General features: G+C 69.3%; 49 protein-coding genes, 1 tRNA gene and 1 riboswitch. Of the genes, 28 read left to right on the top strand and 22 right to left on the bottom strand.

Annotation, left to right across the window (positions count from 1 at the left end):
- The first annotated feature begins 125 nt into the window (after window positions 1–125).
- The 9 genes from FV242_RS02490 (at window position 126) to FV242_RS02450 (ending at window position 11,213) form a co-directional block, all read left to right on the top strand.
- Window positions 126–587, top strand: coding sequence for a GatB/YqeY domain-containing protein (locus FV242_RS02490; RefSeq protein WP_147937831.1), 462 nt, complete (start codon window positions 126–128; stop codon window positions 585–587).
- 120 nt (window positions 588–707) lie between these two features.
- Complete coding sequence (gene dnaG / locus FV242_RS02485) at window positions 708–2,606, top strand: DNA primase (protein WP_147937830.1); 1,899 nt, start codon at window positions 708–710, stop codon at window positions 2,604–2,606.
- A 200-nt stretch (window positions 2,607–2,806) separates the two neighbouring features.
- Window positions 2,807–4,807, top strand: coding sequence for an RNA polymerase sigma factor RpoD (gene rpoD / locus FV242_RS02480; RefSeq protein WP_147906656.1), 2,001 nt, complete (start codon window positions 2,807–2,809; stop codon window positions 4,805–4,807).
- A 78-nt stretch (window positions 4,808–4,885) separates the two neighbouring features.
- Window positions 4,886–6,145, top strand: coding sequence for an adenylate/guanylate cyclase domain-containing protein (locus tag FV242_RS02475; RefSeq protein ID WP_147937829.1), 1,260 nt, complete (start codon window positions 4,886–4,888; stop codon window positions 6,143–6,145).
- Window positions 6,146–6,268: 123 nt separating this feature from the next.
- Window positions 6,269–6,396: riboswitch (TPP riboswitch) on the top strand.
- 64 nt (window positions 6,397–6,460) lie between these two features.
- A complete protein-coding gene (gene thiO, locus FV242_RS02470) occupies window positions 6,461–7,684 on the top strand; it encodes a glycine oxidase ThiO (protein WP_147937828.1) in 1,224 nt (407 codons plus the stop codon).
- Window positions 7,681–7,893, top strand: a complete 213-nt coding sequence (thiS, locus tag FV242_RS02465; protein ID WP_147896857.1) for a sulfur carrier protein ThiS — start codon at window positions 7,681–7,683, stop codon at window positions 7,891–7,893. The genes thiO and thiS overlap by 4 nt, the downstream gene beginning before the upstream one ends.
- 2 nt (window positions 7,894–7,895) lie before the next feature.
- Complete coding sequence (locus FV242_RS02460; RefSeq protein WP_147937827.1) at window positions 7,896–8,699, top strand: thiazole synthase; 804 nt, start codon at window positions 7,896–7,898, stop codon at window positions 8,697–8,699.
- Window positions 8,696–9,331, top strand: coding sequence for a thiamine phosphate synthase (locus tag FV242_RS02455; RefSeq protein ID WP_147937826.1), 636 nt, complete (start codon window positions 8,696–8,698; stop codon window positions 9,329–9,331). The genes FV242_RS02460 and FV242_RS02455 overlap by 4 nt, the downstream gene beginning before the upstream one ends.
- Before the next feature lie 112 nt (window positions 9,332–9,443).
- Entirely contained in the window at window positions 9,444–11,213 is a 1,770-nt protein-coding gene (locus tag FV242_RS02450; RefSeq protein ID WP_187278312.1) for a peptidase domain-containing ABC transporter, read from the top strand.
- Between the two features lie 16 nt (window positions 11,214–11,229).
- Here FV242_RS02450 and FV242_RS02445 read toward each other — a convergent pair whose 3' ends face one another.
- From FV242_RS02445 to map, 6 genes are all read right to left on the bottom strand, one after another.
- The gene (locus FV242_RS02445; RefSeq protein ID WP_147855650.1) at window positions 11,230–11,979 is read right to left on the bottom strand and encodes a peptidase; all 750 of its coding nucleotides are present in this window, start codon (window positions 11,977–11,979) and stop codon (window positions 11,230–11,232) included.
- A gap of 102 nt (window positions 11,980–12,081) precedes the next feature.
- Complete coding sequence (locus FV242_RS02440) at window positions 12,082–12,909, bottom strand: transglutaminase family protein (RefSeq protein ID WP_147908943.1); 828 nt, start codon at window positions 12,907–12,909, stop codon at window positions 12,082–12,084.
- A gap of 124 nt (window positions 12,910–13,033) precedes the next feature.
- On the bottom strand, window positions 13,034–13,981 hold the full coding sequence (locus FV242_RS02435; protein ID WP_147908942.1) for an alpha-E domain-containing protein: 948 nt from the start codon (window positions 13,979–13,981) through the stop codon (window positions 13,034–13,036).
- 66 nt (window positions 13,982–14,047) lie between these two features.
- Complete coding sequence (locus FV242_RS02430; protein WP_147937824.1) at window positions 14,048–15,487, bottom strand: circularly permuted type 2 ATP-grasp protein; 1,440 nt, start codon at window positions 15,485–15,487, stop codon at window positions 14,048–14,050.
- 95 nt (window positions 15,488–15,582) lie between these two features.
- On the bottom strand, window positions 15,583–16,317 hold the full coding sequence (gene radC, locus FV242_RS02425) for a DNA repair protein RadC (RefSeq protein WP_147937823.1): 735 nt from the start codon (window positions 16,315–16,317) through the stop codon (window positions 15,583–15,585).
- 6 nt (window positions 16,318–16,323) lie between these two features.
- Window positions 16,324–17,151 (bottom strand): type I methionyl aminopeptidase, encoded by an 828-nt coding sequence (gene map / locus FV242_RS02420; protein WP_147908939.1) that lies wholly within the window; start codon window positions 17,149–17,151, stop codon window positions 16,324–16,326.
- 214 nt (window positions 17,152–17,365) lie between these two features.
- On the opposite strand from map, the gene FV242_RS02415 reads away from it, so the two are divergent.
- The 4 genes from FV242_RS02415 (at window position 17,366) to FV242_RS02400 (ending at window position 19,811) form a co-directional block, all read left to right on the top strand.
- Window positions 17,366–17,623 carry a zinc-finger domain-containing protein gene (locus FV242_RS02415; RefSeq protein WP_147908938.1) on the top strand — a complete coding sequence of 86 codons (258 nt, stop codon included), beginning with the start codon at window positions 17,366–17,368 and terminating at the stop codon, window positions 17,621–17,623.
- A gap of 11 nt (window positions 17,624–17,634) precedes the next feature.
- Window positions 17,635–18,834 carry an FAD-dependent monooxygenase gene (locus FV242_RS02410; RefSeq protein ID WP_147937822.1) on the top strand — a complete coding sequence of 400 codons (1,200 nt, stop codon included), beginning with the start codon at window positions 17,635–17,637 and terminating at the stop codon, window positions 18,832–18,834.
- A gap of 34 nt (window positions 18,835–18,868) precedes the next feature.
- Window positions 18,869–18,955, top strand: a tRNA-Leu gene (locus FV242_RS02405).
- A gap of 583 nt (window positions 18,956–19,538) precedes the next feature.
- On the top strand, window positions 19,539–19,811 hold the full coding sequence (locus tag FV242_RS02400; protein ID WP_147937821.1) for a hypothetical protein: 273 nt from the start codon (window positions 19,539–19,541) through the stop codon (window positions 19,809–19,811).
- 80 nt (window positions 19,812–19,891) lie between these two features.
- Here FV242_RS02400 and FV242_RS02395 read toward each other — a convergent pair whose 3' ends face one another.
- Window positions 19,892–20,266, bottom strand: a complete 375-nt coding sequence (locus FV242_RS02395) for a hypothetical protein (protein WP_246692574.1) — start codon at window positions 20,264–20,266, stop codon at window positions 19,892–19,894.
- A gap of 367 nt (window positions 20,267–20,633) precedes the next feature.
- On the opposite strand from FV242_RS02395, the gene FV242_RS02390 reads away from it, so the two are divergent.
- Together FV242_RS02390 and FV242_RS02385 are read left to right on the top strand one after the other, a co-directional pair.
- Window positions 20,634–21,197 (top strand): hypothetical protein, encoded by a 564-nt coding sequence (locus FV242_RS02390; RefSeq protein ID WP_147937820.1) that lies wholly within the window; start codon window positions 20,634–20,636, stop codon window positions 21,195–21,197.
- Between the two features lie 169 nt (window positions 21,198–21,366).
- Entirely contained in the window at window positions 21,367–21,723 is a 357-nt protein-coding gene (locus FV242_RS02385; RefSeq protein ID WP_147937819.1) for a hypothetical protein, read from the top strand.
- Between the two features lie 191 nt (window positions 21,724–21,914).
- Here FV242_RS02385 and FV242_RS34300 read toward each other — a convergent pair whose 3' ends face one another.
- Window positions 21,915–22,088, bottom strand: coding sequence for a hypothetical protein (locus FV242_RS34300; RefSeq protein ID WP_187278311.1), 174 nt, complete (start codon window positions 22,086–22,088; stop codon window positions 21,915–21,917).
- A gap of 1,411 nt (window positions 22,089–23,499) precedes the next feature.
- On the opposite strand from FV242_RS34300, the gene rpoN reads away from it, so the two are divergent.
- From rpoN to FV242_RS02355, 5 genes are all read left to right on the top strand, one after another.
- Complete coding sequence (gene rpoN, locus FV242_RS02375) at window positions 23,500–25,071, top strand: RNA polymerase factor sigma-54 (protein ID WP_147937818.1); 1,572 nt, start codon at window positions 23,500–23,502, stop codon at window positions 25,069–25,071.
- A 78-nt stretch (window positions 25,072–25,149) separates the two neighbouring features.
- On the top strand, window positions 25,150–26,526 hold the full coding sequence (glmU, locus tag FV242_RS02370) for a bifunctional UDP-N-acetylglucosamine diphosphorylase/glucosamine-1-phosphate N-acetyltransferase GlmU (RefSeq protein WP_147937817.1): 1,377 nt from the start codon (window positions 25,150–25,152) through the stop codon (window positions 26,524–26,526).
- Between the two features lie 557 nt (window positions 26,527–27,083).
- Window positions 27,084–28,016: a bile acid:sodium symporter family protein gene (locus FV242_RS02365; protein WP_147937816.1), complete on the top strand. Its 933-nt coding sequence runs from the start codon at window positions 27,084–27,086 to the stop codon at window positions 28,014–28,016.
- Window positions 28,017–28,184: 168 nt separating this feature from the next.
- Window positions 28,185–30,011 (top strand): glutamine--fructose-6-phosphate transaminase (isomerizing), encoded by a 1,827-nt coding sequence (glmS, locus tag FV242_RS02360; RefSeq protein WP_147937815.1) that lies wholly within the window; start codon window positions 28,185–28,187, stop codon window positions 30,009–30,011.
- 24 nt (window positions 30,012–30,035) lie between these two features.
- A complete protein-coding gene (locus tag FV242_RS02355) occupies window positions 30,036–31,193 on the top strand; it encodes a M20 family metallopeptidase (RefSeq protein WP_147937814.1) in 1,158 nt (385 codons plus the stop codon).
- 22 nt (window positions 31,194–31,215) lie between these two features.
- Here the strand turns inward: FV242_RS02355 and FV242_RS02350 are convergent, their stop codons facing one another.
- Window positions 31,216–32,211, bottom strand: a complete 996-nt coding sequence (locus FV242_RS02350; RefSeq protein WP_147937813.1) for an aldo/keto reductase — start codon at window positions 32,209–32,211, stop codon at window positions 31,216–31,218.
- A gap of 120 nt (window positions 32,212–32,331) precedes the next feature.
- Here FV242_RS02350 and FV242_RS02345 point away from each other — a divergent pair, with 120 nt between their 5' ends.
- Both FV242_RS02345 and FV242_RS02340 read left to right on the top strand, forming a co-directional pair.
- The gene (locus tag FV242_RS02345; protein ID WP_147937812.1) at window positions 32,332–33,255 is read left to right on the top strand and encodes a LysR family transcriptional regulator; all 924 of its coding nucleotides are present in this window, start codon (window positions 32,332–32,334) and stop codon (window positions 33,253–33,255) included.
- Between the two features lie 23 nt (window positions 33,256–33,278).
- Window positions 33,279–33,722 (top strand): lasso peptide biosynthesis protein, encoded by a 444-nt coding sequence (locus FV242_RS02340; RefSeq protein WP_187278310.1) that lies wholly within the window; start codon window positions 33,279–33,281, stop codon window positions 33,720–33,722.
- Window positions 33,723–33,740: 18 nt separating this feature from the next.
- Here the strand turns inward: FV242_RS02340 and FV242_RS02335 are convergent, their stop codons facing one another.
- The 3 genes from FV242_RS02335 to FV242_RS34295 all read right to left on the bottom strand — a co-directional run bounded on the left by FV242_RS02335 (window position 33,741) and on the right by FV242_RS34295 (window position 36,206).
- Complete coding sequence (locus tag FV242_RS02335) at window positions 33,741–34,871, bottom strand: serine hydrolase (RefSeq protein WP_147937810.1); 1,131 nt, start codon at window positions 34,869–34,871, stop codon at window positions 33,741–33,743.
- 104 nt (window positions 34,872–34,975) lie between these two features.
- Window positions 34,976–35,764, bottom strand: a complete 789-nt coding sequence (locus FV242_RS02330) for an SDR family oxidoreductase (RefSeq protein ID WP_147937809.1) — start codon at window positions 35,762–35,764, stop codon at window positions 34,976–34,978.
- A gap of 268 nt (window positions 35,765–36,032) precedes the next feature.
- Window positions 36,033–36,206: a hypothetical protein gene (locus tag FV242_RS34295; protein ID WP_187193661.1), complete on the bottom strand. Its 174-nt coding sequence runs from the start codon at window positions 36,204–36,206 to the stop codon at window positions 36,033–36,035.
- Here FV242_RS34295 and FV242_RS02325 point away from each other — a divergent pair.
- Window positions 36,180–36,839, top strand: coding sequence for a response regulator transcription factor (locus FV242_RS02325; protein WP_147908925.1), 660 nt, complete (start codon window positions 36,180–36,182; stop codon window positions 36,837–36,839). The two genes, FV242_RS34295 and FV242_RS02325, sit on opposite strands and share 27 nt — an antisense overlap.
- Before the next feature lie 122 nt (window positions 36,840–36,961).
- Here FV242_RS02325 and FV242_RS02320 read toward each other — a convergent pair whose 3' ends face one another.
- Window positions 36,962–37,507, bottom strand: a complete 546-nt coding sequence (locus tag FV242_RS02320; protein ID WP_147937808.1) for a TetR/AcrR family transcriptional regulator — start codon at window positions 37,505–37,507, stop codon at window positions 36,962–36,964.
- Between the two features lie 198 nt (window positions 37,508–37,705).
- Here FV242_RS02320 and FV242_RS02315 point away from each other — a divergent pair, with 198 nt between their 5' ends.
- On the top strand, window positions 37,706–38,293 hold the full coding sequence (locus FV242_RS02315) for a sugar O-acetyltransferase (protein ID WP_147937807.1): 588 nt from the start codon (window positions 37,706–37,708) through the stop codon (window positions 38,291–38,293).
- A gap of 67 nt (window positions 38,294–38,360) precedes the next feature.
- On the opposite strand, the gene FV242_RS02310 is transcribed toward FV242_RS02315, so the two are convergent.
- From FV242_RS02310 to FV242_RS02280, 6 genes are all read right to left on the bottom strand, one after another.
- Complete coding sequence (locus FV242_RS02310; protein WP_147937806.1) at window positions 38,361–39,833, bottom strand: NAD-dependent succinate-semialdehyde dehydrogenase; 1,473 nt, start codon at window positions 39,831–39,833, stop codon at window positions 38,361–38,363.
- Window positions 39,826–41,838, bottom strand: coding sequence for an acyl CoA:acetate/3-ketoacid CoA transferase (locus FV242_RS02305; RefSeq protein WP_147937805.1), 2,013 nt, complete (start codon window positions 41,836–41,838; stop codon window positions 39,826–39,828). Before FV242_RS02305 ends, FV242_RS02310 begins: the two co-directional genes overlap by 8 nt.
- Window positions 41,839–42,329: 491 nt before the next feature.
- Window positions 42,330–43,400 (bottom strand): class III poly(R)-hydroxyalkanoic acid synthase subunit PhaC, encoded by a 1,071-nt coding sequence (gene phaC / locus FV242_RS02295; protein ID WP_147937909.1) that lies wholly within the window; start codon window positions 43,398–43,400, stop codon window positions 42,330–42,332.
- Window positions 43,401–43,527: 127 nt separating this feature from the next.
- Window positions 43,528–44,355, bottom strand: coding sequence for a poly(R)-hydroxyalkanoic acid synthase subunit PhaE (locus FV242_RS02290; RefSeq protein ID WP_147937803.1), 828 nt, complete (start codon window positions 44,353–44,355; stop codon window positions 43,528–43,530).
- A 58-nt stretch (window positions 44,356–44,413) separates the two neighbouring features.
- The gene (locus tag FV242_RS02285) at window positions 44,414–45,589 is read right to left on the bottom strand and encodes an iron-containing alcohol dehydrogenase (protein ID WP_147937802.1); all 1,176 of its coding nucleotides are present in this window, start codon (window positions 45,587–45,589) and stop codon (window positions 44,414–44,416) included.
- A 43-nt stretch (window positions 45,590–45,632) separates the two neighbouring features.
- Window positions 45,633–47,285, bottom strand: a complete 1,653-nt coding sequence (locus tag FV242_RS02280; RefSeq protein WP_147937801.1) for an acetolactate synthase large subunit — start codon at window positions 47,283–47,285, stop codon at window positions 45,633–45,635.
- Between the two features lie 279 nt (window positions 47,286–47,564).
- On the opposite strand from FV242_RS02280, the gene FV242_RS02275 reads away from it, so the two are divergent.
- Window positions 47,565–49,055: a DUF2252 domain-containing protein gene (locus tag FV242_RS02275; protein ID WP_147937800.1), complete on the top strand. Its 1,491-nt coding sequence runs from the start codon at window positions 47,565–47,567 to the stop codon at window positions 49,053–49,055.
- A gap of 96 nt (window positions 49,056–49,151) precedes the next feature.
- Here FV242_RS02275 and FV242_RS02270 read toward each other — a convergent pair whose 3' ends face one another.
- Both FV242_RS02270 and FV242_RS02265 read right to left on the bottom strand, forming a co-directional pair.
- Window positions 49,152–50,090, bottom strand: a complete 939-nt coding sequence (locus FV242_RS02270; protein WP_147937799.1) for a LysR family transcriptional regulator — start codon at window positions 50,088–50,090, stop codon at window positions 49,152–49,154.
- A gap of 52 nt (window positions 50,091–50,142) precedes the next feature.
- Window positions 50,143–51,786, bottom strand: coding sequence for a GMC oxidoreductase (locus FV242_RS02265; protein WP_147937798.1), 1,644 nt, complete (start codon window positions 51,784–51,786; stop codon window positions 50,143–50,145).
- Between the two features lie 191 nt (window positions 51,787–51,977).
- Here FV242_RS02265 and FV242_RS02260 point away from each other — a divergent pair, with 191 nt between their 5' ends.
- The 3 genes from FV242_RS02260 to gluQRS are packed head-to-tail and all read left to right on the top strand — an operon-like array spanning window position 51,978 to window position 55,209.
- Entirely contained in the window at window positions 51,978–54,014 is a 2,037-nt protein-coding gene (locus tag FV242_RS02260; protein WP_147937797.1) for an ATP-binding protein, read from the top strand.
- 53 nt (window positions 54,015–54,067) lie between these two features.
- On the top strand, window positions 54,068–54,349 hold the full coding sequence (locus FV242_RS02255) for a hypothetical protein (RefSeq protein ID WP_147937796.1): 282 nt from the start codon (window positions 54,068–54,070) through the stop codon (window positions 54,347–54,349).
- A complete protein-coding gene (gluQRS, locus tag FV242_RS02250; protein ID WP_246692573.1) occupies window positions 54,346–55,209 on the top strand; it encodes a tRNA glutamyl-Q(34) synthetase GluQRS in 864 nt (287 codons plus the stop codon). Before FV242_RS02255 ends, gluQRS begins: the two co-directional genes overlap by 4 nt.
- Window positions 55,210–55,225: 16 nt before the next feature.
- Here gluQRS and FV242_RS02245 read toward each other — a convergent pair whose 3' ends face one another.
- Entirely contained in the window at window positions 55,226–57,256 is a 2,031-nt protein-coding gene (locus tag FV242_RS02245) for a M23 family metallopeptidase (protein ID WP_147937794.1), read from the bottom strand.
- Window positions 57,257–57,481: the final 225 nt, after the last annotated feature.

Below are 57,481 nucleotides of genomic sequence, written 5' to 3'. Positions count from 1 at the left end.
GATCGTGTGCGGCGCTCTTAGCGAGCGGCCCGCGATCGGGTCAATGTGGCCGTGCGGCCGATGAGGCTCAACACCCGCAAAGTGCAGGCCAGCCCCCCGTTTCTCCCGTCAAAAGGTTCATCGAGATGCTGCGCGCCCGCCTCACCACCGAGATGAAGGAGGCCATGAAGGCCGGCGACAAGGACAAGCTCGCCACCGTGCGGATGATCCAGGCCGCCCTCAAGGACAAGGACATCGAGGCTCGCGGCCTCGGCAAGGAGCCGGCCTCCGACGAGGAGATCCTGTCGCTGCTCCAGAAGATGATCAAGCAGCGCACCGAATCGGCTACGGTCTACGAGCAGGGCGGACGCCCGGAACTCGCCGCCAACGAGCGCTCCGAGATCGCGATCATCGAGGCGTTCCTGCCCAAGCAGATGGACGAGGCCGAGATGAAGGCGGCGGTCGACGCCGCGATCCTCGAGACCGGCGCCGCCGGCCAGAAGGACATGGGCCGCGTCATCGCCGCCCTGAAGGGCACCTTCGCGGGCCGGATGGATTTCGGCAAGGCGAGCGCGCTGGTGAAGGCCGCGCTGGCGGCGAAGGGCTGAGACCGAGGCGCCGGCTCTCCCCACAATCCCCCGCCTGATCGAACGATCGACCGACCGGGCGGGACTCGGACCGCCCGGGCGCGCTATATCCAACGGTCAGGCAGTCGATCCGCAGGCCCCGTGCGCTATCCGCCCCACATCCTGGAAGAGATCCGCGCCCGGCTGCCGGCCTCGGCCGTGGTCGGCCGACGGGTGCAGCTGAAGAAGGCCGGCCGCGAATGGCGCGGCCTGTCGCCGTTCAACGCCGAGAAGACGCCGTCCTTCTACGTGAACGACCAGAAGCAGTTCTATCACTGCTTCTCATCGTCCAAGCACGGCGACATCTTCACGTTCCTGATGGAGACGGAGGGCCTGAGCTTTCCCGAGGCCGTGGAGCGGCTGGCGAGCGAGGCCGGCGTCAGCCTGCCGGCGCCCACGGAAGATACCCGCGTCGCCGAGAAGCAGCGCGCCGGGGCGATCGAGGTCATGGAGATGGCCGCGCGGTGGTTCGAGGATCGCCTGCGGGCCGGGCCGGGCAGCGAGGCGCGGGCCTATCTCGAACGCCGGGGGCTCAAGGACGACACGCAGCGGGCCTTCCGGCTCGGCTACGCGCCGAACGAGCGCTACGCCCTGCGTGACCACCTGGCCGGGCAGGGGGTCGACAAGGCGCTGATGGTCGAGCTGGGCCTGCTCGCAGGCGGCGAGGATGTCTCGGTCCCGTACGATTATTTCCGCGACCGGGTGATGTTCCCGATCACCGACACCCGCGGCCGGGTCGTCGCCTTCGGGGGGCGGGCGCTCTCCAAGGAGGTGCGCGCCAAGTATCTGAATTCGCCCGAGACGCCGCTCTTCCACAAGGGCCGGACGCTCTACAACCTCCACGGCGCGCGCAAGGCCTCCCACGAGCGCAGCTCGATCATCGCGGTCGAGGGCTACGTCGACGTCATCGCCATGACGCTGGCCGGCCATCCCGAGACGGTGGCGCCGCTCGGCACCGCGCTGACGGAGGACCAGCTGGCCTTGCTCTGGCGCCACGCCGACGAGCCGATCCTCTGCTTCGACGGCGACAAAGCCGGGCAGCGGGCGGCCTTCCGGGCGCTCGACATCGCCCTGCCGGCCCTGGAGCCCGGCCGCTCGCTTCGGATCGCCCTGCTGCCGGGCGGTCAGGATCCCGACGACCTGCTGCGCTCGGGCGGTCCCGGGGCGATCGACCAGGTGCTGCAGGCCGCGCTGCCGCTGTCCGAGCTGCTCTGGCGCCGCGCGCTCGAATCGGGGCCGGCAGATACGCCCGAGCGCCGGGCCGGCCTGACCCAGACGCTGCGCGCCACCGTCGCCACGATCCGCGACGAGACCGTCAAGCGCTACTACCGCGACGACATCGAGGAGCGGCTGCGCAGCCTGTCGCCCCGGAACGCGCGGTCCAGCGGGCCCGGGTCCGGGCCGAAGGGGCAGAACCGCCGCTTCGTCCGCCCGGGCGAACCGGTCTCGCCGCGGATCACCGGCAGCCCCAGCGCCTCGATGACCGCCTCGGCGGGCTTCTCCGGGGCGGCGCCGGTGCGCGAGGCGGTGATCGCCGGCACATTGCTGGTCCACCCGGAGATGCTCAGCGAGTTCGGCGACGAGGTCTCGGAACTCGACTTCGAGCACCCCGACGCGCGGGCGCTCCTGTCGGTCCTGGTCGCTTGTGCCGCAGAGGATGGACAAACGAACGCGGACCTGTTGCAAACCCGCATCACACGGGCCGGTCTCGGAGAGGCGGCGGAGCGGATTCTGGCGCTCGCCCGGTCCCGAGACCGGATTACGCTGTCCCCGCACGCCGATCCGCAGCAGCGCGCGGACGCTCTCAGACAGGCGATGATCTTGCACCGGCAGGCTGGCGCGCTACATAGCGAACTTCGCGAAGCACGGCAGGCGTTCGAAGACGATCCGACCGATGCCGGGTGGGCATGGCTCTGCGAAGTCAAGGCGAGGCTGGAGACCGTCATCGCTGCCGAGGCTGAAGCCGACAAGCCGGTGTCGAACGACTCGACCGCCGCATGACGGCCGTGCGATGGCGGTGGCGACGGGCCGAACCCCGCGTTAGTTAACAATTGGTCAAGCCTCGGGCTTGCATACGGAACCCGACGACTCAAGGCGTCCGGAGCAATCCGGGGCCACTCGCAAGTATCGCGGCGCCGACGGCGTGGAGCGGCCTTACTCAGGCCCCCGCAGCGCGCCGCACCCGAAACAATAGGCTGATCATGGCGACGAAGGCAACGGAACGGGACGAGACGGACGCTGCCCCCGAGCAGCAGACCGACGGGCCGCTCCTCGACCTGACGGATGCTTCGGTCAAGCGGATGGTCAAGCTCGCGAAGAAGCGCGGCTACGTGACCTACGAAGAGGTCAACGAGGTCCTGCCGGAGGGCCAGTCCGACCCTGACCAGCTCGAGGACGTGCTCTCGCAGCTGTCCGAGATGGGCATCAACGTGGTCGAGGCCGAGGAGACCGACGAGGCTGCAACCACCGAGAAGGCGGCGAACGGCGCCGACGGCGAGGAAGAGGAATCCGAGGGCGGCGAGGTGGCCGAGGTCGCGCCGACGCGCGCCGTCACGGTCGCCACGACCACCAAGGAGCCGACCGACCGCACCGACGATCCGGTGCGGATGTACCTGCGCGAGATGGGCTCGGTGGAGCTCCTGTCCCGCGAGGGCGAGATCGCGATCGCCAAGCGCATCGAGGCCGGCCGCGAGGCGATGATCGCGGGCCTCTGCGAGAGCCCGCTAACCTTCCAGGCGATCATCATCTGGCGGGACGAGCTTGTGGAGGGCAAGGTCCTCCTGCGCGACATCATCGATCTCGAGGCGACCTACGCCGGCCCGGACGGCAAGAACGCGCCGCAGATCGCCGAGGGCGAGAGCGAGGAGAGCGCCGAGGAGGCCGAGCCGCCGGCGCCGCCAGAGGGCGGCGACGACGAGGACGACCTCGAGAACAACGTCTCGCTCGCCGCCATGGAAGCGGAGATCAAGCCGCGGGTCCTCGAGACCTTCGACGCGATCGCCGCGAATTACCGCAAGCTGCGCAAGTTCCAGACCGAGGGCGCAGACCGCAAGGCTGCCGGCGAGAAGAACAGCCCGGCCCAGAACCAGAAGCAGATCGAGCTGAAGGACAGCGTCGTCGCCGACGTGAAGTCGCTGTCGCTCAACAACAACCGCATCGAGGCGCTGGTCGGCCAGCTCTACTCGATCAACAAGCAACTCATCGGCCACGAGGGCCGGCTGATGCGCTATGCCGAGAGCCACGGCGTGGCCCGGGACGAGTTCCTGCGCCACTACCAGGGCTACGAGCTCGATCCGAACTGGATGGAGCGCGTCGGCACGCTAGGCGGCAAGGGCTGGAAGAACCTGGTCGAGCGCGGCTCGAAGCAGGTGACGGAGCTGCGCGCCCAGATCCTCGACCTCGCCTCCGAGACCGGGCTGGAGATCGGCGAGTACCGCCGCATCGTCAACATGGTCCAGAAGGGCGAGCGCGAGGCCCGGCAGGCGAAGAAGGAGATGATCGAGGCGAACCTGCGCCTCGTGATCTCCATCGCCAAGAAGTACACGAACCGCGGCCTGCAGTTCCTGGACCTGATCCAGGAGGGCAACATCGGCCTGATGAAGGCGGTCGACAAGTTCGAGTACCGGCGCGGCTACAAGTTCTCGACCTACGCCACGTGGTGGATCCGGCAGGCGATCACCCGCTCGATCGCCGACCAGGCCCGCACGATCCGCATCCCGGTGCACATGATCGAGACGATCAACAAGATCGTCCGGACCTCGCGCCAGATGCTGCACGAGATCGGCCGCGAGCCGACCCCGGAGGAGCTGGCCGAGAAGCTGGCGATGCCGCTGGAGAAGGTCCGCAAGGTCCTCAAGATCGCCAAGGAGCCGATCTCCCTCGAAACGCCCATCGGCGACGAGGAGGACAGCCACCTCGGCGACTTCATCGAGGACAAGAACGTCGTCCTGCCGATCGACGCGGCGATCCAGTCGAACCTGCGCGAGACCACGACAAGGGTGCTGGCGTCGCTGACCCCGCGCGAGGAACGCGTGCTGCGCATGCGCTTCGGCATCGGCATGAACACCGACCACACCCTCGAGGAAGTCGGCCAGCAGTTCTCGGTGACCCGCGAGCGCATCCGGCAGATCGAGGCCAAGGCGCTCCGCAAGCTGAAGCACCCGTCGCGTAGCCGGAAGCTCCGGAGCTTCCTGGACAACTGAGCCCCCGTCGCGGCCCCCCCGCGGCGCCTCCCCTCCGACTGCGTTGCCAGGCGGCTGCGCGGCCCCCACCTTGGCGCCATGCTCGAACGCCGCCCGCCAACGCCCGGATTGCCGACGGCCTTCGCGGACGGCTCCGAAGCCGACGACGTGCCCTTCGGCGCGCTCCAGCCCTCGGTGGGCATCCGCGACTGGCTGCTTGGCGAGGGCGCCCGGCTGCAGAAAGCCGAGGACATGCTCTCCGGCCTCGCCGAGCGGCTGATCGCCATCGGCGTGCCGGTGGATCGGGCCTCCTCTGCGATCGACACCCTGCACTCGGAATATGCCGGCGTGGGCCGGGTCTGGACCCGGGACGGCGGCACCAGCGTGCGGCTGTTCCCGCACGGGGGCCGCTCGCAGGAGGCTTATCTCAACAGCCCGTTCCACACCGTCCACGAGACCGGCGAGTGGCTGATCCTCGACGTCGCCGAGACGCCGGACGATGCCTACGCGATCATCCCGGACCTGAAGGCCGGCGGCTACACCCACTACGTCGTGGCGCCGCTGTTCTTCACCAACGGCACCAAGAACGGGATCACCTTCGCGACGAAGGCGCCCGACGGGTTCGGCGAGGACGACATCGCGATCCTCCGCTTCGTCATGCCGGCGCTTGCGGCCGTGGCCGAGATGCGCGTGCTCAACAAGCAGCTCGACCACGTGCTGCGCCTCTATGTCGGCGACGAGCCGCACCGGGCGATCCTGGCCGGCGACATCCGCCGCGGACAGGTGACGCGGATCCGCTCGGCGATCCTATTCGCCGACATGCGGGACTACACCCGGACCTCCGCCGACATGACTCCCGAGGAGGCGGTCGGGCTGCTCAACGTGTTCTTCGACTGCCTGGTGCCGCCGATCGAGCGTGAGGGCGGCGAGGTCCTGAAGTATCTGGGCGATGGCTTGCTGGCGATCTTCCGGGAATCGGGCGACGATCTCGGGGGGGCCGCCAAGGGGGCGCTCACTGCGGCCCAGAACGCGCTGGCGGCCCTCGACGAGGCCAACGCCCTGCATCAGTTCTCGGTGCCGGTGGCGGCGGGAATCGCGCTCCACCACGGCGAGGCCGCCTACGGCAATGTCGGCTCGGGCTCCCGGCTCGACTTCACGGTCATCGGCCGCGACGTGAACCTCGCCAGCCGGATCGCCCGGCTGAACCGCCAGCTCGGCGAGCCGCTGCTGATGTCGAAGCCGTTCGTGGACTTCCTCTGGGGCGATCCGATCCCCCTGGGCGAGCACGTCCTCGACGGCTTCCGCGAGCCCATGGCGGTGTTCCGCCCGAAATTCCTGCGGCCGCGTGCGCCGAGCTGACCGGCGCAGCAGTGCCTCCGCCCGATGCTCCAGGCTGTGACGGCCACAGGCCGTTTGTCCGCCCCCGATAGCCCGCCCGCAGACCGCGGGCTTGACCCGCGGGGCCCGCGCGACCAGATCTATCGCTGTTCCAGGGAGATCCCCGGCAAGGGGCTGAGAAACCGCTGGCACGTCCCCCGGACCTGCGGCGCGGAAATCCTTCGAACCTGATCCGGCTCACACCGGCGTAGGGATTGGACCGCGGCCGCCTGAATGGCAGGTCACCGCTTCTCACCGAAGCAGACGGCCCGATCTTCGCGACGGAATTCCGCGGAGATGACTTTGGCTTTTGACCGCCCCGTTTCGCCGATCGGACGCCGCCGCCTCCCGGGCGGCTTCGCCGCGCAGGCCTCGCTGCCGGCGCGTGCCGATGTCGCCGTCGTCGGCGGCGGGTTGATCGGCCTGTCGATCGCCTGGCGGCTCGCACGCGCCGGCCGCGCGGTGGTCGTCATCGAGCGCGACACGATCGGCGCGGGTGCGAGCCTGGCCGCCACCGGCATGCTGGCCCCGGCCGCCGAGCACGAGCCGGGCTCCGATCCGCTGTTGCCCCTCGCCCTCGAATCGCTCCGGCTCTGGCCGGGGTTCCGCGACGCCCTCGAAGCCGAGACCGGCCTGTCGATCGATTATCGCGCGGACGGGACCGTCGTGGTCGCCATCGGCCGCGACGAGGTCGAGCGCCTGCGCTTCCGCTACGACCTGCAGCGCCGCTCGGGCCTCGACGCCGCGTGGCTCCCGGGCACCGAGGTGCGGCGCCTTGAGCCCGCCCTGCGGCCGGCCGTCACCGCCGGAATCCATTGCCCACTGGATCACCAGGTCGATCCCCGCCTCGTTATGGCGGCACTGGCCGAAGCCTGTCGGCGTGCCGGCGTGACGCTGGTCGAGGGCCTGGCGGTGAGCGGGCTCGACTGGTCCGGCGGAACGGTGACCGGCATCCGGGCCGGCGACGAGGCCGTGACGGCCGATACCGTCGTGCTGGCCTCCGGCGCGTGGAGCGGGGAGGGCGGCCTGCTGCCCGAACATCTCGCCCTGCCGGTGCGACCGCTCAAGGGCCAGTCGATGGCCCTGCGCACCACCGCGCGCACCGGCACGCTCAGCCGGATGATCTGGACCGAGCAGGTCCACATGGCGCCCAAGAGCGACGGCCAGCTGATCGTCGGCGCAACGGTCGAGGATTGCGGCTTCCGGTCGGGCATCACCGCCGGCGGCCTCTTCGCCCTGCTCGAGGGCGCGCGCCGGGTGCTGCCCGGCATCGAGGAGATGGAGGTCGAGGCCGTGTGGGGCGGCTACCGTCCGACCTCGGACGACGACGCGCCGATCATCGACACGCTCGCGCCGGGCCTCGTCGTCGCCACCGGCCATCACCGCAACGGCTACCTGCTCGCCCCCGTGACGGCCGAGGCGGTCGCCGAACTCGTCACACGCGGCGCGCTGCCGGAGATCGCACAGCCGTTCACTCGGGCGCGCTTCGACCGACGCGAACCCACGAGGGCCTCGGCATGAAGCTTCTGGTGAACGGAGAAATGCGGGATCTCGCGGTCGAGACCATCGCGGCCCTGTTCCGGGCCGAGGCCGACGAGACCGGTATCGAGAGCCCCCAGGGCATCGCCATCGCCCTGAACGGCCGCGTGCTGCGCCGCCGGGACTGGGACGAGACGCCGGTCGCCGAGGGCGACCGGGTCGAGATCGTCCGCGCCATGCAGGGAGGTTGACCATGGACCAGACCGTCACGCCGCTGCGCCCCGAGACCGAGGCGGATCGCTTCACCATCGCCGGGGTGGAGCTGTCCTCGCGGCTGTTCATCGGCACGGCCGGCTACCCGACCCAGGCGATCATGCGCGACGCGGTCGCGGCGTCTGGGGCCGAGGTCGTCACCGCCTCGATCCGCCGGGTGTCCCTCCAGGGCCACGGCTCGGACACGGTGCGCATCCTGAAGGGCAAGCGCTTTCTGCCCAACACCGCCGGCTGCGAGACCGCCCGCGACGCGATCATGACCGCCGAGCTCGCCCGGGAGGCTCTGGACACCAACTGGATCAAGGTCGAGGTGATCGGCGACCGGGAGACCCTCTATCCGGATGTGGCCGAGTTGATCGAGGCCTGCCGGCATCTGGTGGACGAGGGCTTCGTAGTCCTGCCCTATTGCAACGACGATCCGGTCGTCTGCCAGCGCCTGGAGGATCTCGGCTGCGCCGCGATCATGCCGATGGGCTCGCTGATCGGCTCCGGCATGGGGGTCGCCAACCCGGCCAATATCGAGCTGATCTGTCGCCGCGCGAGCGTACCGGTGATCGTCGACGCCGGCATCGGCACCGCCTCGGATGCGGTCATCGCCATGGAGCTCGGGGCGGCGGCCTGCCTGATCAACACCGCCATCGCCAAGGCCGACGACCCGGTGCGGATGGCCCGAGCCATGGGCCGCGCGGTCGAGGCCGGGCGCGATGCCTATTGCGCCGGCCGCATCCCCCGCCGCGGCCGGGCCGATCCGTCGAGTCCGCAACTCGGCCTCGTCGGCTCGTGAGACCGCTGCCGTCGCGGCTGCTGGCGGTGACGGACCGGCACGGGCACGCCCGGCCGCTGGCCGACACCGTGCAGGCGGCGCTCGACGGCGGCGTCCGCTGGATCTGGTTCCGCGACCGCGACCTCGACCCGGAGGCGCGACGCAGCCTCGGCGCCGGAATCGCCGCCAGGGTCCGTGCGGCGGGCGCGTTCCTCACGGTCGGCGGTGACATCGCCCTGGCTGAAGCACTCGGGGCGGACGGCGTGCATCTCGGTGGCGGCACCGGGCCGGAATGGATCACGGCGGCCCGCGCGGCCCTCGGACCGAATGCGCTGATCGGGATCTCGGCCCACGCACCCGTGGAAGTCGAGGCAGCCGCCGGGGCCGGCGCCGACTATGTCACCCTGAGCCCCATCTTCCCCACCGCCAGCAAGCCCGGCTACGGCCCGGCCCTCGGTCCGGAGGGCCTAGCTGCGGCCCGTCGTGCCGGCCTGCCGATCGTCGCCCTCGGTGGCGTCACGCCGGAGCGCATCCCGCTCTGCCAGGATGCGGGTGCAGCCGGGGTCGCCGTGATGGGCACGCTGATGCGCGCCGCCGGGCCCGCGGCCGCCGCCCGTCGCATCCTGGCGGCCTGGGACGGGTGCCAGCCCTAACCGTCCGTATGGCGCATCCCGGACGCGGCGTCCCCGGATGAACCCACGCGGAGCGGTCGCCAGCGCCGCGAATGTATGCCTCACTCCGCGCCCGATTCGGAGCGCGGGGGTGATGTTGCGGGCAGACCGATCGTCCTTCGGCTGGCGCTGGCTCGGCCGTTCGCTCGCGTTGCGCCGGGGGCAGGTGGCCCGTCTCCTGATCGCGATCGCGGCGGGATACGGCGCCGGGCTGGTCTTTCCGGTCGCCACCCAGCGCATCGTCGACGCGATCGTGGCCGGGCAGGCCGACCTGCACCTGCTCGGGCTGGCGCTGCTCGCACTCCTGTCGATCGCCGCCGAGGTCGGGCTCACCGCGTTCCGGGGGCGCCTGATCATCGCGCTGGCGGTCTTCCTCGACCGCCGGATCTCCCGCCGCGTCTTCGCCCACCTGCTGCGGGTGCGGATCGACGGTGCCGCCTTTAAGTCCGGCGAGGTCCTGAACCACTTCCAGCAGATCACGAAGATCCGGGACTTCGTCCTGCATCAGATCCCGAACACGGTGATCGATGCCGGCGGCGCGCTCGTCGCCTTCGGCCTGGTCCTCTACTACGACGTCGCGGTCGGGGCGGCGCTCGCGGTGGCGGCGCCGCTGATCGTGATGATCGCGAGCAACCAGATCAGCGGCATCTGGAAATCCGCGAAGGCCTATTACCAGTCGATCAGCGTCCGTGACGGCACACTGGCCGAGAGCGTTAACGGCCTGGCCACCGTGAAGTCGCTCGCCCTCGAAGCCGGGCGGATGCGACGCTGGATTACGGTGACGGACACCACGCTTGCCGAGCTGAGCGGCGTCATGGACCTGCAGCGGCGCTACGGGCTCCGGTCCCAGGCGGTCTCGCGGGCGATGACGCTGCTGGTCATCGGCGTGGGCTGCTGGCGGATCTATGGCGGCTACCTGACCGTCGGCGAGTTTTTGGCGATCCAGGTGGTCGCGGCCCGCATCACCGGCCCGCTTCTCGGCAGCGCCGACATCCTGCGCATGGCCCAGGAGGTGAACGTCGCGATCCGCGAGATCGGCGGCTTCCTCAGCCTGCCGCGCGAGCAGGCCGGCCGCCATCCGCCCCTGCGCCGGATCGGTCCCGGCGGCATCCGCCTCGACGGTGTCTCACTGACCTATCCGGGTGCGGCGCGGCCGGCGCTGCGGGATCTGAGGGCGACCCTGCCGGAGCGCGGCATCGTCGCCATCGTGGGACGCAACGGCTCGGGCAAGTCGACCCTGCTGCGCATCCTGCTCGGCCTGCAGCGCGACTATACCGGCCGGGTCGAGATCGGCGGTGCCGACCTGCGGGATTACGATCCCCGATGGCTGCGCGGTCAGATTGGTACCGTGGATCAGGATACGATGCTGTTCTCCGGCAGCGTGCGGGAAAACCTCGCCACGCAACGACCGGATGCGGCGGCCTTCGATGCAGCCCTGCATTTCGCCGGGCTGCGCGGGCTCGTCGAAACCCTGCCGGAAGGCCTCGAGACGTCCCTGGGCGAGGGCGGCCGGACCCTGTCGGGCGGCCAGCGCCAGCGGCTGTCGATCGCCCGGGCGGTGATCCGCAACCCGCCGGTGGCGCTCCTCGACGAGCCGACCGCCTTCCTGGATCCGCAAGCCGCCCTGGCGCTGGAGCGCAACCTCACGGCCTGGGGCCGCGAACGGCTGCTGATCCTCGTCACCCACCATCTCGCCGCGGCGCGCCAGGCCGACCGGATCCTGGTCCTCGACGACGGCCGCCTGCTCGGCGACGGGCGGCACGACGATTTGCTGCGCACGGTGCCGCTCTACGCGGCTTTGTGGGAGGATTACACGCGCGCCGTGGTCAGGAGCGCGGACCGGGCCATCGAGCCGGCCACCTGACCTTACCGGGCCGGCCCTATTTGGCCGTCGGGCCGTAGGGCGGGCGCGGGATCGCCCGGTGCGCGGCCCGGAGCGCGGCCGACCAGCGCTCGCGCAGGTCGTGGAAATAACCCTCGCCGGCCTCGATCCGATGGTTCACCTCGAGGTCGAGGCCGTTGCGGCGGGCGACCGCGATGTCGATCGGCAAGCCGACGCCGAGGTTCGACCGCATGGTCGAATCCATCGAGACGAGGCTCACTTTCAGGGCGTCGTAGAGGTCGCTCTCGAACTTCACCGCCCGGTCGAGGATCGGCTTGCCGTACTTGTGCTCGCCGATCTGGAGGAAGGGCGCGTCGGTGCTGCACTCGATGAAGTTGCCGGCCGAGTAGATCAGGAACAGCCGCATGCCCTCGCCGGCGATCTGGCCGCCGAACAGCAGCGAGATCGAGAACCGGATGCTGGCCGCCTCGAACCCGTCCCGCTCGATCGCCCGCACCCGCCGGATGGCGCGCCCGATGAGCTGCGCCGCCTGGAACATCGTGGGCGCCTCGATCAGCTTCTGCGGCGGCTCGCCGTCGTCGCTGGGCACACCTTCCTGAAGCAGGCTCAGGACCGACTGGGTGATCGACAGGTTGCCGGCCGAGGCCAGCATCATCACCCGCTCGCCCGGCACGTTGAAGTGGTGGAGCTTACGGTAGGTCGAGATGTCGTCGAGCCCCGCATTGGTGCGGGTGTCGGCGACCATCACGAGCCCCTCCTCGACGAGGACACCGACGCAGTAGGTCATGGATCTCGGGCTCTCGCGGGGTGGGTTTCCGGCTCTCGCCGAGCCGGCGGCCCGCCCTTCAGGGAAACGGGCGAAGGATCAGGCGAAGAATTAGGCAGGGACTCAGGACTGTGCGGCGTCCCTGCCTTGCTCGACGCGGAGCTTGACGTCCAGTGTCTCGGTTCCGCCACCGGTGCGGCTGCCGCGGATCGGCGCGGCGCCCAGATAATCCAGCCCGCAGGCGACACGGATCGTGCCGTCGGACGGGGTGTCCTGGTAGCAGGCGTCGAACGCCACCCAGCCGAGATCCGGCACCAGCGCCTCGGCCCAGCCGTGCGGCGCCTCGACATCGGCCTGGCCGTCGCCGCGGGCGCGGTAGCCCGCGACGTAGCGGGCCGGGATGCCGAGGTGGCGGGCGGCGGTGATGAAGACGTGGGTCAGGTCCTGGCAGATGCCCTTGCCGGCGGCAAATGCCGTGGCGGCGGGCACGCCGTTGGCGGCCGGCCCCGGCTCGTAGACCACCGTCTGAGGAACGGTGTCGCGCAGGCGGTGCAGCACCGAGAGCGGCTTGCTGTCGCCGTCGGTGGCGACCCGCTCGGCGAAGACCTGCAGTTCCGCGCTCGTCGTGCAGAGATCCGTGTCCCGCAGGTAGAACTCGTCGGGCAAGCGCTCGACCGTGCCGCGGACCACCCCGTGGGTATCTTCGGTGTCGACTGCGCCGGTGACCCGGATGGTCAGCGCGTCGGCCGGCGCGTCCGGGGTGAACCAGTGGACGATGTTGCCGAACCCGTCCTCGCGGGCGGTCAGCCGCCCGTCGATGGAGGTGTCGATCCGCCAGGTGCGGACATATTGCCCGTCATGGTCCCTCGGCGTCAGGCGCATGACCTGGACGAGGCCGCGGGCCGGGTGCTCGTAGGTGTAGATGGTCTCGTGGACCACGCGGATGCGCATGCGCCGGGCCTGTCTGTCTTTCCGATTGCATCAGCCCGAACCGGTCTCGCCGGCGCTCGGGCGACGATGATGCGTCGTCATACGCTCGGCGCATCGCCCCGGATCCGACCCCCGGGACGATGCGCTACCCGACCAGATACTGCTTCGCGATGGCTTCGCCCACCTTGTTGTTCTCCACGATGAACGCCTCGACGAACTCGTGGAGCCCGGAGTTGAACACACGGTCGATATCCTCGCTGTCGAGCTTGGCCAGCATGTTCCCGGCCAGGCGCTGGCTCGGGCCGCGGCGGCCGTAGGCGTCGGCGACGAGGTCGAGATACTCGACGATCACGCTGTAACAATTGGCGAAGGAGCGCGGCATCTGCTTGTTCAGCATCAGGAGGTCCGCCACCAGCAGCGGCTTGACGCTCTCACGATAGACCCAGTGATAGGCGTTGAAGGCCGACACCTCGCGCAGGATCGTGGTCCATTGGAAGTAGTCGAGGCTGCCGCCGACCGTCTCGTTCTGCGGCAGCAGGATCTGGTACTTCACGTCGAGGATGCGGGCGGTGTTGTCGGCCCGCTCGATCGCCGTGCCGAGTCGGGTGAACCAGAACGCGTCGTTGCGCAGCATGGTGCGGAAGGCCGAGCCGTCGAAGGTCAGCGAGACGGTCTTCACCCAGTCGAGGAAGCGGCTGAACTCGTCGCGGCTGAGCTCCTTGCCGGCGTAGTTGCGCAGCTCCAGCCAGGCGCCGTTGATCGCGTCCCACATCTCGGTGGTGAGCGCGGTGCGCACCGAGCGGGCATTCTCGCGGGCCGATTCGATGCAGGAGCGGATCGACGAAGGATTGTGCGGGCTGAAGGCCAGGAAGTCGCAGACCGTGTCGGCATTCACGACACTGTAATGCGGCTTGAACAGGTCCGGGTCACCGGCCGAGGCGAGGGCGGATTCCCACTCGTTGGTCTCGCCGCCACCATAGCTGGTCGGCAGCGAGGCGAGCCGGTGCGCCGCGTCGAGGATGCGCGCGACGAAGTCGGCGCGCTCCACGTAACGTGAGAGCCAGAAGAGGTTGTCGGCAGTCCTGGAGAGCATGGTGTGCGAACTCGGATCGGCTCGGCGGCAGGCGGCGCGTCTGGCAGTGTGGAAGCGCTGGGGACCTTAAGCGTCGAGCACCCAGGTATCCTTCGTACCACCGCCCTGGCTGGAATTGACAACCAGGGACCCCTCTTTCAGCGCGACGCGGGTCAGCCCCCCGGGCACGATGCGGATCTGGTCCGCGCCGTTCAGCACGAACGGCCGCAGGTCGACATGGCGCGGGGCGACCCCGGAGGCCACGAAGGTCGGGCAGGTCGAGAGCGACAGGGTCGGCTGGGCGATGAACCCGTCCGGGGCATGCTTGAGCTTCTTGGCGAAATCCTCGATCTCGCGCTTGCTCGCATGCGGCCCGACCAGCATGCCGTAGCCGCCCGATCCGTTGACCTCCTTCACCACCAGCTGGGACAGGTTGTCCATCACGTAGGCGAAGGACTCCTTCTCACGGCAGCGATAGGTCGGCACGTTGTGCAGGATCGGCTCCTCGCCGGTGAAGAACTTCACGATCTCCGGCATGTAGCTGTAGACGGCCTTGTCGTCCGAGATGCCGGTGCCCACGGCGTTGGCCAGGGTCACGGAGCCGCGCTCGTAGGCGTTCATCAGGCCCGGCACGCCGAGGACCGAATCGGGGCGGAACACCAGGGGATCCAGGAAGTCGTCGTCGAGGCGGCGGTAGATGACGTCCACCCGGCGCGGCCCCTCGGTGGTGCGCATGTAGACCACGTCGTCCTTGGTGAAGAGGTCGGACGCCTCCACCAGCTCGACACCGAGCTTGTCGGCCAGGAACGAGTGCTCGTAGAAGGCCGAGTTGTAGCGGCCGGGGGTCAGCAGCACCACCGTGGGGTCGCGCGTGGTGGAGCCCGGTGCGAGGCTGCGCAGGGTCGCCAGCAGGGCGTCCGGGTAGTTCTCGACCGGCGCGACCCGGTGCTTGGAGAACAGGTCCGGGAACAGCCGCAGCATCACCTCCCGGTTCTCCAGCATGTAGGACACGCCGGACGGGATCCGGGCATTGTCCTCCAGGACGAAGAAGTCCTTCTCGCCAGTGCGGACGATGTCGATGCCGGCGACGTGGACGTAGAGGTCGTGCGGGACCCGGAACGAGCGCATCTCCATCCGGTAATGGGCGTTGCGGTAGACGAGGTCGGCCGGGATGATGCCGGCCTTGATGCATTCCTGCGCGCCGTAGACGTCCTTCAGGAACAGGTTGATCGCGGTCACCCGCTGCTTCAGCCCGCGCTCGAGGAAATCCCACTCCGGCTTGGTGATCACCCGCGGGATGATGTCGAACGGGATCAGCCGCTCGGTCGATTCGTTGTCGCCGTAGACCGCGAAGGTGATTCCGATCCGGCGGAACAGCAACTCGGCCTGGCTGCGGCGGGTGTTGAAATGCTCGGGCGGCGTGGTCTCGAGCCAGGTCTTCAGCTTGCCATAGGCGTCGCGGACGGCGGCCGGGTCGGCGGCGCCGTTGCCGATCCCGTTCATCTCGTCGAAGGCCGTCAACGCCATTCCGATTCTCCCTAACGCTCCCGCTCTTCAGGCAAGAGACGCGCCACCCAGCAGGGCTATACGCGCGGGCACCAACGCTCAAGTCGGCCGGAAGATCAGAACAGCTTGAGGCCTTTCAGGCTGGCATGTCCGTTTCGACCCAGGATGATATGGTCGTGCACTACAATCTTCAGTGGTGCCAGCACCGACACGATTTCGCGAGTCATCGCGACGTCGGCCGTGGACGGACTGGGATCGCCCGACGGGTGGTTGTGGGCCAGGATGATCGCGGTGGCCGAGAGTTCCAGGGCCCGGCGGGCGACCTCCCGGGGATAGACCGGCGTGTGGTCGACCGTGCCGCGGCCCTGGACCTCGTCGGCGATCAGGTGGTTGCGCTTGTCGAGGAACAGGATGCGGAACTCCTCGCGCGCCGCGAACGCCATGGTGGCCCGCAGGTACTCGCTCAGCGCGCTCCAGGAATTGAGCACCGCGCGCTCGCGCAGCGCGCCGCGGGCGAGCCGCCGTCCCGCCGCTTCGATCAGCTTGAGGTCGGCGGCGACCCCGGCGCTCACGCCCTCGACCTCCATCAGCCGGGCCGGCTCGGCGCTCAGGACCTCGGCGAAGCTGCCGAACCGTGCGACCAGGGCCTTGGCCAGGGGCTTCACGTCCCGTCGGGGGATCGCCCGGAACAGGACGAGCTCCAGAAGCTCGTAGTCCGGCAACGCCTCGGCTCCGGCTACCGCGAACTTCTCCCGCAGGCGGTCGCGATGGCCGTGGAAATGCGGCGGCTCCTTGGCGACCGGCGCGGCGCTCCCGGGGAACAGCCCGGCCGCCCCGTCGTCCGCAGCCATGGCCGGTCAGGCCGCCGGGTTGATGGGCTGATGCAGCCCCTTCGGCGAGACCGTGAAGATCTCGACGCCGGTCTCGGTCACCGCCACGGTGTGCTCGAACTGGGCCGAGAGCGAGCGGTCCCGGGTCACCGCGGTCCAGCCGTCGCCCAGGACCTTCACGGCCGGGCGGCCGAGATTGATCATCGGCTCGATCGTGAAGAACTGGCCCGGCTTCAGCGGCACGTCGTAGCTCGCCTCGACGTAGTGCAGGATGGTCGGCGCGTCGTGGTAGATCCGCCCGAGCCCGTGGCCGCAGAAGTCGCGGACTACCGAGCAGCGCTCACTCTCGGCAAACGTCTGGATCGCCCGACCGATATCGTTGGTCGATCCGCCCGGCTTCACCGCCGCGACGCCGCGCATCAGCGCCTCGTAGGTGATCTCGCACAGGCGCTGCGCCTTGCGGGGAACCTCGCCGACATAGGCCATCCGGCTCGAATCGCCGTGCCAGCCGTCGAGGATCAGGCAGCAATCCAGGTTGACGATGTCGCCCTCGCGCAGGGGCTTGTCGTTCGGGATGCCGTGGCAGACCACGTGGTTGATCGAGGTGCAGATCGACTTCGGATAGCCGCGATAGAGCAGCGACGCGGGATAGGCCCCGTGATCCATCGCGAAGGTGTAGGCGAGCTTGTCGAGCTCCTCGGTGGTGACGCCGGGCTGGGTCGCCTCCATCAGCAGATCGAGAGCCTCGGCCGTCAGGCGCCCGGCCCGACGCATGCCCTCGAATCCCTCCGGGCCGTGGATCGGCGGCTCCGGCGCCCGGCGCGTACCCTGCGCGGTGGCCTGTTCCTGTTGCATCGTCGAGACTTTTTGCGGCGTCGGAGAGCGGGTGTCCTGCATATGTACGGTGCGCGGCGCGGCAGGCCAAGCCGCATGCGCGGAACGGCGCGCGGACGCGCGGCGGGGGAGGCTTGCGCGGGCCGCGGGGCTGGCGGCATAAGCGGGATCGTGGCGCCCGGGGATGCCCGGGCAGATTCGCCCCGTAGACGGGTCTGGGGCAGGCGAGGGCCGTATGGCAGGCAAGGCGGTACCGCACTTCCACAACGAGCCGGGCGTCCCGGTGGTCGCTGTCGGGGTGAAGGAATTCATGTGCATCGGCGCGTTGCCGCCGTTCGATCACCCGCACGTGTTCCTCGACATGGGCGCCGACACCGAGATCATCTGCCAGTACTGCTCGACGCTCTATCGCTACCGTGCCGGCCTCAAGGCCGACGAGGCGGATCCGCAGGCCTGCGTCTGGCACGACGCGGCCACGGTCGCCGCGGAGTAGCACACCCCACATTGCCCACGGACAGTCGAACGCCCTTTGAAATCGGGATCGTCGGGGCCGGGATCGGCGGTCTGACCGCCGCCCTGGCGCTGTCGGATGCCGGGCATTCCGTGACGGTGATCGAGCGCCGCACCGGCTTCAGCGAAGTCGGGGCCGGGATCCAGGTCTCCCCGAACGCCAGCCGGGTGCTGGCCGGCCTCGGCCTCTCGACGGCGCTGCGCCGGGCCGCGAGCGAGCCGCCGGCGGTCGAGGTCCGCGCCCTCGACAGCGGCCGGAGGATCGGCGGCGTCAGCCTCGGCGGGCCGGCGCAGCAGCGCTTCGGTGCGCCCTATTACGTGATCCACCGGGCCGACCTCCAGACGCTGCTGCTCGACGCCCTGCGCAGCCGCCCGGCGATCCGGCTAATGATGGGCCGCGCGATCACCGGGCTGGCCGAGACCGGTGCCGGCGCCGTCCTGACCGCCGAGAGCAGCAGCGGCGGCGCGCAGGCGTTGCCGTTCGACCTCGTGATCGGCGCCGACGGCCTGCGCTCGCGCCTGCGCGGCCATCTCGACGCGGCTCCGATCCGGCCGGGCCGCGCGGCCGCATGGCGCGCCCTGATTCCGAGCGAGGCGGTGCCGGAGGCGCTGCAGGGCCCGGCCACCGGCCTGTGGCTCGGCCGCGGACGGCACGTCGTCCACTACCCGGTGCGGAGCGGGCGCTTCCTCAACGTCGTGGCGGTGGTGCCCGAGGCGGTGGGCGACGAGGATTGGGGCCGCCTCGGCGAGCCCGCCGTGCTGCGCGCCCATTTCCGCGGCTGCGCCGGGCCGCTGCGCGACCTGCTGGGCCTGCCCGATTCCTGGTTGGTCTGGTCGCTCGCCGACCGGGCCGTGGCCCATCCGATGGCCTCAGGCCGGGTCGCGCTGATCGGCGACGCCGCGCATCCGGTCCTGCCCTACCTGGCCCAGGGCGCGGCCCTGGCGATCGAGGATGCCGCCGTGCTGGCGCGGTCGCTGACCGACCACGCGGACGTCCCGGTGGCGCTCGCGGCTTACGCCACGGACCGCACCGCCCGGGTCCGGCGGGTTCAGAAGGCCGCCCGCGCCAACGGCCGGACCTACCACGCCGGCGGCCTCGTGGGCCTCGCCCGCAACGCCGTGATGGCCCGCCTCGGCCCCGACGGCATGCGCGACCGCTACGCCTGGCTGTACAGCTGGACGCCCCCGGCTTGATCGCGTGCCCCGTCGCGGCTACCGAGGGGATCATGCGGACGTGGCGGAACCGGTAGACGCACGAGACTTAAAATCTTGCGGCCGCAAGGCTGTGCGGGTTCGAGTCCCGCCGTCCGCACCAACACTGGGCAGGTTTCGGGGTACCCGGCCGAACCGGTCGGGGTATTATCCGGGGTCACAGCAAAAGCTGCGTGATGGCCGGCGCTCATGCCCCTTGGGACTTCGATCGCCCGCACGCTGCCAAATGATCTGCGAGCGACGCCGCTCCGGGATCCGAGACCGAGCTTCGAATCAGGCTTGATGCTCAGTGGCATGACGATCTCGCCCGAGAAAGAACTGAAGCCACCAGCAGCAATGCCGATTTGGCGCGTGGACGATCCCTGCGATGGCAGGGGGAAACGATTTGGCCCTGCTGCACGCCCAACGGGACTTAAACCCGCGGCACGCCATCGTTGACCCGTTTGCTAGCGCCCGCGCCGCGACTGTTATGCTACCATGCGCACAGCCCTTGCAGTCCTCGCCTTCGTTGTCGCTGCAGATAGGGCACAGGCTCAGACGATCCAAAAGGCTATAGAGGCCAGGCAGTTGCGGTCCGCGGGATCCGGTGCGTCGATTCAGGCCGCGATGGGTTCGTGTGCGAGGCGGAAGCAGACGGTCGACGCCTCCGGCTGGATGCGTCCGGGCTCGGCGGGACGACAGATGCGATGGCCGAGAAGCTGATCGGCCCGTGCAATGGGCTCGCGGCGCTTGCCAAGCCCATCTGCACCGTCGATGTGGCGTTCACCCCGACCGGCTCTGGCTTCGAGGCTGTGGTGACGATCATCAAGACGTCCGAGATCGAGGTCACTGCATCGCGGCGGCGACGACCGGGAGGCTGCAGTAGCGGCACGCGCCGGCGCGCGGCCGCGCAAGGACACCCGAGCCCGGATCCTCGCCGTGCTCACGAGAGAACCCGCAACCGCCAGGCAAATCGCTGAACGTGTGGGGATCCGAGGAGGGGACCGGGGCAGGGAGGCTACCCTGGGGCTGGCGCGCCTTGAAGCTGAAGGCCTGGCGATCAGGGAGGAGGTGCGGCGGCAGATTCCGCGCTGGCGGGCGGTTCCGGCCGTTCTCGCCGCGCCACGATCCGACAGCGATCCCGAAGCGTGACCTCGTGCTTCGGCCACAGCTCGCACGCGGTCTCGAACGCGGCCCGCGCCATGGCGATCGGATAGATCACCGCGAGTTGCGCCTCGACGCAGCCGCCCGTTTCCTTCCAGACCTCGATGGTGAAGGGCACGCCCGGCGGGACCGGTGTCGTCGGACGCGCGGGCGGCGGCAGCGTGATCGCGGCCAGACACAGGTGCTCGTATTTCCGCGCTGGCGGCGAGCCGGGCGGGCGCTGGTACCGGCACGAGGCCGTCAGGATGCGCAGGATATCGAGCGTCGACACATCGGGCCCGAACCGCTCCCGGAGGCTCGCGACCGAATACCGGCCGGATCGCTTGCAGGACGAGCAATCCACGTAGACCCGCCCGGGCAAAACATCCCGCAGAGACCCCACCGCCATCGCCTCCGTTCTGGAACGAAGGCGGAACATGCCAGATCCGGCCGCGCGGTTCAGCGGGGCGCGAACTCGGCCGGCGACACGGTGGTGGAGAGCTGTGGATCGCGTTGAAGAACGCCAGCGCTATCAGGCGCTTCGAGCGCCCTTCGGCCTTGCCGTCTGTTCAGCGCCTGGGAGGGTGCCGCGCATTCTTTCGGCTGCGCGCCGTCCTGGATGGCTTGCCGGAAATCGGGCCTCGGGTAATCCTACCGGGATGCGCACCGCCCTCGCCGCCCTCGCCTTCGCCGCCGCCACCGGTGGGGCCAACGATAGGGCCTACGCATGGGACGACTGCGAGGCGATCGCGCTGCGCGACGTCCCGGCCATGGAAGCGCCTGACGCGATCCTGGCGAAGGGCGAGCTCGATGGCGGCATCACGCAGTACCGGATCAACAAGGCGACGAAGCGGGCCGTGTTCTGCTCCCACGGCGGCCACTGCTACCCGACCCACCTGACTGTGAAGGGCGAGACGGTCGAGGCGTTGCGCCTCACCAACTGCAAGATCGGCCCGAAATCGAACGACCAAGATGACGAGGAGACCTATTATCCCGTCGACATCATCCGCGAAAAGTTCACGCCAGGGCAGCTGCGTCGGTATGATTCGGAAGACACCCTGGCGCGGATTGGCCTCTGCTCGGCATGCGTCGGCGATGTGGCGAGCCAGTATCTGGACAAGCCGACCTCGCGATGCGGGCTCCTGGTCGAGAGCGCCTTCGAGGGCGATCCGAAAGCGAAAGCTGCCCTCCAGAGCCCTCCGAACGCCTGCCAGAAACAGTGAGGGGCTGTTTGCCCACGCCGGCTGACGCTCCCGCGTTGTGCGCTCGGCCTCGGCTCCATCTGCCCCAGGGGCAGACCATTTCTGGGGTCGGTCGATCGCGAAGGCGACCGCTTCATCGAACCACCCTTCGCCGAAAGCGTTCTAGCCTCGCAATGGGGAGGAAAACCGAATGAAGGTGATTTCAGCGGCCGTCTTGGGTCTGGCACTGCTGGGCAGCGTGGCTCCGGCCTTCGCACAGCCCTATGGCGGGCGCGACTACGATCGCGGCGACTATGGCTCCCGCGACAGGGGCTACGGAGATCGCGGGTATGGCGACCGGGGCTATGGCGATCGTGACCGCCGCGATTACGATCGGGATAACGACCGAGGATCGCGAGGCCAGCGTGGCGACTACGCTTTCAACGAGGCGGAGTATCTGCGCTGTAACCCGGACGTGCGCCGGGCGGTCATTGGTCGAGCAATCAAGTCCGGTCTGGAACACTACCGGAAGGTCGGCATGGCGGAAGGCCGTAAGCTGAGCTGTTGATCGAGAGGCGTCGGCACGGTCCTGAGTGACCGGCCGCGAAAGGCCCGCGCCGGCGAACCGGGCGGGCTTCTCCGATCCAACGCCGCTGGGGATAAGCCTCAGACCCGGTGAGCATCGATCGCAGATGCACACAAAGGAAAGCCCGCCGCGGCGCTGAGCCGGGCGGGCTTTTCTCAACCGAATTGAGATCTTCAGATCTTCACGGCCTCGGCGGCCATATTGGACCGCAAGGCCTCCGGGAGATCGGCGAAAGCGTGGTACCCGGCAGCCTGCGCGGCAACATCGAGTGCGCGATCCGCACTCTCAGCCTTACCCGTCCAAAGCACTGCCCTGCTGCTCTTCTGCCTCACCTGAAAGATGGTCATGGGTACCTCATGCCAAAGCGTTCTGCTGTTAAAGCGGCACCCGCCTAAGTCGGTTCCACGGATCGCCGTCCAGACGCCCGCCGACGGGGATCACGCCAATCCTACCGATCATTAGGCGACCTACGAAAAAGCCCCGCGCGGCGGCTGCCGGCGGGGCGAAGGTTGTGACCTCGAACTCGGGGGAGTCTGAAATCGCGTCGGCCATACCCTGGATGCTGACGAAGATAACCTCGTCATGGCGCCGCACCCACCATGTCTCCGATGCGGGCACACTCGATACGACCGACTTGGTAGGGGCTTTTAGAAGCCTCCTCGGCCTCCATACCCATATCCGTGGCCGTAACCCCGGCCATAACCGCGACCGTAGCCCCGCCCACCGCCGTAGCCGCGGCCATACCCTCTCCCATAGCCATAGCCGCGCCCGTAGCCGCGCGGGCCGCCATAGCCGTGGCGGTGACCGCCGAAGCCGGGTCCGAAGCGGGGCCCCCCGTAGCCATACTGGATTTCTTGCACCGCAGAAGCAGCTTCCGGTACGGCTCCGATGCCGATCTGAGCCGCTGAAGCTTGCATGGGTGCGATAAACAAGCTGGCTGCGAACAGCCCAGCTGTCAGTGCCGGTACTTTGAACAAACGCTTGCTCCTGGCCACATCCCCAGGTTGAGGCGGCGGCTTTGACCAACCCGAGAGCGGCTCATACCGTTCCAGTCGCTCGCCATCCGCTGCTCGTGAGGTTCACCGCACGGTTCTTGAAAACTTGCGCCGCACGGCCGTGCGGGTTCGAGTCCCACCGTCCACATCGGGGGCTGTTTCGATTGCAACGCCTCCGACCAACGGCGTGGCTGCACCAATCATCCTCGCGCATCTCTCCAGCGTAGGCGGCAGCCCTGAGGGCAGGTTCTTGCCGATCCACCGGCTCCCCCCTGTCGCAGGTGGGACGGAACATCGCGCAGATTCGTTTCAGACAGCCGAAACCTTCGCGAAGAGCGGACGAAGCAGCACACCCGGGAATGATTAACTTTAAAGTTTTTATCATTTCTAAACAATACCAAATACAATGCTTGCAAAGCCTGCTCAATTGACTATTTTTACTCCACAAATTCTCGCTTCAGTCGTATTATGTGGTCTGACATTTCTGCGGTAGCCTGAACCGATGACGCGCACCTGCTCCTGAGCGGCGGCGCTCGCTAAGAGCTTCGTTAAAGCTTCATCACGAGATTGGAGACCCATCGGATGTGGCTCCGGCACCACGAGCCGGTCCCGATCAGGCATTTGCCAACACCCATGAGCTGCCACGTACTTTGACGGGCGCGGGAGATCGGTTTAGAGGTGATCGTGCACGACAAGCAATAACCATGCCGCTGGCAGCGTCGCCCGGCCGGTCGTTCACGCTGAAAGGGCATTGGGGCCTCTTATGAGTTTGGTGCAACGGCTGGAAGTGCGTCAGGGCCAAGCCCTGGTAATGACGCCGCAGCTCCTGCAAGCGATCAAACTCCTGCAACTGTCGCATCTCGATCTCGCCGCCTATGTCGAGACCGAGCTGGAGCGGAACCCTCTTCTGGAACGCGCCGAAGCCGAGGGTCCCGCGACCGGTGACGCTGAAGCGGCCGGTCCGTCGAGCGAGGCCTCAGGCGAGTCGTTCGACGCATCAGATCCCGATTCGCGGCAGCCGCCGGAGCTCAATCCGAGCCGCGGTGAGATCGAGACCGATTTCGACGCGCGGCTCGACAACGTCTTCCCCGACGACGCCCCCACGCAGGTCCAGGAATCCTCTGCGGGCGACATGCTCTCGCTGACCCCGCCGCCCTACGGCAGCAGCGGCGGCAGCTTCGATTCCGAGGCGCCGGATTTCGAGGCGGCCCTGACGGCCGAGATCTCCCTGCGGGACCACCTCGCGGGCCAGCTCGAGCTGGCGACGCGGGATCCGGTGGAGCGGCTGATCGGCGGCTTCCTGATCGACGCGGTCGACGAGGCCGGATACCTGCGCGAGACGGTGGAGGGCGTGGCCCAGCGCCTCGGCGCGGACGCCGACACGGTGGCTCGGGTGCTGACCCAGGTCCAGAGCTTCGACCCGCCCGGCATCGCCGCCCGGGACCTCGCCGAGTGCCTGGCGATCCAGCTGCGCGAGCGCGACCGGTATGACCCGGCGATGCAGGCCCTGGTCTCCCGTCTCGACCTCGTGGCCAAGCGCGATTTCACCGCCCTGCGCCGTCTGTGCGGCGTGGACGATGAGGATCTCGTCGAGATGCTGGGCGAGATCCGAAGGCTCGATCCAAAGCCCGGACGGGCCTTCGGATCGAGCGCCGTCGAAGTGCTGATCCCGGACGTGTTCGTGCGCGCCGCCCCGGACGGGTCCTGGCTGGTCGAGCTCAACGGCGAGGCGCTGCCGCGGGTGCTGGTCAACCAGAGCTACTATGCCCGGGTCGTGCGCGGCGCCTCCGCCGAGGGCGACAAGGCTTTCCTGTCCGAGGCGCTGCAGAACGCCAACTGGCTCACCCGGTCGCTGGAACAGCGTGCCCGCACGATCCTGAAGGTCGCCACCGAGATCGTGCGCCAGCAGGACGGGTTCTTCGTCCACGGCGTCACGCATCTGCGCCCGCTGAACCTCAAGACCGTGGCCGAGGCGATCGGCATGCACGAATCGACCGTGTCCCGGGTGACCTCCAACAAGGCGATCGGGACGAGCCGCGGCACCCTGGAGATGAAGTACTTCTTCACCGCCGCGATCCCGGGCGCGGCCGGCATGGCGGCCCATTCGTCGGAAGCCGTGCGCCACCGGATCAAGCAGCTCGTCGACGGCGAGACGCCGGACGACGTGCTCTCCGACGACGCGCTGGTGCAGAAGCTGCGCGGCGAGGGTGTCGACATCGCCCGCCGGACCGTAGCCAAGTACCGAGAATCGTTGCGGATCCCGAGTTCGATCGTGCGCCGCCGCGAGCATTACGCTCACGGCTCGGCCCATCACGGGGCTCTGGCACTGCGCTGAGACTCTGCGGGACGGCCTTGCGCCGCGCCGCCGTCCGGCTCATCGGTCGCGCGCCGAATCACGACGCCCGGACCCGCGATGACCCCGACCGCCCAGCCACCGCGCAGCCTCACCGCCATCGTGCTCGCGGCCGGGAAGGGCACGCGGATGCGCTCGGCCCTGCCGAAGGTGCTCCACCGGGTCGCCGGGCGCAGCATGCTGGGCCACGTGCTGGCCGCCGTGCAGGCGGCGGGCGCCGGCCGGATCGCCGTGGTGGCCGAGCCCGGCCGCGACGACGTCGCCGGCGAAATCGCCCGGGAGGCACCCGGCGCGCAGGTCTTCCCGCAGGCCGAGCGGCTGGGCACCGCCCACGCGGTGCTGGCCGCCCGGTCCGTGCTCGAAGGCCCCGACGACGACGTGGTCATCGCCTTCGGCGACACCCCGCTGATCAGCGCCGAAACCTTTCTCCGCCTTCGCGCGCCCCTGGCGGAGGGTGCAGCGGTTGCCGTCCTCGCGTTCGAGAGCCCGACCCCGACCGGCTACGGCCGGGTGCTCACCGACGGCAGCCGGGTCCTGGCGATCCGCGAGGAGAAGGATGCGAGCCCGGCCGAGCGGGCCGTGACCCTGTGCAATGCCGGTCTCATGGCCTTGGGAGGTCGGCACGCGCTGGCGCTGCTCACGCGCATCGGCAACGACAACGCCGCCGGCGAATACTACTTGCCCGACGCGGTGGCGCTCGCCGTCGCGGACGGGCTCTCGGTCACGGTCGTGCCCGTGGACGAGGCGGAGGCGCAGGGCGTCAACGACCGGGTCCAGCTCGCCGTCGCCGAGGCCGCGATCCAGGTCCGGCTGCGCCGCAGCGCCATGCTGGGCGGCGCTACGCTCGTCGCCCCCGAGACGGTATTCCTGAGCCACGACACGATCCTCGGACGCGACGTGGTGGTGGAGCCGCACGTCGTGTTCGGGCCGGGCGTCCGGGTCGGGGACGGCTGCACGGTGCGGGCCTTCGCGCACCTCACCGACACCGTACTCGAAGGCAGCGTTCGCATCGGGCCGTTCGTGCGCCTGCGTGGCCATGCCGTCCTCGAGACCGGCGCGGAACTCGGCAACTTCGTCGAGCTCAAGAACGCTCGGATGGGCCCGGGCGCGAAGGCCGCACACCTCACCTATCTCGGCGACGCGGAGGTTGGCGCGAAGGCCAATATCGGCGCCGGCACGATCACCTGCAATTACGACGGCGTGCTCAAGCACCGGACCACGATCGGCGCCGGCGCCTTCATCGGGTCGAACTCGGCCCTGGTGGCCCCGGTCACGGTCGGGGAGGGCGCCTACGTGGCCTCCGGCTCGGTCATCACCGACGCCGTGCCCGACGGCGCCATGGCGATCGCCCGTGGCCGACAGGTGGTGAAGCCGGGCTGGGCTAAGCTGAAGCGGGCGGCGCTGCTCGCCGAGAAGGCATTGCGCGGGGGGCGTTGACGCCCGCGGATCCGGGGCCGGCTCTCGATCCGCTCAGTCGTGCGATTGTTGATTGCGACCGATGTCGGTCGCCCGGCATTTTTGGCTCGGGGCGGCGTCCCTCGGCTGCCCCGAAGGTAGCGGACGTTCCGTATCCGCCGCATCTCAATTGATCAGGCAAAGAGCCAGCGGCCCAGATGATTGTAGTAAGACCTGTCCCAATTTTCATAACAACGTCACACCATTGACCGGAGGCATGCTGAGCGCATGCCTGCAGGCGGGTGTCGGGATATGTGTGCTGGGGCGACGCTCCGATCACGGCATGACGACCCGCGGGCGATCCCGCCTGTCCGTTCACCACGTTAAGGTGGCCGTTCAGCCTCCGACCTTTGCCGGTCGCGCGAACTATGGTCCGCCCGTCCCGGAAGCCGCCCCTCGATTCGGTCGCGCTGAACAACCGCCGACGCCCCGGCAGGGAGAGCTTGACCCGACAGCGATACCCTGCGGGACGGCTGCGCTTGACGCACATCGGCGCAGCTGGGACACGGCCGCCGCCCTTCCGGACATCGACCCGCACGATGCTGCTCAACCGCTTGTTTCCCGTCTGCGCCGTCCTGGCAGCGGCCACGGCCTATTTCGCGCCGAACGTGTTCCTGCCGGTGCTCCCGCACGTCGCAATCTTGCTGGCCGTGATCATGTTCGCCCTCGGCGTGACGCTGACGCCCGCGGATTTCGGCCGGATCCTGGCCCGGCCCGCGCCGGTCGCGGCCGGGGTGGTCGTCCACTACCTCGTGATGCCTGCCGCCGCCTGGGCCATCGCCCACGCCCTCGGCATGGGCACCGAGCTCACGACCGGCATGGTGCTGGTCGGCAGCGTCGCCAGCGGCACGAGTTCCACCCTGATGGTCTACATCGCCGGTGGCGATGTCGCGCTGTCGGTGACGATCGCCACGGCGTCGACGCTGGTGGGTCTCGTGGCGACGCCGCTGCTGGTGCGCCTCTACGTCGACGCCGCCGTGCCGGTGGACGTGGCGGGGCTCCTGGCCAGCCTCGTGGAGATCGTGGCCGCGCCGGTGGCTCTGGGGCTGGCGCTCAACCGGCTCGCGCCGCGACTCGTCGGGCGCATCGAGCGGGCTCTGCCCGCCGTGTCGATGATCGCCATCCTGCTGATCATCGGCGCCGTCGTGGCCGGCAGCGGGGCGAGCATCGCGGCCGTCGGCCCACTCGTGCTGCTGGCGGTAGTGTTGCACAACGGAGCCGGTCTGGTCTGCGGCTACTGGAGCGGGCGCCTGCTCGGCTTCGATGAGGGCACCTGCCGAACCTTGGCCCTGGAAGTCGGCATGCAGAATTCCGGCCTCGCGGCGGCGCTGGGCAAGCTCTATTTCTCGCCGCTGGCCGCCCTGCCGGGCGCGGTCTTTTCCGTCTGGCACAACCTGTCGGGCTCGGTACTCGCCAGTCACTGGTCGGGACGGAACGCAGCCATCGTCACGCGCGGGCCCGCGCCCTCATAAAAGAACCGCCGAGGCGACCGCGCACATCAGCATCGATTCGGCCGGGGCTGGCCCTGCGCGGCCCTGATCCGGTACACGTGACGCTCGGCTCGGCGGTGAGCGAACGGCCCGGAGCTTGCGCGGCGCGTCCGCGCGCGGCCACCCGGGCGTCAAAGCGAGAGACATCCCATGTGCGGCATCGTCGGCATCGTCGGGCGCGACGCGGTGGCGGGGCAGGTGATCGAGGCCCTGCGGCGGCTCGAATACCGCGGCTACGATTCCGCCGGCATCGCCACCCTGGAGCACGGGCAGCTGGCGCGCCGCCGCGCCTCGGGCAAGCTGGTCAACCTGGAGGCTCGGCTCGCGCAGGAGCCGCTCACCGGCACGATCGGCATCGGCCACACCCGCTGGGCGACCCACGGCCGGCCCAACGAGACCAACGCCCACCCGCACGCCACCAAGCGCCTCGCCGTCGTCCATAACGGCATCATCGAGAATTTCCGCGAGCTGAAGGCCGAGCTGGAGGCCGACGGCATCGTGTTCGAGAGCCAGACCGACACCGAGGTCGTGGCCCAGCTGGTCAGCCGCAACATGGACCGGCAGATGAGCCCGGTCGACGCGGTCGCCGCCGCCCTGCCGCGGCTGCGCGGCGCCTTCGCGCTGGCCTTCATCTTCTCCGGGGAGGAGAACCTGCTGATCGGCGCCCGCCACGGCGCGCCGCTCGCGGTCGGCTTCGGCCAGGGCGAGACCTATCTCGGCTCCGACGCCCTGGCGCTCGCCCCGTTCACCGACGCCATCACCTATCTCGACGAGGGCGACTGGGCGATCCTGACTCGGGACGGCGCCGAGATCCGCGACCAGTCCGGCGCCCGCGTCGAGCGCCCGCGCCAGAAGATCGCCACGCAGGCCTACCGGATCGACAAGGGCGAGTACCGCCACTTCATGGCGAAGGAGATCCACGAGCAGCCCGAGGTGGTGGGCCGCACGCTCGCCCACTACGTCGACATGGCCAACGGCCGAGTGATGCTGCCCGAGGCGCTGCCGTTCGACTTCGCCAAGCTCAGCCGCGTCTACATCACCGCCTGCGGCACGGCGTTCTATGCCGGTCTCGTAGCGCGCTACTGGTTCGAGCAGGTGGCGCGCTTACCCGTGGAGATCGACGTCGCCTCCGAGGCCCGCTACCGCGAGGCGCCGCTCGAGAAGGACGGGCTGACGCTGGTCATCTCGCAATCGGGCGAGACCGCCGACACCCTGGCCTCGCTGCGCTACGCCAAGAGCCAGGGCCAGCACACGCTCAGCGTCGTCAACGTGCCGACCTCGACCATCGCGCGGGAATCCTCCGTGGTGATGCCGACGCTCGCCGGCCCCGAGATCGGCGTCGCCTCGACCAAGGCGTTCTCGTGCCAGCTCACCGTGCTGCTGTGCCTGGCCATCGCGGCCGGCCGGGCGCGGGGCACGCTGGACGAGGCCGGGGAGCGCCGGCTGGTGGACGCTCTGATCAAGGCGCCGGGCCTGATGGCGGAGGCGCTGACCCGCGAATCGGAGATCGAGCTCCTGGCCCGGGACGTCGCGAAAGCGCGGGACGTGCTCTATCTCGGCCGCGGCACCAGCTACCCGATGGCGCTGGAGGGCGCGCTGAAGCTGAAGGAGATCAGCTACATCCACGCCGAGGGCTACGCGGCGGGCGAGCTGAAGCACGGTCCGATCGCGCTGATCGACGAGAGCGTGCCGGTGATCGTGATCGCGCCCCACGACGCGGTGTTCGAGAAGACGGTGTCGAACATGCAGGAGGTCGCCGCCCGGGGCGGGCGGATCGTGCTGATCGGCGACGCCAAGGGCGCGGCCGAGCACGGGCTCGACACCATGGCCACCGTGACCATGCCGGACCTCGACCCCACGGTGGCACCGATCGTGTACGCGGTGCCGATCCAGCTGGTAGCCTACCACACCGCGGTGTTCATGGGGAAAGACGTCGACCAGCCCCGGAACCTCGCCAAGTCGGTCACCGTGGAGTAGCCGCACCGACCAACAGGGACCCCGATGACCGAGAGAGACGCCGCCGCGATCCGCTGGCTCGAAGGACAGGAGGGCGCCATGCTGGCCCTGCTCGAGGAGCTGGTGAACATCGATTCCGGCTCCTACGACAAGGCCGGGGTCGACGCGGTCGGCGCCCGCATCGCGTTCTTCCTGGCCGAGCACGGCGTCTCGGTCACCACCATCCCGGTGGAGGATTACGGCGACGCGCTGAAGGCGCAGGTCGCCGGATCCGGCGGCGCGAACCGGCCGGTCGTGCTGATGGGCCACCGCGACACGGTCTTCCCGAAGGGCGAGGTCGCCCACCGGCCGTTCCGGATCACGGAGGGCCGCGCCTACGGGCCGGGCGTCGCCGACATGAAGGCCGGGCTGGTCATGAACGCCTTCGTGCTGGCGGCCTACCAGCAGGCCGGTGGCGCGCCGGTGCCGCTGGTAGGCCTGTTCACGAGCGACGAGGAGATCGGCTCGCCGGCCTGCCGGCCGATCATCGAGGAGACCGCCCGCGGCGCCCGCGCGGTGCTCAACGCCGAGCCCGGCCGGCCGTCCGGGAATGTCGTCACCGGCCGCAAGGGCGGTGTGTTCATGCACCTGGAGGTCCACGGCAAGGCTGCCCATTCCGGCGGCAACTACGCCGACGGGCGCAGCGCCATCGGCGAGCTCGCCCACAAAATCACCGCGCTCCACGCGATCACCGATCTCGACCGTGGCATCACGGTGAATGTCGGGCTGGTCTCGGGCGGCCAGTCGGTAAACACCGTGGCGCCCCGGGCGACCTGCGAGATCGACCTGCGCTACGTCACCCCGGCGGACCGGGACGCGGCCATGGGCCGGATCGCCGCGATCGTGGACGGTGCGACCGTGCCGGATACCCGGGCGCAGCTGACCATCAAGGGCGAGTTCCTGCCCCTGGTGCAGGACGAGGCCTCGCGCGCGCTGTTCGAGACCTACGCGCGGGGCAGCGCGCAGCATGGCGTCCGGATCGAGGGCGAGTTCGCCGGCGGCTGCGCCGATTCCGGCTTCACCGCGAGCGTCGGGTGCCCGACGCTGTGCGCGGTCGGGCCGGTCGGCGGCAAGGCGCACTCGCCCGAGGAATATCTGGAGGTGGCGAGCCTCGTCCCGCGGGCGCGCGCCATCGCCGAGACGGTCTCGGCGATGGCGGCCTGAGGCGTCTTCTCCCGGGCCGCGATCACCCCTCCACAAGCGCCAGCGCGGCCTCGGTGTAGCGATTGCCGCTGACCGCCTCCGGGGGCATCGCCGCGTCGATAGCGGCGAGGTCGTGGGCGCTGAGCACGATCGCCGCAGCGGCGGCATTCTCTTCGAGATGGCGGATCTTGCGGGCGCCCGGGATCGGCACGATTCCGGCGCCCCGGCTGAGGACCCAGGCCAGGGCGAGCTGAGCGGGTGTGACGCCCTTGTCGGCCGCCATGGAGGACAATGCGTCGACCAGCCTCTGGTTGGCCGCCAGGTTCTCGGCCTCGAAGCGCGGCAGGGTGCGGCGGAAATCGTCGGCTCCGAGGCCATCGAGGTCTCGAATGGCGCCGGTCAGGAGCCCGCGACCCAGCGGGCTGTAGGGCACGAAGCCGATACCGAGTTCGGCGCAGGTCGGCAGCACCGCGGCCTCCGGCTCACGGCTCCACAGGGAATACTCGCTCTGCACAGCGGCAATCGGATGGACCGCGTGGGCGCGCCGGATCGTGGCCGCGCCGGCCTCGGACAGGCCCAGCGCGCGTACCTTCCCGGCGCGCACGAGATCGGCCATCGCGCCGACGGTGTCCTCGATCGGCACCGCGGGATCGACCCGGTGCTGGTAGAATAGGTCGATCACCTCGACGCCGAGGCGCTGCAGCGAGGCGTCGCAGACCGCGCGGACATGCTCGGGCCGGCTGTCGAGGCCGACGATCCGGTCCCGGCCCTCTCCAGTCTCGGCGATCTTGAAGCCGAACTTGGTGGCGATGACCACCTGGTCACGCACCGGCGCCAGAGCCTTCCCGACCAGCGTCTCGTTCTCGAACGGCCCGTACATCTCGGAGGTATCGAAGAATGTGACGCCGAGATCGACCGCCCGGCGCAGCGTGACGATGGCCTCCGCCTCCGGCTGGCCGCCATAGCCGAAGCTCATCCCCATGCAGCCGAGGCCGAGGGCGGAGACGGAGAGTTCGGAACCGAGTCGACGCTGTTGCATGGGATTTTCCTGTGGGTTCTCTCGCGAGTCGCTTGGACGAACCCGTCCCGACTGTGCATCGAGGCCAACGCTTAGGATAATCCGTGCTCTACAGCGCAGCCTGTCCTATCCGGCTCAACAGTGAAACGCACCGATCTCCCGGCCCTCGCGATCTTCGCCGCCGTCGCGGGGCGCCGCAGCTTCCGCGGGGCGGCCCGCGACCTCGGGCTCTCCGTCTCGGCGGTGAGCCACGCGATCAACGGGCTCGAGGCGAGCCTCGGGATCCAGATCCTGGCCCGGACCACCCGCAGCGTCGCCCCGACGGAAGCGGGACGGCGCCTGCTCACCGGACTCGAGCCGGCGCTCGCGGCGATCACCGAAGCGGTCGAGGCCGCCACCGCCTCGCAGCAGCGGCTCTCGGGAACGCTGCGCTTCTCGGTACCGCACTCGGCCGCCGAGATGCTGCTGCTCCCGCTCGCCGTGGCGTTCACGCGCGCGCATCCCGGCATCGCGATCGAGATCTGCGCGCAGGACGACCTGCGCGACATCGTGGCGGAGGGCTTCGATGCCGGCGTCCGGTTCGCTGAGAGCCTGGAGCAGGACATGATCGCGGTCCCGCTCGGCCCCGCTCAGTGCGCGGCGATCGTAGCGTCACCGTCCTACTTCGCGGACCAGCCGCGGCCGCGCACGCCGCAGGACCTCCACGACCACACCTGCATCAACCGTCGCTTCGCCGGCGGCGCCCTGTTCCGCTGGGATCTCGAGAAGGACGGCGCGGCCGTGACCGTCTCGGTCTCCGGAAGCCTGATCCTGGACGACATGGGGCTGATCGCGGAGGCGGCGCGGATGGGCGCCGGGCTCGCCTACGTGTTCGAGGCGCAGGTGACGGACGACCTCGCCTCCGGCCGGCTGGTCCGCGTGCTCGCGGATTGGTGCCCGCGCTTTCCGGGCTTTTTTCTTTACTACCCAAGCCGTCGGTTGATGCGACCGGTGCTCCGGGCCTTCCTCGATTTCGTCCGGGCCGAGGCCGCGGACGACCGATCACGGGTCCGAACCTTCGCATGAGGTCGAGTGATGAACCAGTTCCAATGATCGAGCTTCATCGGATCGTGCATGCGGCGCGGGTCTACCTCGAATTGCACTGGCCCGCGTGGCATGCGCGATGGGGGCCGCCGCCTCCGGCCTGCGCATCACAGTGGACCTGCGTCCGATCCAGTCTGTTCATTCAAAAATCGCTCGCTCACGCCAATATCTCTGCCGTGATCGTCAGTGGTGTTCCGACGTCCAGAGATCGATGCGGCTTCTTTGACGGGCTGACGTGGAACAGCCATGCTTGGGTGCGTACCAACCAAACAATCGTCGATGTGACAGCCGATCAATTTGCGGCCGCAGCCGTCATCATCACGGCGATCAGCGACGGTCGCTATCGAGAGGGTATCGGAACGGAAGCTCGACTTCCAGTCGGAACATCGCCTATCCGCGCTGTCGATGCTATCTGGCCGACCTGGGTCGAAGTCATGCGCGGCATCTGACCGTTGCGCCGATACCGTTTAGTCTCGCACCGCTCCGACGAGCCGCGATAGAAAGCTGTCCAGGGCCGCCTTGTCGATCCAGCGCAGGACGGCGACGAGGTCGTGGTCCGGATCGACCCAGATCACGTTGTTGCCGGCCCCGAGCGCACTGAACGCGGACTCCGGCAGTTCGGGCTTGGCGGTCGGACCGCGGTTCAGCCACCACAGGTAGCCGTAATTCGCGAGCGTCGGCGACGGGGTCAGCATCGCGCGGATCCACCGCTCCGACAGGAGCCGGCGTCCGGCCCAGACGCCGCCGTGGGCGATCAGGAGCCCGAAGCGCGCATGGTCGTCCGCGCCGATGAACAGGCCACCGCCCCAATGGCCGCCACCGGGCACCGACTGGATCCGGGCCCCATCGATCTCGACCCAGGCGTTGTCGTAGCCGTGCCACGCCCAATCGTGGGACGCTCCGATCGGCTCGAAGATCCGCGTGCGCAGCACCTCCGGCAACGCGCGGCCGAAGCGGCGCATCAGGCAATACGCCAGCAGGTTGACCCGCACGTCGTTGTATTCGTAATGGCTGCCCGGGGCCTGGAGCGCGCGACGCTCGCCCTTGCGGCTGTTGTCCGCCCCGGGACCGATCTGGCGGAAATGATCGACCTGGTCGGACTTGCCGAACAGCGTGCCCTGCCACTCGCTCGATTGCTGCAGCAGGTGCCGCCAGGTGATCGCGCCGTTCCGCGGACCCTCGAGGAGAGGATCCGGGACGCTGTCCCGAACAGGCGCATCCACGTCCGGGATCAGCCCGTCATCGTGCGCGAGCCCGGCCAGGACGGCCAGATAACTCTTCGCGATGGAGAAGGTCATGTCGGGTCGCCGTGTATCGCCCCAGGCGGCCACGCGTCGGCCGCCCTTCAGGATCACGCCGGCCGGGCCGCCCCGCGGTCGCACCGGCCCGCCGATGTCGCTCCAGGGCCCGCGCTCGTTCCACTCGACCAGGCCGACATAGCGTCCGTCCGGGTAGTAGAGGCTGCGCGGCCAAGGGCTCTCGTTCGCCTCGGCATAGGCGATCGCCTCGGCCAGGGCCGCGGCATCGAGCCCGGCGGCCTCGGGCCTTAGGGTCTCCCACGTCTGCGTCGGACAATACGGCTCGGTCCCCTGCGTCACGCCCGTTCTCCCGTCGGCACCGGGTGGTCATAGCACCGACGGACGGGCACGCATGCGCCGCGCCAGGGCGTTCCCTGGTACGTCCTGGCGATTCGCCCCGGATGTCAGCCCGCGGCCCGGTAGCGCTCCGCGGGTTGGACCTGGCCGAGATTCGGGATCATCGCGGTCCGCGCCCGATCATACGCGTCCCACTGCGCGGCGTCGGGCAGGGGCGGGATCGTCACCGGCTCACGGAGGTCGAAGCCGACCAGGGCGGCGTCCACCAGGGCGCCCGTCTCCATCACGGCCGGTAGGCTGTTCACGTCGAGTCCGGCGCGCTCCCAGATCTCGGTGCGGGTCGCCGCCGGCAGGACCGCCTGGACGTAGACGCCCTTCGGCCCGAGCTCGGCGTGGAGCGCTGCGCTGAGATACTGCACGAAGGCCTTGGTGGCGCCGTAGACCGCCATTCCGAATTCCGGGACGAAGCCGACCACCGAACCGATATTGATGATGGCGCCTTCACCGGCCTCGGCGAAGCGCGGGGCGACCGCAGCGGCGAGGCGTGCCGGAGCGGTTGTATTGAGGGCGATCAGCGCCGCGACTTGCTCGGGATCCTGGCCGACGAAGCTGCCGGTGAGCGCCGCGCCGGCATTGTTCACCAGCACGCCGATCCGGGCATCCGTGCGCAGGCGGGTCTCGACGGCGGCGAGGTCGGCCGGACGGGTCAGGTCAGCCCGGAGGATGTCGACCGCGACGCCGGCCTCCCGGCGCAGGCGCTCGGCCAGCGCCCCCAGGCGGTCGGCGTCCCGGGCGACCAGAACGAGATCGTGGCCGCGATGGGCGAAGCGGTCGGCATAGACCGCACCGATGCCCGACGAGGCACCGGTAATCAGGATGGCAGGCTTGCTGGACATGGGCTCGATCCTTACCTTTTACATGATCATCATCATGTATCGCAAACATGACGATGATCATGTAAAGGGTCAAGCGAGCCTCGTTCCGCGGGCGTGAGATTGCGCACATGAAGGTCGACGGCGCGCCGAGTGCCGGCGCGCCGCGCAGCTTGGCGGACCGGTTCCCGGATCCGCCCGACCGGCTGAGCTCGGCAGCCAGATTGCGTTCATCCCGGCCCCGTCGCGCACAGACCAGCGCCGAGATCGATCGGGTCGCCCTGACCAGGCCTTACCGGTGAAACCGCGCCGCGCCGCCCGGATCGGCGGCGGTGAGCGGCCTCCTCCTCGGCCGCTTGCGCCCCGGCACCGCATCGATCAGGTTTCCGATGTCCCAAGGGTCCCGCATGCGGATCTCGAGCGAGGAACCGCTTCGACCGTGCAACTCCTGATCGTCGACGACCATCCGCTGTTCCGTGACGCCCTGGCGGCCACGATCCGCCTCGCCCATCCGGACGCCGTCCTGCACGAGGCCGACGGGATCGAGGCCGCCTGCGCGGTGCTGGCCGAGAACCGCGGCATCGACCTGACGCTCCTCGACCTGTCCATGCGGGGGGTCACCGGCTTCGACGGCCTGATCACGGTCCGGGCCCGCTTCCCGCGCATCCCGATCCTGATCGTGTCGGGCCACGAGGACCCGCGCATCGTCCGGGAGGCCCTGCAGCACGGAGCCGCCGGCTTCGTGCCCAAGGCGATGGACAAGAGCACCCTGACCCGGGCGATCACCGAGGTGATGAGCGGCGCATTGTTCCTGCCCCCCGGCTTCGCAGAGGCGAGCGCGCCGTCGCCGCATGCCAAGAAGGCCCCCCTGGCCGAGCGCGTGGCCCGGCTCACGCCGCAGCAATTGCGGGTGCTGATGATGATCCGCCAGGGCAAGTTGAACAAGCAGATCGCCCATGAGCTTCACGTCGGCGATTCCACCGTGAAGGCCCATGTCTCGGAGATCCTGCGCAAGCTCGAAGTGATCAGCCGGACGCAGATCGTGATCGACACGGCATCACTGGATTTCGACCAGATTCACAACACGCAACCGGCCTGACACCGCGCATTCCGCCGTCGAAGCCGGCTTTGCGGCAGGGAGCCGCCGGGGATGCGCGCCGCGTAAAAGCCGCGACAGGCACCCGGACGTAACGCGATGGCGCCGGGCCGGGCGCATCGTCCTCAGGAGGCGACGCGTTCGACCAGAGCGCGGACATCGGCGCGATCCATCGGCTCCGGATCCACCGAGCGGTGAATCGACAAGCCCTCGATCAAGGCATCCAGGGCCTTAGCCACGTCGGCCGAGAAATGTTGCCGGAGTGCCGCACGGCTCTTCTCCATCCAATCCTGCATGACGCGGCGCAGCGGCGGGTTGCGGGCGGCGAAGGCGTAAAGCTCGTAGCTCAGCAGCATGGTCCGCGGGCTCGCCCAGCTGTCGTCCACGATGAGGTCGACCACGGCCTCGCAGGCCTCATGGCGATCCGCGGCCTCGGCCAGCCGCTCGGTGAAGCGCGCCGAGACCGTGTCGGCCAGAAGGGTGAACGCCTCGGTCAACAGTTCGACCAGGCCGGTGAAGTGGTAGGTCATCGAGCCGAGCGGCACGTCGGCCGCCGCCGCGACCCGGCGATGCGTCGTCCCGGCGACGCCGTGCTCGGCGATGACGTCGAGGGTCGCCTGCACGATGCGGGCGCGGCGGTCCGGGTCGTAACGGCGCTGGGACGAGGGCACGCGGGGCTCCTGCACGCGATTTCCAGACGAGATCCCTGGACGAAATTTCTGGGCGAGATTCGTTGGCAAGATTCCCGGACGGGCGGGAATTGGCATTCGCGTCCGATGCGTACATATGTACGCATCGTTGGACCGGACCGGAAGGGCTGGCCGGGACCGAGCCCGCATCGCTGCGGAGCTTGAACGGGGAGAATGCCGATGCGGACCGAGCGGGACAAGATGCTGGCGGGGGAACTCTACGACGCCCTCGATCCCGAACTCGCCGCGGGCCGCATCCGGGCCCGGGATCTCTGCCAGTTGCTCAACGCGTCAGGCGAGGCCGACGCGGATCACCGCCGGGACCTGTGCCAGCAGATCTTCGCGGCCGGCGGCGATACGGTCTGGATGCAGCCGCCGTTCTTCTGCGATTACGGCTCGAACATCGAGCTCGGCGAGCGGGTGTTCTTTAACTTCAACTGCGTGATCCTCGATGTCTGCCGGGTGCGGATCGGAAGCTTCACGCTGTTCGGCCCATCCGTTCAGATCCTCACGCCCCTGCACCCGTTCAACGCGGCCCTGCGCCGGGTCCAGGAATTCGGGAAGCCGGTCGAAATCGGGTCGGACGTCTGGGTCGGTGGTGGCGCCCTGATCCTGCCGGGCGTCACCATCGGGTCCCGCACGGTGATCGGCGCCGGCAGCGTGGTCACGCGCGACGTGCCGGACGGGGTCCTGGCCGCCGGAAATCCGTGCCGGGTCATCCGGCCGATCAGCGACGACGAGCGGGAGCATTACGCATCCGCGCCCTGACGCGGAGTAGCGATTCCCGCGCGCGAGACCGGATGGCGCGCGGCGCGTGCCATCCGGTCCAACGAATTCACGCGCCGAGGCCGCCGACGCAGAGATACTTGGTGTTCAGGTAATCCTCGATGCCATGGTAGGAGCCCTCGCGGCCCAGGCCGGATTCCTTCACGCCGCCGAAGGGCGCCACCTCGGTGGTGATGATGCCCTCGTTGATCCCGACCATGCCGTATTCCAGCGCCTCGGCGACCCGGAAGGTGCGGCCGAGGTCGCGGGTGTAGAAGTAGCAGGCCAAGCCGAACTCGGTGTCGTTGGCCATGCGGATCGCCTCCGCCTCGTCGCGGAACCGGAACAGCGGCGCCAGCGGCCCAAAAGTCTCCTCCCGGGCCACCGCCATGTCTGGGGTCGCTCCGGTGATCACGGTCGGCTCGAAGAACTGGCCGCCCAACGCGTGGCGATGCCCGCCCGCGACCACCCGGCCGCCCTTCTCGACGGCGTCGCGGATATGGGCCTCGGTCTTCTCCACCGCGGCCATGTCGATCAGCGGCCCCTGGGCGACGCCCTCCTCGATGCCGTTGCCGACCTTCAGGCGGTTGGCGGCCTCGGCCATCTTGTCCGCGAAGGCGTCGTAGATCCCGTCCTGCACCAGGAAGCGGTTGGTGCAGATGCAGGTCTGGCCGGAGTTGCGGTACTTGGCGAGCATCGCGCCGGCCACGGCCCGGTCGAGGTCGGCGTCGTCGAACACGATGAACGGCGCGTTGCCGCCCAACTCCATCGAGACCTTCTTCACCGTGTGCGAGGCCTGCTCCAGCAGCACCTTGCCGACCTCGGTGGAGCCGGTGAACGTGATCTTCTTGACCAGCGGGTTGCCGGTCATCTCCCCTCCGATGGCGCGGGCCGATCCGGTGAGGATGCTCACGGTTCCGGCCGGGAAGCCGGCCTTCTCGCACAGCACGCCCCAGGCGAGGCCCGAGAGCGGGGTCTGCGAGGCCGGCTTGATCACGATCGGGCAACCGGCGGCCAGGGCCGGTGCGATCTTGCGGGCGATCATCGAGGACGGGAAGTTCCACGGGGTGATGGCCGCGACCACGCCCACCGGCTCCTTGGTGACCAGGATCTTGCGGTCACCCCAGGGGGAGGGGATCACGTCGCCGTAGACGCGCCGCGCCTCCTCGGCGAACCACAGCACGTAGGCCGCCGACATCGCGACCTCGCCGCGGGATTCGGTCAGCGACTTGCCCTGCTCGGCGGTGAGGATCTGCGCCAGATCCTCCTGGTTCTCGGTGACCAGGGCGGCGAGCTTGCGCAGCAGCACGGCGCGCTCGTTGGCGGTCTTCGCGCGCCAGGCCGGATAGGCCGCGTGGGCGGACTGGATCGCCCGGCGGGTCTCGTCGGCGCCGGCGTTCGGCACCCGGGCGATCACCGCGCCGGTGGCCGGGTTGGTGACGTCGATCGTGCCGGACCCGGCCTTCGACCATTCCCCGCCGATCAGGCAGGATTCGACCAGGAGGCTCCGGTCCTTCAGGGTGAAAGTGTCGGACTCAGGCATTCAACGGTTCCTTCGGCGGCTGCGGCCTGTCTGGCTGAGACAGATCCGTCCGCGGCTTGAGGGGCACGCTCTGGGCCGTATTCCTCGCCTGCGCCTCGGCTTTTGTCTCGAAGACATGCGGAGCCAGATCGCGGCTCGCCAACGAGGCACCGAGTTTTAATCGCAAGAACGCGCTCGTCGTGTAGCGCGAAGCAGTCTCGTAGTACCGGTTCTCCAGATAAGCGATCGCCGAGAAATAGGCATCGCTCACTGTCGGGTCGATCTCGAATCCATCGTAATTGGCGATCAGGTGGACCTTGCGACCGATTTCCTGGCAGGCGCGCTCGTATTCGCGGCGCACCAGTTCGACGTCGTCGATAGTCCTGACCTGGAAGCCTTCGAGGTTCGAGAACAGAATGTTGCGTTCCCGGTCGTAGCTGATCCGCTCAGACAGGGAGAGCCCGAGGAGCCAGGGCTCCAGCCCCATGACGGCATCGCGGAACAGCCGCGGATCCATGGGCTTCGGGTCCTGCACGATCGGCGTGAACCCCATCTGCCCGAGGATGTCCCGCGCGATGTCGATTCCCGGGGCGACCTCGGCCAGCTCCATGCCGGCCTTGGTCCGGCGGAACACGCAGCGCTCAGTCACGTAGAGCACCGGCTGGCCACGCTCGGCCGCGTAAGCGCCCGAGAAGGTCACCTGCTCCACGGCGGCGATGAACTTCCGGGAGCGTCCCTCGGTGACGATCCGGATGCCGTCGCCCTCGACGACCACCTCCAGCCCGTCGGCCGTGAAGGTGCCGGCGAACACCAGGCTCTTGGCGTTCTGCGAGATGTTGATGAAGCCGCCGGCGCCGGCGAGCCGCTTGCCGAAGCGGCTGACGTTGACGTTGCCCTCGGCGTCGCATTGCGCGAGCCCCAGGCAGGCGAGGTCGAGGCCGCCGCCGTCGTAGAAGTCGAATTGCTGGTTCTGGTGCAGCACCGCCGCCGGGTTGAGGGCGGCGCCGAAATCGAGCCCGCCCTGCGGCAAGCCGCCGATCACTCCGGGCTCGGCGGTGAGCGTCAGGTATTTCAGCACCCGCTCCTCGGCGGCGACCGCCGCCACCCCCTCGGGCATGCCGATGCCGAGATTGACCACGCCGCCGGGGGGCAGCTCGAAGGCGCAGCGCCGTGCGATGACCTTGCGGGCATCGAGCGGAATCGGCGGGATCCGGTCCAGCGGCACGCGCTGGCGACCGGTGAAGGCGTGGTTGTAGGGCGTGCCGTAGGTCTGACGGTGGTTCTCCGGCTGGCTCAGCACCACGCAATCGACCAGCACCCCGGGCACCTGCACCTCGCGGGGGGCCAGCGAGCCGGCCTCGGCCAGGCGCTCGACCTGGGCGATGACGAAGCCGCCCGAGTTCTTGGCCGCCATGGCGGCGGCGAGGTTGTCGAGGGTGAGCGCCTCGCGCTCCATGGTGATGTTGCCGGCCGGGTCCGCCGTGGTGCCGCGGATCAGCGCGATGTTCACCGGAAAGGCCTTGTAGTGCAGCCAGGACTCGCCGCCGAGCTCGACCACGCTGACCAGGTCCTCATGGGTGACGGCGTTGAGCTTGCCGCCTTCGAGCCGCGGATCCACGAAGGTGCGCAGGCCGACCTTGGTGATGTGGCCAGGCGTATGCGCGGCGATCTCCCGGTAGAGATGCGACACGACGCCGAGCGGCAGGTTGTAGGCCTCGATCTCGCCGTCGATCGCCATCTTCGCCAGCTTGGGCACCAGCGCCCAGTGACCGCCGACGACGCGACGCACCAGCCCCGGGATCGCCAGCCGGTTGAGGCCGCGCTCCTTGCCGTCGCCGGGCGCGGCGGCGAACATCAGCCCGAGCCCATGCGGGCCCTGGCCGGCCTCGAACCGCCGGGCCAGAGCCAGGATCAGCTCATCCGGCGTACCGATGCCGACGAAGCCCGAGACCGCGACCATGTCGCCGTCCTGCAGGATGGCGAGCGCCTCGTCGGCGCTGACGATCTTGTTCTTCAGGCTGCCCATGCGGTTATCCTCGGAGCCTGGAATTGAGAGCGCCGCGCCAAGCGCGGCGATCATTCGACCGGTCGATCCTACCCACCGCCCTCATCCTGAGGTCCCCGGCGATCGCAGACCGCCGGGCCTCGAAGGAGCCTTCCAGGGATCGCAGCGATTTCTGGAGGGCTCCTTCGAGGCGGCCGCTGCGCGACCGCACCTCAGGATGAGGGAGAGCTTTGGATCGACCGGCGATACAAACCCGCAAGATGGCGCGAGATCCGCGCGGTTTCCCTCCCCCTACTGCGGGGGAGGGTGGGCCGGCCGTCAGGCCAGGTCGGGAGAGGGGAGCGCGGTATCCAGAGAAGTCGCGCCGGAAGCCCCATCCACTACTGTCGCGCTGCCTCTCTCCCCTCCTGCTGCGCAGGGTACCCTCCCCCGCAGAGGGGGGAGGGGGATAAGCGGCGCGCCTCTCATCCACGAACGTGCACCCGGCAGCTCCCCTGTCGCGGCGCATCACCCTACCCACGCGCACCCAGCCAATCGGCGATGCCGGAGCCCAGCAACTTCTGCGCCTTGCCGCCGACGAAGACGCCGACATGGCCGCCGGGCAGGCCGAGCTCGGTGTAGTCGTCGGTGCCGATCTTGTCCTTGAGCGCTTGCGACGTCGCCGGCGGGATGATGTGGTCGTCCTGGGCGAAGACGTTCAGCACCGGGCAGGCGATCCGCTTCAGATCGACCGTGCGGCCGCCGAGCACGAAGGTGCTCTGGACCAGCTTGTTGTCCTGGTAGAGATCCTTGAGCCACTGCTTGGCCGCCTCGCCGGGATGGTCCGGCCGGTCGGCGATCCACTTCTCCATGCGCAGGAAGTTCAGGAACTTCTTCTTGTCGTCGAGGGCGTCGAGCAAGTCCAGGTTGTACTTCGTCATGGTCCGCATCGGCGTCATCATCGAGAACACCGAGCCCATGAACGCCCCGGGCAGCGAGCCTTGCGCATCGATCAGGCGGTCCACGTCTTCCGGCGACAGGGAGCGGGTCCAGACGTTGATGAAGCCGTGGCCGGCCCGGGACTCGCGGGTGTCGGCGTGGAAGTCGATCGGCGTGATGGTCAGCACCATCGCGTTGACGCGCTCCGGGTAGAGCGCCGCGTAGCAGGTGGTGAAGACGCCGCCCTCGCAAATCCCGAGCAGGTTGATTTTTTCGCGCCCCGCCGCTGCTCCGATGAAGGCGACGCATTCGGCGAGGTAATCGTCGACGTAGTCGTCGATGGTGACGTAGCGGTCGGCCCGGCCGGGATTGCCCCAATCGACCACGTAGAGGTCGAGGCCGAGATTGAGCAAGTTGCGGACCAGCGAGCGGTCCTCCTGCAGATCGGCCATCGTGTAGCGGCCGATCAGACCGTAGACGATCAGCACCGGCGGCAGGCCCTTGCTCTCGGCAAGCGGCCGGTAGCGGTAGAGCGAGACCTTGTCCTGGCTCCAGACCAGGTCCTTGGGCGTGGTGGCGATCTGCACGTCGGCGTCGCGCACGTCCGCGAACAGCTTGGCACCCGCACTGATGCGGCGGCCGAGCTCGGCGACCTCGGCCATCATCTCGGCGGGTTTGAGCGGGAGCGGCGTAGTCGGAGCCTTCGGGGCGGCCCGGTCCGCTCCCCCCTTGTCGGCCATGCCTTCGCCGGCCATGCCACCGTCACCCATGCCCTTGTCAGCCATGCCCTTGTCAGCCATGCGCGTCCTCCGTTGCCGGCGCGGCGGTGCCGTTGGCCCTAGAGGCCCGGGCAGCCTCCCGGCGCTCCCGGCGCAGGGCCCGGACTTCCCGGCGCAGCTCGGTCAGGCTCTTGTGCACGTCGTCCAGTTCGGCCCGGGTCGGCTGCCCGTAGAAATCCGACAGGAAGGCCGAGAGGTCCTGTTGGGCGAGCCGCAGGTCGGTCGATGCCTTCAGCACCACCCGCTGCGAGGCCAGGAACGCCTCGGAGCGCTGGACATCCAGCAGCACCGCGTTGGCGGTCTCGGTCCAGCGGGTCATCATCTCGCGGGCGGAGCTGAAGCCCTCGCCGCGCTCGGCACGGTCATTGGCCTCCTTGGCGAAGGTCCCGGCCGCCCGGGTCCAGGCCTCCAGCATCACGGCCTGGTGCTCGGCCTGCGCCCGCCGCAACGCCGCCCAGGCGGTGAACAGCGCGCCGTAGCGCCGCTCGGTCTGCCACAGGTCGGCGAGCTGGGGCCCCTCGGACATCCGCGTCAAAGCCGCGTCGAACTCGGCCGAGCCGCCGAGCCAGGCCTGTGGATCGAAGATACGCGCCAGCACCGCTCCGGCGGTCGGGTCCGGCGCTCCGGCGCCCCCCTGCAGCGATGTGGTCAAAGTCTGCGACAGGGCGGTCGCCGAAGCCCAGGCCTGGGCGAGATGACTCTGCGCCGTGGCGAGGCTGGAGAGATCGGTCTGCGGCGGGGTCGGCCACGAGAAGCCCGGCGCGGCCCCGGGGGCGAAGAAGCCGGCGCCGGCACGGGTCCAGAACTCGCCCATCGCCTTGAACGCGTCGAACTGGTCCATGACGGCGCACCTCCTCGCGGTTCTCCGGCCTCCTTGGCGGGCCGGTTGTCGGGCCGTTTCAGGTCGCTGGGCGCGCCTCGCCAAGCGCCTCGCTGTAGATCGCGTAGGCGTCGTCGTAGGTGACCTCGCGGGGATTGTTCACGAGGAGCCGCGTCTGCTTCATCGCGTCGGTGGCCATCCGCTCCAGATCCTTCTGCGCGACACCGACCTCCGCGAGCGAGGCCGGGACCTTGCAGTCGCGGCAGATCGCGTCGAGGCTTTCGACGAAGCGTGCGGCCGCCTCGGCCGGCGGGAGATCGGCCGCCGCCGGATCCAGGATCGGCGCCAGCTCGGCGTAGAGCGCCTCCGCGTGGGACAGGTTGAAGCGCATCACCCCCATCAGCACCAGGGCGTTGGAGAGCCCGTGCGGCACGTGGAAGATCGCGCCGACCGGATAGGCCAGCGCGTGCACCGCCGCCACCGGCGCGTTGGCGAAGGCCATGCCGGCGAGCATCGAACCGAGCAGCATGCCGGAGCGCGCTTCGAGGTTGCGGCCGTCCGAGCAGGCGGTGCGGATGTTCGCCGAGAGCAGGGCCAGGGCCTGCTTGGCGAGCTGATCCGAGATCGGGTTCTTCTTGTTCTTGCTGGTGAACGCCTCGATGGCGTGGACCATGGCGTCGATGCCGGTGGCCGCGGTGACGTGGGCCGGCAGGCCCAGGGTCAACTCGGGATCGAGCACCGCCCAGTCAGGCAGCAGTTTCGGCGCGACGACGCCCTTCTTCTCGGTGGTCGGCGTCGTGACGATCGAGATCGGCGTGACCTCGGAGCCTGTCCCGGCGGTGGTCGGCACCAGGATCAGCGGCAGCCGGTCGCCCTTGGCCAAGCCGACGCCGTAGATCGAGTCGAGCGGCTCATCGGACTTCGCCAAGTAGGCCACCAGCTTGGCGGTATCGAGCGCCGAGCCGCCGCCGATCGACAGGACGAGATCGGTCCCGAGTTCCCGGGCCCGCTTGGCCGCCGCCTCGATCACCGTGGAGGGCGGGTCGGCGACCACGTCCTCGTAGACGTCGATGGCGATGCCGGCCGCCGCCAGCGCCGCCTCGGCGGCCTCGGTCAGACCGGCCTTGCGCACGCCCTTGTCGGTGACCAGCAATACGCGCTTGGCCCCGAAGGTGCCGACGATCTCCGGAAGTTTCTTCGCGGCGCCGGCCTCGAACAACACGTTCGGGGTTGTCTGGAAGGTGAACGGGTTCATCGCGCTGCCCTGTTGTCGTGCCGGGATCGATTCTGCGACGGAATCACTCGGCCGGCTCGAAATCCTTCACCTTCTCGCGCAGTTCCTCAACGAGAACACGCGTGTTCTCCGAATAATCGATCGGTACCGCGACCAAGTGCACGCCGCCTTCGGCAAACGCCCGGTCCAGGGTCGGGACCAGGTCGTTGACGGCCTCCACGCGGTGGCCCTTGGCACCGTAGGCCTGCGCGTAGAGGACGAAATCCGGGTTGCCGAAGGTCATCCCGTAGTCGGCGAACTTATCGACCGCCTGCTTCCAGCGGATCATCCCGTAGGCCGAGTCGTCGAGGATCAGCACGACCAGGTTGAGCTTGAGCCGCACCGCGGTCTCCAATTCCTGGCTGTTCATCATGAAGCCGCCGTCGCCGCACACCGCCATGACGCGGCGGTTCGGGTAGAGCATCGCCGCCATCATGGCGGAGGGCAGGCCCGCGCCCATGGTGGCGAGCGCATTGTCGAGCAGCAGCGTGTTGGCGACGTAGGTGCGGTAGTTGCGGGCAAACCAGATCTTGTACATTCCGTTGTCGAGGCACACGATCCCGTCCTCCGGAATCACCCGCCGGACGTCGCGCACCAGCCGCTGGGGCGTGACCGGGAAGCGGTCCTCGCCGGCCCGGTCGGCGATGTGGTCGAGGATGTGCTCGCGCAGGTGCAGCAGGGCGCCGGCGTTCGGCAGCTTGCCCTCCAGCTTGTCGGCGAGGAGCTTCAGGGTCGGCCCGAGGTCGCCCACCACCTCGGCGTCGGGATAGTAGACCTGCTCGACGTTGGCCGGCATGTAGCCGATGTGGAGCACCTTCTGGTCGGCCTGGCCCATGAAGAAGGGCGGCTTCTCGATCGTGTCGTGGCCGATCGCGATGATCAGGTCGGCCTTGTCGATCGCCTCGTGTACGTAGTCGCGCTCGGAGAGTGCCGCGGTACCCATGTAGAGGCTGGTGCCGCTGGCGACCGTGCCCTTGCCCATCTGGGTGGTGAAGAACGGGATCTGGGTGCGCCGGACGAAGCCGCCGAGGTCGCCCGTGGCGCGCGGCCGGCTGGCGGCGGCCCCCAGCATGACGAGCGGCCGCTTGGCCGCGAGGATCATGGCGGCGGCCCGCTCGATCGCGGTCGGGTGGGCGACCGGGATGTCGATCGGATGCGGCGGCACGACGTAGGCCTCGGCCTGCTCGGCGGCGATGTCCTCCGGCAGCTCCAGCAGCACCGGCCCGGGACGCTCCTCGGTGGCGACCCGGAAGGCGTCGCGGACGATCGTCGGGATCGAGGAGGCCGAGACGATCTGCCGGGCCATCTTGGTGATCGGCTTCATCGAGCTGATCACGTCGACGATCTGGAACTTCGCCTGCCGGGAGGACAGGATGCCCTTCTGGCCGGTGATGATGATCATCGGCATCGCGCCGAGGTGGGCGTAGGCCGCGCCGGTCGAGAAGTTCAGGGCGCCCGGGCCCAGCGTCGAGAGGCACACGCCCGGCCGGCCGGTGAGACGGCCGTGCGTCGCCGCCATGAAGCTCGCCGCCTGCTCGTGACGGGTCAGCACCAGCTCGATCTTGGAGGTGCGGAGCGACTCGACGACGTCGAGGTTCTCCTCGCCCGGAATGCCGAAGATGCGGTCGACGCCCTCGTTCTCCAGGGCCGCAACGAGTAGATCTGAGCCCTTGGGCATGTGATGTCCCACTGATGCGGCGCCCGACGGCGCCGTCCGGCCCGGCCCGATCCACGCGCCCGATCCACCGTCTGCACACCGGTGATTCGCACGGTTCGGATCGGGACGGACACCCTTCGAATAGGCGACCGGTTAGAGGACTGGCCTGTAGTGTGGTCAAGGGCCGCCGAGGCTGAAAGGTCACAGAGCGGTGCCAATCCTATCGTGTACGTGAATGAGGCCGTCTGGGACCGACCGAGTACGATCAAGGTTGTCGCCTACTCGGTTCGGCGGGGGATCATGGACAAGGTGCCAAACGACGAGACGCGGGCCGCGACGTTGCTTCCGGCCGGCGACGAACCGACCGAGGATGTCGTGCTGGCGCCGCTCGCGGACTTCCCGCGGATCGATCTCCGGGCCGGCGTCGAGCCCTGGGACAAGCGCCGGCAGGCCGGCAAGGCGATGCGCGCGAAGGTCCCGCACCAGGACCACGCGGCCCTGCGCTCGGAGCCGGATCGCCCCGATCCGGTCGGCCTGATCGCGGCGGCCCATGAGGGTCGGCAGGCGCATCTGATCCCGCTGCGGGTCGCCAGGATGGCGACGAGCCCGTTCGCGTTCCTGCGTGGCGCCGCCCACGTGATGGCCTGGGACCTGTCGCGCGGTCCGCGCAGCGGCATCGACGTGGTCATGAACGGCGATGCCCATATCGACAATTTCGGCCTGTTCGGCACCCCGCAGCGCGACATCGTCCTCGACCTCAACGACTTCGACGAGGTCACGGTCGGCCCGTGGGAATGGGATTTGAAGCGGCTCTGCGCCGGGATCACGGTCGCCACGGCCGATGCCGGCACGCCGGCCGAATCGCGCAGGGCCGCCGTGATGGCCGCGGTGTCGGGCTACCAGCGCACGATGCGGCGCCTGGCGCCGCAGGGCTCCCTGGACGTCTGGTACCAAACCACCCGGGCGGATTTGGCTGAACTCGGCGGGATCCGGATGGATCCGGAGGCCCGTTCGGTGGTGCGCCGGTCGGTCGAGAAGGCCCGCCGCAAGAACAACCGCAGCCTCTTGGCCCAGATGGCCGAGCGGCGCATCGACGGCGGTTGGCGCTTCCGGACCGACGCGCCGATCCTGACCCCGGTCGACGAGACCACCCGCCAGCAGGTCGTCTCGGGGCTGGAGCGCTACGCCGAGACCCTGCCGCGCGAGCGGCGATTCATGCTCGATCGCTATCAGGTCATCGATGTCGCCCATCGCGTCGTCGGGGTCGGCAGCGTCGGGACGCGGGCCTATGTGGCGCTCTTGTGCGGGAACTCCGATCGGGACGCGCTCTTCCTGCAGGTCAAGGAGGCGGTTCGCCCGGCCCACGGCCCCTACCTGCCCGGGATGCCGGAGCCCTATGCGGGCCACGAGGGCGAACGGGTCATCTACGGTCAGCGCCTGCTGCAAGCGGTGGGCGACCCGCTGCTCGGCTGGACCACCATCGAGGGCCGTCCGTTCTACGTGCGCCAGATGAAGAACCTGAAGGGCGCGATCCCGCTCTCCGACATGTCCGGGCCGTCGCTCCTGACCTTCTCTTACGCCTACGGGGCTCTCCTGGCCCGGGCCCATGCCCGCACCGGAGACGCCGCGGCGATCGCCGGCTATTGCGGCGGCGGCAAGAACCCGGACCTGCGGGAGGCCCTGGCCGACTGGGCAGCCTCTTATGCGGAGCGCAACGCCGAGGATTTCCGCCTGTTTCGCGCCGCGATCGCCGACGGGCGGCTGGAGGCTGCCGACGATCCTTGCCTGTGATGGACCTCTGAAGGCGCGCGCCGCCTCTGTTCGGCGCACCCGGTGCGCCGCGCGCGATTCTTACGGGACGAAGCCGAAGTCCAAAAGGAATCGCGCTCACAGCATCCCGAAGGTCGGGGCTTCGTTGGCGAGGCGCACCAATAGGTCGCGCAGCCAGCGATGGGCGGGATCGCGATCGTAGGAGGCGTGCCACAGCATCGACACCACCACCTCGTCGAGCGCCACCGGCACCGGGCTGACCGCCAGGGAGAGCGTGCTGGCGAAGGAAGTCGCCAGCCTCGCGTGCATGGTGGCGATCACCGGCGCGGCGCGGACCATGAACGGCACCACGAGGAAGCGCGGCGTGGTCACCGCGAGGATGCGCGAGCGCCCCAGCGCCGCCAGCGCGTCGTCCACGACTCCGTGGGCCGTCTCCCGCAACGAGGTCAGGACGTGCGGGAAACGCAGGTAGTCATCGAGCCCGATCGGCGGCTGGATCCCGATCAGGTCGGCGTTGAACAGAACCACGTAGCTGTCGCGGTAGAGCAGCCGCTGCTTGTGATGCAGTTGCCCCTCGGTGAAGAACCCGATGGCCAGATCGACCCGGTCGGCATCCAGCTCGTCGAGGATGCGAGCCCGCTCGACGGAACGCAGCAGCAGCCGGATCCCCGGCGCGTCCCGGCGCAGCTGCGCGATCAGCCGGGGCCCGATCAGGACCTCGACGCTGTCCGGCAGGCTCAGCGTGAAGCTGCGCTCGACGGTGGCCGGATCGAACCGCTCCTCCCGGTGGACGAGGGCCTGGACCTGCCGCAACGTGGCCCGCAACGGCTCGACCAGTTTCAGGGCCCGCGGCGTCGGCCGCATCCCGTCGGGCGCGCGCGTGAGCAGTTCGTCGTCGAACAGGCGGCGCAGCCTGGCGAGGCTCGAACTCATCGCCGACTGGCCGACGCCGATCCGCGCCGCCGCCCGGGTGACGCTGCGCTCGTCGAGCAGCGCATCGAGGGCGACGAGCAGGTTCAGGTCGATCCGGCTGAGGTCGATATGGTCGATGGCCACGCGCGCTGCGCTCGGTTCGAGGTCGGGTCCCCTCCATAGCAGAGCGCGGCCGTCACGCCGGCACCGGCTCCCGCGGCTCGGTGTGGTCGAACAGGCGCGGCGGAGCGATCTCGTTCCTGGCGCCCATCCGCTCGATCAGATGGTCGGCCACCCGCAGCGCGTTGGCGATGATCGTGAGCGTCGGGTTCACTGCGCCGATCGACGGGAAGAAGCTCGCGTCGGTGACGTAGAGGTTGTCGAGTTCATGCGCCTTGCAGTTCCGGTCCAGCACGGAGGTCGCCGGGTCGTCCCCGAACCGCAAAGTCCCCGCCTGGTGCGCGGTGCCGCCGATCGGGATGTTCTTGCCGAGGTAGAGCGAACGGTCGAACAGGTGCGGGTGCATGTCGGTGAAGCTGCAGATTTCCTGCAGCTTGCGCCGCAGCCGCTTGTGCGCCTCCACGTTGGTCTCGGTGAGGTCGAGATGGACCTTGCCATCCTTGTAGTAGACCCGGTTCTGGGCCAGCGGGACGTCCTCCGAGGTCAACCAGAAATCGACGGAGTGCTTCGCGATCCAGTCGAACGGCTTGTTGGGAAACCATTGCAGGAAGCCCGGCAGCCCCTCGCCGTGGATCTGGGCGCCGTCGGACTTGCCGACCATCTGGATGTGGCCCAGCGGGAAGTCCCAGTCGTCCTTCCGGTCCGGGTCGCCGAAGTAGAAGTCGTTGAGACCGAGCGTCTTCTGGAAACGGGTCGGGTTCGGCACCTTCGAAATAGCCAGCACCGTCGAATTGTTGTGGCGCATGTAGTTGCGCCCGACCTGTCCGGAGCCGTTGGCGAGGCCGTCCGGGTGCCGGTCGCTGGCCGAGCGCAGCAGCAGCAGCGCCGAGGAGAGCGCCCCGCAGGCCACGACGACGAGGTCGGCGGAGGCCTCGAACGGCGCGTCGTCGCGGGTGCCGGCCACGCCGGTCACGGTACGACCGCTGGGGTCGGTGACAAGGCGCTCGACATAAGTACGCGTGAGCAGCGTCAGGTTCGGGCAGTCGCGCAGGGCCGGATCGACCACCATCGTCTGCGCGTCGGACTTGCCGTTGGTCGGGCAAGGGAAACCATCGAAGGATTCGCACTTGATGCAGGGCGAGGTCGACACCGCGCGTCCGTCCTTCTCCACCAGCCGCACGCCGACCGGCAGGTGGAACGGGTGATGCCCGGCATCCTTCAGGTTGTCGAACAGCTGCTGGATCCGCGGCTCGTGGGACACCGGCGGATGAGCGTAGGGCTTGCGCGACCAGGGCTCGGTCGGATCCTCGCCGCGCTGGCCGTGGACGTGGAACAGCTCCTCGGCGGCCTGGTAATGCGGCTCGAACTCGTCGTAGCCGACGGGCCAGGCGGGTGCGATGCCGTCCTCGTGGCGGATGTCCGAAAAGTCCTTTTCCCGGAGCCGGAACAGGACCGAGCCGTAGAATTTCGAATTGCCGCCGACGTAGTAGTGCAGGCCCGGCTGGAAGCTGGCGCCGTCGGAGGAGTACCAGGTCTCCTTGGTCTGGTAGTAGCCGTCGACGATCACCGCCTGGCTGTCCCAGTTGCGCGGCTCGCGCAGCAGATAGTCGCCGCGCTCGATCAGGAGGATGCGCTTGCCGGTCTGCGCCAGGCGCCACGCCATCGTCCCGCCGCCAGGGCCGGATCCAACGACGATCACGTCGTAATGCTCACCCGGCATCAATTCTGTCTCCGTCCGGACGGATCGTCCTGGCAAGCAACTCTTGAGCCCGAATTCGGATCGCGCCAAGGCGATGTTTTGCGGGGCGGCGCCGCGGATGCTGCAACCGGCGGTTAAGCGCTTTTCCCAACGCGACCTTCAGGTTCACCTGCGATCCTGCACCGAGCCGGCCTGAAGCCGGGGAGGCATCCATGGTCGTCAAGGATATCGCGCTCGTGCTGGCGCTGCTCATCGCGGCAGCCCTGGCGCTCGGCCATTGGCGCGCCCGGCGCGGGCGACCGGACGAGGCCGAGGCCGAGCGGCTGCACGACCGCATCTGGCGGATCAGCGAGAGCGAGGACCGCTACCGCGCCCTGGTCGCGGCCACCACCGAGGTGATCGTCCAGCGCGACGCCCGCGGCCGCATCACCTACGCCAACGACGCGTACGCCCTTCTCTTCGGCCGACCGGCGATCGACCTGCTCGGCGCGCAGATCGATCTGGAGATCCTGGAGCGGAACGCCGTCGAGGTCGGGGAGGACGGCGTGCGCCGCATGGAGGCGCAGGTCCGCTCGGTGGACGGGCAGGTGCGCTGGTTCGCCTTCGTGGAGATGCCGGTCGCACACGGCGACGCGATGCACTGGCTGCGGGCCGGGCGAGACGTCACCGCCCGGGTCGAGGCGCTGCGCAGCCGCGACGCCGCCCTCGAACGCGCCGAGGCTGCGAGCGTGGCGAAGTCGCGCTTCCTCGCCACCGTCAGCCACGAGATGCGGACGCCGCTGAACGGCATCCTCGGAATGGCCGACCTCGTGCTCGGCACCGCCCTCGACCTGGAGCAGCGGACCTACGTGGAGGCCGTGCGCACCAGCGGACAGGCCCTGCTCGGGCTGATCGACGGCGTGCTCGACTTCTCGCGGATCGAAGCCGGGCGCCTCGACCTTGCGGCCGAGCCGTTCGACCTGCCGGCCCTGGCCGAGAGCGTCGTGGAGCTGCTGGCCCCGCGGGCCCAGGACAAGGGCATCGAGATCGCCCTCGACGTCACCGAGGATTTCCCGCGTGCGCTCGTCGGCGATGCGGATCGCGTCCGGCAGATTTTGATTAATCTCGCCGGCAACGCCATCAAGTTCACGGAGCGCGGCGGCGTCGGCGTGAGCCTGACTTTCGCCCGCATGCCGGGTGGGGGAGGGGAGGTGGTCCTGGCCGTCTCCGATACGGGCCCCGGCATCCCGGAGGAGCGCTTGCCGGTCCTGTTCGAGGAGTTCGAGCAGGGCGACGGCAGCGCCAGCCGGAGCCACGAAGGCACCGGCCTGGGCCTCGCCATCACCCGCCGCTTGGTCACCGGCATGGACGGACGGATCGAGGCGGATTCGCGCCTGGGACGCGGCTCGACCTTCCAGGTCGTCCTGCCGCTGCCGGACGCCGAGACCGAGCGCGCCGACCCGGTTCCCCTGCCGCGGCTCGAGGGACGGCGCTGCCTGATCGTGGCCGACTCGCCCTACCAGGCGCCGTACCTCGCCCGCAGCCTGTCCCGGGCGGGCGCCGCGACGGTGATCGTCGGAACCCTGGACGACGGCCTCGACGCCCTGTCGGGCGCTGCCTTCGACGCGGTGTTAGCGGACCGGGCGCTGGGCGACGCGGCGGTCCGCCAGATCGCCGACGCCGCGCATGCCTGCGGGGTGCGCTGCAGCCTGGTCCTGCTGTCCCCCTTCGACCGCCGCGGCTTCGGGGCCCCCGGCGCGGCGGGCTTCGACGGATACCTGATCAAGCCGGTCCGGGCCCGCTCGCTATTCGAGCGGCTGCTCGCCCCACCGCCGACGGTCGAATCCGCCGCGATCCAGGCACCGGCCCCGGTCCGAACGGGAACCGGCCAGCGGATCCTGCTCGCCGAGGACAACCCGATCAACGCCCTGCTGGCGACGCGTGCGCTGGAGCGCCTCGGCGCCGAAGTCGTCCATGCGGTCGACGGCGTCGAGGCGCTGGAGCAGCTGGCGAAGGCCGGCCCGTTCGATCTCGCCCTGATCGACATCCGCATGCCGCGCCTCGACGGCCACGAGACAGCCCGCTGCATCCGGGCTGCTGAAGCCGCGGGCGAGGGTCTCCGGTTGCATCTCGTCGCCCTCACGGCCAATGCCGGCCGCGAGGACGAGATCGCCGCACGCGAAGCGGGCTTCGACGATTTCCTGGCCAAGCCGCTCAATCTGAAGCTGCTTCCGGGCCTGTTGGAAGACCGGACCGCGCAGGCCGCCTGACCGGGGTACACCCGCGTTGACAGGAGGGCGCAGGCCGCGCCAACAGGACGACCATGTCGACAGCGCCCACCACGTCGCCCGCACCGCGTTCCTCGAACGGCGCCCTTGCTGCCTGGGGCGTCGCGATCCTCATGGTCGCCACGGTCCTGCTCAGCGCGCTCCTGCCCGCCCGCCACCCGGCGCCGGCACGTTCGGTCGCCGACGACCCCGCCTGCCTGGAATGGACCGACGACTGCCGGGTCTGCCAGCGCCTCGCGGAGGGGCCGGCCTGCTCGCTTCCGGGCATCGCCTGCCAGACCGGCACCCCGCACTGCCTGCGTCACCGCGACGGGTGAGGGCGGGCTCGCCGGTCCTCCGCTTCGCGCCGAGCCCGAACGGACGGCTCCACCTCGGCCACGCCTATTCGGCCCTGCTCAACGCCGACCTCGCCCGGCGGATGGGCGGCCTCTGCCGCCTGCGGATCGAGGACATCGATCCCGTCCGCTCGAAGCCGGAGCTGGTGGAGGCGATCGTCGCCGACCTCGCCTGGCTGGGCCTGACCTTTCCGGAGCCGGTGCGGCACCAATCCCGGCACATGGGCGCCTACCGGGCACTGCTCGATGGCCTGATCGGCCGGGGCCTCGCCTATCCGTGCTTCTGCTCACGCGGGCAGATCCGCGCGCAGGCCGCCGCCCAGGCCGGACACCCGCACGACCCCGACGGAGCGCCGCTCTATCCGGGAACCTGCCGCGGGCTCGATCCAGCGATCGTGGCCGAGCGTCTTGCCGGGAACGCGCCGCATACCTGGCGCCTCGACATGGAAGCCGCCCTGCGCCGCGGCGGCGACCGGCTGGGCTACACCGCCTTCGACAGATCCGGCACGCAATGGGTCCAGGCCGATCCAGCGCGCTGGGGCGACGCCGTAATCGCCCGCCGGGACGTACCGACGAGCTACCACCTCGCCGTCGTTCACGACGACGCGGAGGAGGGGATCACCCACGTGGTGCGCGGCCAGGACCTGGAAGCGGCCACCGACCTGCACGTCCTGCTCCAGCACCGGCTCGATTTACCGGTCCCGCGCTACCGCCACCACCGGCTGATCCTGGATCCCGGGGGAGAGAAGCTCGCCAAGTCGCGCGCCTCGCAGAGCCTGGCCGACCTGAGGGCTGCGGGGGTCACGCCCGAGCAGATCCGGGCGCGGCTCGGGTTCGGATGACGGACGCCCAGCTGGTTCAGCGCACGGCGGCGTCGCGTTGCGCCAGCGCCGTAGCGCTCTTCGATTTGAGCATGGTCGCGTCGATCTGCTCGCGCTGGCGCTTGAACTCGCTCAGCATCCGCCCGTCGAGCTCGCGGCCGCGGGGCACGCGAATCTTCATCGGGTCGACGAAGTGGCCGTTGATGATCACCTCGTAATGGAGGTGTGGGCCGGTCGAGAGGCCGGTGGAGCCGAGATAGCCGATGATCTGCCCCTGGCGGACCCGGACACCCTCCTTCACGCCCCGGCCGAACCGCGACATGTGGTTGTAGGTCGTGACGTAGCCGTTCACGTGCTGGATCTCGACCCGGTTGCCGTAGCCCGAGGTCATCTCGGCCCGGATCACCACGCCGTTGCCCGCCGCGGCGATCGGCGTCCCGATCGGGTTCGCCCAGTCTACGCCGGTATGCAGCTTGGCATAGCCAAGGATCGGGTGGCGGCGGTAGCCGAAGCCGGAGCGCATGATGCCGTCCGGGATCGGCTTGCGCAGCAGGAACTTCTTGAGGGAGCGCCCCTGGTCGTCGAGGTAATCGATCGTGCCGTCGTCCGGAGACTGGAAGCGGTAGACCTTGCGGGTCTCGCCCCCGAGCGTCAGCGCCGCGTAGAGCAGGTCAGGCCGGTCGGCGGAGGCCTCGTCGTCGTAGGTGTAGAATACGTCCAGCCCGTCGCCGCTGGCGATGCGGCGCTGGAAGTCGAGGTCGTAGCTGAACACCCGGACGATGTCCTCGACCGTGGCGCGCGGCAGGTCGTGGCGCGCGGCCGTCTCGTAGAGGCTCTGATACAGGCGCGGCCCCGAGCCCGAATCCTCGTCCTCGTCCTCGCCGGCCTCGGCCTGAGGCTGCGACTTGGCGGACGGGGCGTCCTCGGTCGGGGGCGTCACCGAGACGAAGGCGTTGCGGTCGTTGAGCGCCGCGATGCCCTCGATGCCGCTCTCGCCGTACAGCACCACGCGGGTGACCTGGCGCGGATCGCCGGGACGCGGGCCCGGGGCGACCTGCACCCGCATCTGCTGCCCTTCGGTGAGGGCGCCGGTGCGGCTCTTTCCGCCCAGCGCGGCGACAATCGCGCGGATCTGCTCGTCGCCGGCCATGCCGGTGGCCTTCAGGAGTGTCTCCAGGGTGTCGCCCCGCTTGAACGCGACGTCGCGCTCCTCCACGAGCGGCGCCTCGTTCGGCTTCAACTCGACCTTGGCGACCTTGGTGACGTTCTCGGGGACGACCAGCACCTCGATCGCCTTGAACGGGTTGGTGTCTTTGGCGGCGGCGGCCTCCGCGTCGCCGCCGGCGCCCTGCTGGAGCGTGCGCGACAAGAGGATCTGAGGGGCGATCGGGATGGCGGCCCGGCGCCCGGCCTCGGCCGCGATGCGCCGCTCCTCCTCGACCTGGGCGGTGACGTCGTCGTCGGTCAGGGCCGGCGCATTCGGATCGATGGCGGCGTCGGCGAGGTCGCGCTTGACCACCGTGACCTCGGCGCCCGGCGCGTCGGCGGCGGCATCCGGCGCGCGCTCCAGGGGCTCGTCGGAGACGAACTTCATCGGATCGAAGCGCGGCAGATCACCGGCATAGACGCCCGTGGTCATCGACAGCGGGGCGGTGATCCGCACGAAGGCCTTGGCCTTGATGATCTCGCGGTCCCCCAGCCGCACGGTGACCGGCGCGCGAAAGCTCTGCTTGGCGGAGGCGATCATCAGGTTGCGCACGAGCCGGTCGCCCTTGCGGGCGATGTTGGCGCCGCTCTCGCTCGGCTGCGGGCGCGCCATGATGGTGGCCTTCTCCGGGATCGCCGCGAAGGAGACATCACCCTGGAGGGATACGTGCAACGCGGCGGCGATCAGGCCGGCACCAGTAAGACCGGTCAGCGTGCTAGCGCAGAGCCAACGCAAATTGACCGCGCGGCGATCGATCTGGGTCGCGTCGGCGCCGAGGAGATCGAGGGGGGCCTGAACGCCGCGCCCCACGCCAGGGGCGAGGGCGGCAACATCACCGATCTTGAGTCGCTCGCGCTTCACTCGAAGGCCCCGGATAGACGACGGCGCATGGGCCTCCCGCCAGCCTGATGATCCACGGCCGGGCCGATCGCCATACCGCCCGTCCCATTCATGTACGGGCTGCTCATCTCGGGGCGTAGCATGTCCAGATTGAGGCGTCGCGCACGCCAGGTACAGAAGGCCAAGCATCGCCTTCTAGCAAGCAGCGCCTTGTTTGAGAGACATAGCGCCGGGGGAGGGGAGGGG

Origin of the sequence: Methylobacterium sp. WL64 (assembly GCF_008039945.1) — a bacterium.
GTDB lineage: Bacteria > Pseudomonadota > Alphaproteobacteria > Rhizobiales > Beijerinckiaceae > Methylobacterium.
This window is presented reverse-complemented; position numbering and strand designations above follow the sequence as displayed.

Bases quoted from the DNA above. Each gene is read 5' to 3' on its own strand.
- FV242_RS02290 (WP_147937803.1), bottom strand. From the start codon at position 44,355: ATGGACCAGTTCGACGCGTTCAAGGCGATGGGCGAGTTCTGGACCCGT.
- FV242_RS02445 (WP_147855650.1), bottom strand. From the start codon at position 11,979: ATGACCTACTGCGTCGGTGTCCTCGTCGAGGAGGGGCTCGTGATGGTC.
- rpoN (WP_147937818.1), top strand. From the start codon at position 23,500: ATGAGTTTGGTGCAACGGCTGGAAGTGCGTCAGGGCCAAGCCCTGGTA.
- glmU (WP_147937817.1), top strand. From the start codon at position 25,150: ATGACCCCGACCGCCCAGCCACCGCGCAGCCTCACCGCCATCGTGCTC.
- FV242_RS34300 (WP_187278311.1), bottom strand. From the start codon at position 22,088: ATGACCATCTTTCAGGTGAGGCAGAAGAGCAGCAGGGCAGTGCTTTGG.
- glmS (WP_147937815.1), top strand. From the start codon at position 28,185: ATGTGCGGCATCGTCGGCATCGTCGGGCGCGACGCGGTGGCGGGGCAG.
- FV242_RS02490 (WP_147937831.1), top strand. From the start codon at position 126: ATGCTGCGCGCCCGCCTCACCACCGAGATGAAGGAGGCCATGAAGGCC.
- FV242_RS02355 (WP_147937814.1), top strand. From the start codon at position 30,036: ATGACCGAGAGAGACGCCGCCGCGATCCGCTGGCTCGAAGGACAGGAG.
- FV242_RS02310 (WP_147937806.1), bottom strand. From the start codon at position 39,833: ATGCCTGAGTCCGACACTTTCACCCTGAAGGACCGGAGCCTCCTGGTC.
- map (WP_147908939.1), bottom strand. From the start codon at position 17,151: ATGCAACAGGAACAGGCCACCGCGCAGGGTACGCGCCGGGCGCCGGAG.
- rpoD (WP_147906656.1), top strand. From the start codon at position 2,807: ATGGCGACGAAGGCAACGGAACGGGACGAGACGGACGCTGCCCCCGAG.
- thiS (WP_147896857.1), top strand. From the start codon at position 7,681: ATGAAGCTTCTGGTGAACGGAGAAATGCGGGATCTCGCGGTCGAGACC.
- FV242_RS02260 (WP_147937797.1), top strand. From the start codon at position 51,978: ATGGTCGTCAAGGATATCGCGCTCGTGCTGGCGCTGCTCATCGCGGCA.
- FV242_RS34295 (WP_187193661.1), bottom strand. From the start codon at position 36,206: ATGGTCGTCGACGATCAGGAGTTGCACGGTCGAAGCGGTTCCTCGCTC.
- thiO (WP_147937828.1), top strand. From the start codon at position 6,461: ATGACTTTGGCTTTTGACCGCCCCGTTTCGCCGATCGGACGCCGCCGC.
- FV242_RS02275 (WP_147937800.1), top strand. From the start codon at position 47,565: ATGGACAAGGTGCCAAACGACGAGACGCGGGCCGCGACGTTGCTTCCG.
- FV242_RS02265 (WP_147937798.1), bottom strand. From the start codon at position 51,786: ATGCCGGGTGAGCATTACGACGTGATCGTCGTTGGATCCGGCCCTGGC.
- FV242_RS02340 (WP_187278310.1), top strand. From the start codon at position 33,279: ATGATCGAGCTTCATCGGATCGTGCATGCGGCGCGGGTCTACCTCGAA.
- FV242_RS02400 (WP_147937821.1), top strand. From the start codon at position 19,539: ATGGCCGAGAAGCTGATCGGCCCGTGCAATGGGCTCGCGGCGCTTGCC.
- FV242_RS02330 (WP_147937809.1), bottom strand. From the start codon at position 35,764: ATGTCCAGCAAGCCTGCCATCCTGATTACCGGTGCCTCGTCGGGCATC.
- FV242_RS02285 (WP_147937802.1), bottom strand. From the start codon at position 45,589: ATGAACCCGTTCACCTTCCAGACAACCCCGAACGTGTTGTTCGAGGCC.
- FV242_RS02350 (WP_147937813.1), bottom strand. From the start codon at position 32,211: ATGCAACAGCGTCGACTCGGTTCCGAACTCTCCGTCTCCGCCCTCGGC.
- FV242_RS02315 (WP_147937807.1), top strand. From the start codon at position 37,706: ATGCGGACCGAGCGGGACAAGATGCTGGCGGGGGAACTCTACGACGCC.
- phaC (WP_147937909.1), bottom strand. From the start codon at position 43,400: ATGATGGCCGAGGTCGCCGAGCTCGGCCGCCGCATCAGTGCGGGTGCC.
- FV242_RS02440 (WP_147908943.1), bottom strand. From the start codon at position 12,909: ATGCGCATCCGCGTGGTCCACGAGACCATCTACACCTACGAGCACCCG.
- FV242_RS02255 (WP_147937796.1), top strand. From the start codon at position 54,068: ATGTCGACAGCGCCCACCACGTCGCCCGCACCGCGTTCCTCGAACGGC.
- FV242_RS02430 (WP_147937824.1), bottom strand. From the start codon at position 15,487: ATGGCGTTGACGGCCTTCGACGAGATGAACGGGATCGGCAACGGCGCC.
- FV242_RS02385 (WP_147937819.1), top strand. From the start codon at position 21,367: ATGAAGGTGATTTCAGCGGCCGTCTTGGGTCTGGCACTGCTGGGCAGC.
- FV242_RS02280 (WP_147937801.1), bottom strand. From the start codon at position 47,285: ATGCCCAAGGGCTCAGATCTACTCGTTGCGGCCCTGGAGAACGAGGGC.
- FV242_RS02460 (WP_147937827.1), top strand. From the start codon at position 7,896: ATGGACCAGACCGTCACGCCGCTGCGCCCCGAGACCGAGGCGGATCGC.
- FV242_RS02450 (WP_187278312.1), top strand. From the start codon at position 9,444: ATGTTGCGGGCAGACCGATCGTCCTTCGGCTGGCGCTGGCTCGGCCGT.
- FV242_RS02305 (WP_147937805.1), bottom strand. From the start codon at position 41,838: ATGGGCAGCCTGAAGAACAAGATCGTCAGCGCCGACGAGGCGCTCGCC.
- FV242_RS02475 (WP_147937829.1), top strand. From the start codon at position 4,886: ATGCTCGAACGCCGCCCGCCAACGCCCGGATTGCCGACGGCCTTCGCG.
- radC (WP_147937823.1), bottom strand. From the start codon at position 16,317: ATGGCTGCGGACGACGGGGCGGCCGGGCTGTTCCCCGGGAGCGCCGCG.
- FV242_RS02415 (WP_147908938.1), top strand. From the start codon at position 17,366: ATGGCAGGCAAGGCGGTACCGCACTTCCACAACGAGCCGGGCGTCCCG.
- FV242_RS02390 (WP_147937820.1), top strand. From the start codon at position 20,634: ATGCGCACCGCCCTCGCCGCCCTCGCCTTCGCCGCCGCCACCGGTGGG.
- FV242_RS02435 (WP_147908942.1), bottom strand. From the start codon at position 13,981: ATGCTCTCCAGGACTGCCGACAACCTCTTCTGGCTCTCACGTTACGTG.
- FV242_RS02365 (WP_147937816.1), top strand. From the start codon at position 27,084: ATGCTGCTCAACCGCTTGTTTCCCGTCTGCGCCGTCCTGGCAGCGGCC.